Genomic DNA, 51,578 nt, shown 5'->3' on the forward strand with positions numbered 1-51,578 from the left:
TAGCAGCCTGATGGGCGGCTTAGTCCAACAGGCATTTATACGCCATGCTCCGCACGGCGAAGAAATGCTGAACAGTTAGCCAGATATTATAGATCTCTACACGGAAGCTTTTACTATGGCAAAATTCAACTCTAATGAGCTAAATCGAAAAATACGAGAGGCACAACGAAAAGCTCAGCAGCAGGTCAAACGTGAGGTTGATCGAGTCAATCGTGCCAATAAGAAAATCATTGATGACCACAACCGAAAGGTTGATGCACATAATCGGAAAGTGGTTTCCGATCACAATAGGAGCGTGCGACAGCAAAATCAAAAAGCAGATGCTCATAATCGAAAGGTTATAGCTGACTTAAATAGGCAATTACGGACCGCCTCAAGCCCGGTTAGATACTCCGAGCCAGAGCGCCAACTTGCAGATAAAGTACATGAAGCAGTTGCCTCACTAGACCCGCGCGAATATGACTCTTTCCTAAGCTATGCTCGAATTGATGGTGCTGAAATTGCCTCACAGCTTCGAGATGAGCTTGAAAGTTTGGGCGTGGCTGTATGGTTTGATGAGGTAGCAATTATTCCAGGTCGCAGCCAATCACTACAAATGGATGCGGGACTGAGGAAGGCGCGTTCAGGTATTACAGTCCTCACCCCTGCCTATTTGACAGGTAGGTTTTGGACTGAAAGGGAACTTGGTGCACTGTTAAATAAGAGTACGCTTATTCCTGTCTTACACAATGTAACATTCGATGATGTTAAGCAGTACAGCGGAATACTGCCCGACTTGGCAGGCTTTACTACCCAGCACGACTCAGTTGAAGATATTGCCAAGAAAATTGCTGCGGCGGTACTTGTTGAAGATGTTGGCTAAGCTGCTATGAGGGGAAAATGGCTAACAAGGCCAGTTACGGCGATGCCCACTACATTGCGCCTTCGGCTCGATTCCGCGGGCGCGCATGCTGCAAGCGTTATGCATACCGGGAGTGTTGAGGGTCAATGCTATCCATAGAAGAAATTGAGGCCATGGCTGCCGCATTCAGAGAAGCAAGTAGGCCACATATCCTTAGCTATACAGGAGTCATCGTCCTTAGCTGGGCAGGTGCTTTTCTCGCCGCATACCTCGTGCAAAAAGCAAAGAATAGAGCTAACTCAGAAGATTTTCATGAGTTGAAGAACCAGCTCCGTGATAATACTAGAATAGTCAAAGAGATTGAGTCAACGTTTTCGGAAAACTTCTGGATCAGGCAGCAAGTGTGGGTTAAGAAGCAGGAGTCATATGAAACGATACTTTGCCTGCTTCATGATATTGAAAAGTACGTAAGCCACCAAGTCACAGATTTTGAAGAATGGGAGTATATAAATCACCGCCATCCTTACTTCGGGTTTTACCCGCATGAAGATATCGGAAACGTAAAAGCATGGGAAAGGGACAAGAAGGAGTATGAAGAAAAGCAACAGGATCCGGAAACCGTTGCAGAATCTCAGGCCCTGAAAACGAGGTATGATAGAGCATTATCTGAAATATTCGATCATATTGAGTTGAAATCTATCTACCTAGATAGTCGAGTAGCGTCTGCGGTTGAAGAGCTTAAGAGGTCGTTAAGTCGGACTGACGAGCATGAGGATTGGGAAGATCATTTTACTAGAATTTCGTCAGACACAACGGACGCGATTAGAAAAATACGGGAGATATCGAGGCTGGAGCTAAAGCTGGATGCATAACCAATCCATCAAATTCGCTCCCTTCGGTCGCCGGACGCTCGCAAGCTCGCGCCGTTTATTGGGCGTTATATCAGCTCTGCTGAACGTCCGCTTCTGACCGACAGCGGTTTTCCCTGCGGTCCCGGCCTCCCCTCGGAGGCCGGTGTATAGTCGTACTCTCTTCCTCGGCCCTGCCCCGCCCAACCTCAATCAATCGATGATTCCAGGTGTTGGCTGGCTCGAAGTGGATCATTTATGGACCGGCTTAACCGCAGGGTGCTGATTCTCCGGCAAGATCACTGCTCGTGCAGTTTGCCAGGCGGTATACCACCGGGCGGTGCGCTGTCTGGCCGCGCTGGGGAGGGAGTGATAGCGTCAGCGATAGGCAAAACATATGCACAGTCGGTCGCGGGTTTCTTAAAAGTGAGGAGCTGGCGGCCGAGCGGCTAGAGGTAATGAATGGAAGAACAACGTGTGCCCCACCTGGTGGTGCTGACCGGCGCGGGCATGAGCGCGGAGAGCGGCATTCGTACCTTTCGGGCAACCGATGGCCTCTGGGAGGAGCATCCCATCGAGGCGGTGGCCACGCCTGAGGGCTTCGCTCGTGACCCGGAACGGGTGCTGCGCTTCTATAACGAGCGCCGTGAGCAGGTGCGCCGCGCTGAGCCCAATGCGGCCCATCGGGCGCTGGCCGAGCTGGAACAGGTCGGCACTCGGGTCAGCATCGTCACCCAGAACATCGATGACCTGCATGAGCGGGCCGGTTCTTCCGATGTGCTGCACCTGCATGGCGAGATCCTGATGGCGCGCTCTTCGGTGGATGAGCGGCTGCGCTATCCGCTGCGCCAAGGTGGCATCCGAATGGGCGATCTCTGCGACAAGGGCAGCCAGCTACGCCCGGACGTGGTCTGGTTCGGCGAGTCGGTGCCGCGCTATGCGGATGCCTGTGACATCGTCGCCGAGGCGGACCTGTTGCTGGTGGTGGGCACCTCGCTTGCGGTAATGCCGGCGGCACTGCTGCTCGAACAGGTACCCCTGGACGCCGATGCGGTCGTCATCGACCCCGACGCTCACCAACTGGCGCCGCCCGGTGTCGGCCGTCTCGCCTTGCCGGCCGGGCAGGGCGTGCCTAAGTTGGTTGAGCATTGGAAGGCTACCGGCCGGCTCGAAGTCCCCGACGATCTGCTCGCCACTGGGCTCGCACCGAGCAGCGATAACGGCTGAAAGGGCCGTGGCCTTTAGCCGCCATGGCGTGCGCAGAGGGTTTTGGCTTCACCTTGTACAATATTTATTTGTCCGCTAGCTTTATGTCCAAGTTGTTCGTCACCGACCAACACTCGAACAGGAGATTGCCATGACCGCTTTTCTGACGCGCACCACCTTGCCGCTGGCCACCGCGACCGTGCTGGGTCTGGCCGCCAGTGCGCCGGCTGTCGCCGCCGGCGATATGGCCGATGGCCCCAATCCCGGTTACTACCGCATGATGCTCGGCGATTTCGAGGTCACGGCGCTAAGCGACGGCACCGTCAATTTGCCGATGCACGAATTGCTGCACATGCCCGCCGACGAGGCCAAGGCAATATTCGAGGACGCCTACCTGAACGTGCCGGTCGAAACCTCGGTCAACGCCTACCTGATCAACACCGGCGACAAGCTGGTGCTGGTGGACACCGGGGCCGGCACGCTGTTCGGGCCGTCGCTTGGCAAGTTGGGATCAAGCCTTGAAGCGGCCGGCTACCGGCCCGAGCAGGTCGATGAGATTTACCTGACCCATATGCACCCGGACCACGTGGGTGGGCTGATGGATGGCGAGTCGCGGATGTTCCCCAACGCGACCCTGCATGCCGACCAGGACGATGTCGACTTCTGGCTCGACCCGGCCCAGCTCGAAGCCGCACCGGAAGGCCAGAAGGGCTTCTTCCAGGGCGCGATGGCCTCCATTAACCCCTACATCGAAGCGGGCGCCTTCGAGGCCTTCGAGGGCGATACCGAGCTCGCGCCGGGTATCTATGCCGAGGAACATCCGGGCCATACGCCGGGGCACAGCACCTATCGCGTCGAGAGCAACGGCGAGACCCTGGTGCTGTGGGGCGACACCATGCATGCCGCCGCGGTGCAGTTCCCGCACCCGGACGTCACCATCGATTTCGACAGTACCCCCGAACAGGCCCGCGAGGAACGCAAGGCGATATTCGCCACCGTCGCCGATGAAGGCGACTGGGTGGCCGGCGCGCATCTGTCCTTCCCTGGCATCGGCCATTTGCGTGCCGACGGCGAGGGCTATGAGTGGCTGCCGGTGAATTACAGCCATGATCCGGCGGCTGCCGCTGGCGAGTAAGCGGTGCTCTAGGCTAGGCCATTTTCCAAGGCCCACGATGAAGGCGCGTCCCGAATGCCGGGGCGCGCCTTCATTCATTAGCGCGCATACGGCATGATGGGCGTCCCGCTTCGCTGTCGATGCCGAAGAGTGCATCTCGGCCGGGATATCAAGAGCCGTCTTAACGGCCTGACGGCCGGGCATTTGCCTGGCTTTTTCTCATCACGTAACGCTTAGGACACCTCATGCACGCCTTCGAACGTCTCAATCGCCTCTTTCCCGTCTGGGCGATCCTCTTTGCCTTGTGCGCCGCCTGGCAGCCGGACTGGTTTACCGGACTTGCCGGCCAGATCAAGCTGCTGCTGGCGCTGATCATGTTTGCCATGGGCCTGACCCTGTCGCGCCAGGATTTTCTCGGCGTGTTGCGCGCCCCGAAGCCGGTGGCGGTGGGCATCGTGCTGCAGTTCACGCTGATGCCGCTGGCAGCGCTGCTGGTCTCGAAACTGCTGGGCCTCGACCCGGCCCTGACCACCGGCATGGTGCTGGTCGGCGCTACCGCCGGCGGCACGGCCTCCAACGTGATGGCCTGGTTGGCCGGTGGCCATGTGGCGCTGTCGGTGTCGATGACGCTGGCTTCCACCCTGGTCTCGGTGGCGGCTACGCCGCTGCTGACCTGGCTGCTGGTCGGTGAGAGCATCGCCGTGCCGGTGGCGGGCATGTTCATGAGCATCGCCCAGTTGGTCATCGCCCCGATCGCCCTGGGTGTGGTGGTTCACCACCTGCTTGGCGACCGGGTCCGCCGGGTCGAGCCCATGCTGGCGACGCTTGCCATGGCCGCTATCGTCTTGATCATCGCCATCGTGGTGGGGCTTAACGCCGACCGCCTGCTGACGCTTGGGCCGCTGGTAGCGCTGGCGGTGGTGCTGCACAACGGCATCGGCCTGGCCGGTGGCTATGGTCTGGCGCGGCTGGCTGGCTTCGAGGAGCGAATCGCCCGCACCGTGGCCATCGAGGTGGGCATGCAGAATTCCGGCCTCGCGGTGGCCCTGGCCAGCCAGTTCTTCTCGGCAAGCGCGGCGCTTCCCGGTGCGCTGTTCTCGGTATGGCACAACGTATCTGGCTCCATACTGGCCGGCTATTGGAAGCGCCGCCCGGTGGGGCAACACACGCCGGCTACAGCGTCGTAACAGGCGGGGCGGGGCCAGGGTAGGCCGCGCATGCTAGAATGCGCGGCCTACCCAGCGACCACGCTCGAGCCCGATTACACCATGAATGACACTACCGAGCCGGCGGGAGAAACCGCCGGCCCGTCCACTGGCGACGTCAAAGGCCCCTCGGCCACCGGTTCTGACGCGCCCGGGGCGTCTCAGGCGCCTTCTGCCGATGCATCTCGCCCGCCGAGCAAGCCATTCAAGGCCCGCGGCAGCACCGTGAAACGCTGTGATACCTGCCGTTTGCCGGCGCTGAACTGTCTTTGCCCCTATCGGGTGGAAGCCGAGAGCCTGGCGCGCTTCTGGTTGATTACCCATCCGCTCGAGCACCTGAAGCCGACCAACACCGGGCGGCTGATTGCCGACGTGCTGCCGAGCACCGAGGTCTTCACCTGGTATCGCACGGCACCGGACGAACAGCTGCTCGAGCTGCTGGCCGATGAGCGTTTCGCCCCCTTCGTGATCTTCCCTGACGACCAGCCGGACTACGCCGACCGGGTGGTGGGCATGCAGGCGGTGCACGACGCCATAGACCCCGCCGTGGGCAATGGAGCCAGGATTCCGGTGTTCATCATCCTCGATGGCACCTGGCGCCAGGCGCGCCGCATCTTCCGCCGCAGCTCCTACCTGGATGGCTTGCCGGTGTTGCCGCTTGCCACCGAACGCGAGACCCGCTATCGGCTGCGCAAACCTGCCTCCAAGGCGCATCTATGCACCGCAGAGGTGGCCGCAGAGCTTCTGCGTCAGGCCGGCGATGGCGACGCGGGCCAGGTGTTGGATGATTACTTCGACGCCTTCAACGACAGCTACGGCGCCAGCCGGCGGCATAGTCGCCTGCCGGGGCCGACGCCGGCCATGGAGAGGCTGCTGGCACGTCGTACCTAGGCTTGGTACGAAAACTACCTGCGCTCGACAATACGGCGTTAAAAATTGGCTCAAAATGCTCATTTACACCACGTAAACTCCGCTTTTTCGCCAATTTTTGCCTTGTCTTGCCTTCGCTCGCTGACTTTACGTACGAAACCTAGGCGCTGATTTCCTGGAAACACCCCTTGCCGTTCTGTTTGGCTTGGTAGAGGGCGTGGTCCGCCTGTGCGATCAGCGCCTCGAGTCGCTCTCGGTCGGTGCCGCGCCAGTTGTCGCATTGAACGATACCGACGCTGAGCCCTAGGTCCGGATATTGCGGGCGGAGCGTGCCGATGGCATCGATCATCCGCTGAGCGATCAAGCGGCTGGTCTCGGGGTTGGCGCCTGGCAGCAGGATCAGGAATTCATCTCCGCCCCAGCGCGACAGGATGTCCTCATGGCGCAGTGCGTGCCTCATTTCATTGGCGATATAGCGCAGCAAGTCATCGCCCGCTTGATGCCCGTAGGTATCGTTGATGCCCTTGAAGCCGTCGAGGTCTGCGTAGAGCAGGCTGACCGGGAGGGCTTCACGGCCCGCACTTCGAATCGCCAGTGCCTCACGAAACCAAGCATCGCGATTCAGCAATTCGGTCAGTGGGTCCAGGCGTGCCATGCGGCGGCTTTGGTATTCGCCGAGTAGCGCCTGCGTTGAGGTGTCGTTGAGTGCATGCACCATCAGGTACAGGGCTCCCCAGAAGAACGGGGCCTGCACCACGAATATCCAGAACCAGGGCTCGGGCTGGAAGGGAACGGCCAGCTTCAACGGTAGGTCCAGCAGCAGGATCTGCAGCACGGCATAGCGCGGTGTGCCATGAGAAAAGCTCGCCGTGGCCGTGGCCATGGCAACCATGGAAGGGATAGCCAGTACCTGTAGCACGGCATCGCCACTGAGCAGACATAGCGCAGTCCCCAGGCCGGTCGACAAGCTCCACATTAGGCTGGCCAGATAGATCTGGTCGGTAGGCGTAACGCCACTCTTGTGGCGCCATTGGTGTTTGGCGCGGGAGTGAAGCCAAGCGCGATAGGCCGAGAGCCCGAGATTTACCACGAACCAGAGCCAAAACCACGGGTCGGGGGCCCGGTATAGGGCGATGCCTGTCATCGCCAGGGTGGTGAGGGTGCCCGACCACATGGCAGCGGACTGGATACTGGGGCCCGACAGCAATCGCTTTTGGATGCTTTCGGGCAGACCTCCGTCGCAAAGCAGCCAGTACATGAAGCGCCAGCGCGGAAGAGAGTAGCGGTATTGAGGCTCGTAGAGCTTGTATGGCATCACGTCAGGCCTTATGGCGGTGCGCAGCTATCGCGTTAAATGCTTGGCATGACAACTGCCCTCGGGGAACCTGTCTTCCATGTTTTCTATCGCCTGATGCTCTCGAGGCGTCAGTGTTTCTTTTTGTTATTGTATCGGCCGTATTGGCTGCGGGCTTGAGCGGTGTTATCGCATATAAGCGGTTTCTTGAGGGGGAACAAAAGATTCTGGTGCTTGCTGAAAAATTACATTAAGCAACAATTTTGGGAGTGTCGACAGGATAATACACGCATGACAAGCGGCAGGCGCGAGACATTACAGCGAGTGCCGGTCGATATGCTGAGGGGTTCGAGGTTAGCAATGCCTAAGGTCAGCGCCTCGGCTGGGCACTGTAACAAGGCGTAGCATTCTCGTCGTAGGGGGGCAGAAGCCGTTGCGGCGGCAATAGCCCTTGCGGCAAGAAGCCGTGAGACAAGGGCTATGGAAAAGACAAGCCGTGTGAATCAGCTCATGAGCTGCCCGGCGATGCGCAGACCGGCGATCCAGGTGCCGGCGGCGGAGCCCAGCGTGGAGAGCAGAAACACCAGCAGGGTGCGGGAAACCCGGTTCTTCCACCAGCCTTTAGGGCTGGCGACATCATGGCGCAGGTTCGAGAAGTCGCGCACCTTGGGCTTGCGCATGGCGAGCTCGACCCCGGCCGCGACGAAGCCGGCGCCGATGGTCGGGTTGAGCGAGGTCAAGGGGGCGGCAAAGAAGGTGGCGATCACCGTGACGGGGTGGCCCAGCGCGATGGCGGCACCCAGCCCAGAGAGAATGCCGTTGATCAGGAACCACTCGCCGACCAACTGCCAACCAAGCCCTGTGTCCTTGGAGAAGCCCACCGCGAAGCCGGTCAGCACCAGCAGCGTGATGGCCCAGGGCAGCAGCTTCCAGATTTTCGAGCGCGCCGGGGTGTGTTCCAGAGTCTCGCGCTCGGCCCGCGGAGCGGCCGGCAGCTCTCCTTCGAGGTGCTCGGCCATGCCCTTGAGGTGGCCGGCGCCGATGATCACCAGCACGTTGCGGTAATGCGTAGGCGCCTGCTCTTCGAGACGCAGCGCCATGTAGCGGTCGCGCTCACGAATCAGCGGCGCATAGAGGCTCTCGGACTGTTCGGCGAACTCGTTGAAGGTCGATTCCAGAACGTCGCCTTCCTTGAGGCGTTCGATGTCGGCGGCAGAGACTTCCTGACGCGACACCACGCTGCCCAGCAGCCCCGAAAACAGCCCGAAGCGCTGCCACCAGGGCACGTTGGCGTAGATGCGCTTGAGCGTCACCCCCACCTCGCGATCGATCAGCAGCAGCGGCAGGCTGGCGGCGTCGGTTTCCTCCAGGGCCGCACGCATCTCGGCGCCGGGCTCGATGCCCGACTGCTCGGCGACACGCTGCTGGAAGGCGCCTAGTGCCAGACTGGCGGCGACCATGCCGGCCTTGCCCTGGCGGAAGATCTGAAACAGGTCCTGATTGGCCAGGGCATCGGGCTCGACCAGGCTCTGGTGGCGCGACGCGCACAGCTCGATCGCCACGGCGTCGAACTCGCCGGAGCGGATCAGCTCACGGACTTCGTTGGCGCTTTCGGCGGAGACATGGGCGGTGCCAAGCAGGGTGTAGCGGGTATCGCCGCGTACGATCACCCGGCGTGGGCCCTGGCCTGTTGCCTGAGGCTCGGCAGTGGTGATGTCCTGAGATTCGGTCATGGACGCTCGCTAGACGGTTAGGAGAGAAGATTATCCACGATGCCGGCGGCCAGGCCAAACCCGCCCCGCAGGGCGGTCGGCCCAGCTAGCGGCGCCAGAAGGCCGGTGTGAAGAGCACCAGCACGGTGAAGATTTCCAGGCGGCCGAGCAGCATCGCTACCACCAGAATCCATTTGGCGGCGTCCGGCATGTCGCCGTAGTGGCTTGCCACCTCACCCAGCCCAGGGCCCAGGTTGTTGATGGTGGCCGCCACCGCGGACCAGGCCGTGATCTGATCGAGACCGGTGGCCATCACGCCGATCAGCATCAAGAAGAACAGCAGCACATAGACCGAGAAGAAGCCCCATACGGCCTGGGCGATGCTGTCCGGGACGCTGACCTTGCCGATTTTTACCGCGATCACCGCATTGGGGTGGATCAGCCTTAAGACCTCACGCATGCCCTGTTTCAGGATCAGGATGATGCGGATGACCTTGATGCCGCCCCCGGTGGAGCCACTGCAGCCGCCGACGAAGGCGGCGACGAACAGCAAAAAGGGCAGGGCGCCTGGCCAGACGGAGAAGTCGGCGACGCCGAAGCCTGCGGTGGTGGCGATTGAGACGGCCTCGAAGAGGCCGTGGCGCAGGCCGAGGAGATCGGTGTAGGTGCCGGTCAGCCATAGCGAGACCACCGTGATCACGGTCAGGGCCAGCAGGAACAGCAGCAGAAAGCGGGCTTCGGGGTCGGCCAGGTACTGGCTCAGGCGCTTTTCGCGCCAGGCGGCGAAGTGCAGGCTATAGCTCATCGCCGAGACGATCATGAACAGGATGCAGATCATCTCGATCAAGGCGCTATCGAAATGACCGATGCTGGTGTCATAGGTCGAGAAACCGCCTATCGCCACCGTGGAAAAACTGTGGCCCAGGGCATCGAACCAGTTCATGCCAGCCAGCCAATAGGCGGCAAAGCAGGTCAGGGTCAGGGTGGCGTAGATGTACCAGAGGGCCTTGGCGGTCTCGGTGATGCGGGGAGTCAGCTTGGAGTCCTTCAGCGGCCCCGGAATCTCGGTGCGGTAAAGCTGCATGCCGCCGATGCCCAACGTCGGCAGAATGGCGACCGCCAGGACCACGATCCCCATGCCGCCGAGCCACTGCAGCTGCTGGCGATAGTAGCGGATGCCCTCGGGCAGAAAGTCGATGCCGGTGATCACGGTGGCGCCGGTGGTCGTCAGCCCCGAGAATGACTCGAAGACCGCGTCGGTCGGCGAGAGCGCCTGAGCGCCGTCCAGCATCAGCGGAAGCGCACCGAAGAGGCCGAGTACGGTCCAGAACAGCGCCGCGATCAAGAAGCCGTCGCGGGTGCGCAGCTCCTTGCGGGCGTTGCGGTTGGGCCAGTACAGCAGCGCACCGGTGGCCACGGTGATGACCATGGCGATGACAAAGCTGCTCCAGACGCCGTCGGCGTAGAGCAGCGAGATCAGGATCGGGGGTAGCAGGGTCAGGCTGAAGAGCATCAGCAGCAGCCCTAGAATGCGCAGGATCATGCGCAGGCTCATGGCGTGACCGTCCTTGTCATGGGTAGCGAGTCATTGGCAGTGAGTCATTGGCAGTGAGCTGGCGGTGGCTTGCACGGGGCCATCCCTATCAGAAGAAGGTCAGGCCGACCTGGAACAAACGCTCCACGTCACGAATGCGGCGCTTGTCGATCACGAACAGGATCACGTGGTCGCCGGATTCCACGACCACGTCGTCGTGGGCGATCAGCACTTCCTTGCCGCGCACGATGGCGCCAATGGTGGTGCCGCTTGGCAGGTCGATATGGTCGATGGTCTTGCCCACCACCTTCGAAGAATGGGCGTCGCCGTGGGCGATGGCCTCGATGGCCTCGGCGGCCCCCCGGCGCAGCGAGTGGACGTTGACGATATCACCGCGGCGCACGTGGGTCAGCAGGCCGCCAATGGTGGCCTGCTGGGGCGAGATGGCGATATCGATCTCGCCGCCCTGCACCAGGTCGACATAGGCGGCGTTGTTGATCAGGGTCAGTACCTTCTTGGCGCCTAGCCGCTTGGCCAGCATCGACGACATGATATTGACCTCATCGTCGTTGGTCAGTGCGCAGAAGATATCGCAGTCCTCGATGTTTTCTTCTAGCAGCAGCCGCTTGCTGGTGGCGCTGCCGTGCAGCACCACGGTGCGATCGAGACGCTCGGACAGGGTGGTGCAGCGCTCGAGGCTATGCTCGATGATCTTGACCTGGTGGCTGTGCTCCAGGGTTTCGGCCAGACGCTCGCCGATATGGCCGCCCCCGGCGATCACCACCCGGCGGAAGTCACGGTCCAGCCGGCGCAGCTCGCTCATCACCGAGCGGATGTCGCGGCGGGCGGCAATGAAGAACACCTCGTCATCGGCTTCGATGACGGTGTCGCCGCGCGGAATGATCGGGCGGTTGCGGCGATAGATGGCCGCCACCCGGGTATCCACCTTGGGCATGTGGCGACGCAAAAAGCCGATCTCCTGGCCGACCAGCGGGCCGCCGTAGAACGCCTTGACCGCGACCAGCTGCACGATGCCGTTGGCAAATTCCAGCACCTGCAGGGCGCCGGGATAATCGATCAGCCGGCGGATATGGTCGGTGACGACCTGCTCGGGGCTGATCAGCACGTCGATGGGTACGGCATCGTGGGCGAACAGGCCCTTGCGTGTCAGATAGGCCGTTGCCCGCACCCGCGCGATCTTGGTCGGGGTGCGAAACAGGGTGTGCGCCACCTGACAGGCGATCATGTTGACTTCGTCCGAATTGGTCACGGCGATCAGCATGTCGGCGTCTTCACAGCCCGCTTGGCGCAGCACCATCGGATAAGAGGCAGCGCCCGATACCGTGCGAATATCCAGACGGCTATGCAGCTCGCGCAGGCGCTCGCCGTCGGTATCGACCACGGTAATATCGTTTTCTTCATGGGCCAGATGTTCGGCCAGGGTACCGCCGACCTGGCCTGCACCTAGAATGATGATCTTCATGAAAATGTCCGCAGGCTAATGGGCCGACGGCCTGAGAGGGGCGTCGGCAGGCGGTGGCTAGCATAAACCACTCGCCGGGCGGGCGACAGGGTGAGGCGGGATGACCTCGGTGAGCGGCTTGCCGCCGCCGGGTCAGAACTGCTCCGGCGGCGGCACAGTGGTCTATTCGCCATCGACTCGGGGTGTCGGGCGGCTTATTCGAGCGTGAAGCCGACCTTGACGGTGACCTGCCAGTGGGCGACACGGCCGTCTTCGATATGGCCGCGGGTATCGACCACTTCGAGCCAGCGCATGCCGTGCACGCTTTGGCTGGCGCGTTCGAGGGCCTGGTTCACCGCATCTTCGATGCTTACGGTGGATGAACCGGTCAGCTCGATATGCTTGTAGACGTGGGACATGGGTCACTCCTTTGCCGTGGAAAAGGCCCCGGCTGACGCCGAGGCTCTGCCGCCAGTATAGGCATCAAGGCGGGCCCGTCCGCAAGCCGAAGGCAGGAGCGCCTGAGCGCTGTCTCCTCCCTTCGGCCTTGCCGGGCGCTGGTTCAGCGGTGCCCGTCTCTATCTGTGCTCGATCCATGCTCGGCCCGTGTCGCGGCCTACGCCTGGCGGGTCAGCCGCGCATAGAAGAAGCCGTCGTGGCCGTGCTCGCGCGGCAGCAACTGACGTCCGGCGCCCGCGACGCGTCCCCAGGCCAGGTCCTCTGGCGTGCTGGCCACGGCATCCGGCGTGCGTTCGAGGAAGGCGGCGATCTGCTCGGCATTCTCCTCGGGTAGCACCGAGCAGGTGGCGTACACCAGGGTGCCGCCGGGGGCCAGGGTCTGCCACAGGTTGTCGAGCAGCTTCGCCTGCAGGGCGGCCAGTTGAGGGATATCCTCGGGTCGGCGCAACTGCTTGATGTCGGGGTGACGGCGGATCACGCCGCTGCCCGAGCAGGGGGCATCGAGCAGGATGGCCTCGAAGGGAACGCCATCCCACCAGTCCTGCTGGCTGGCATCGGCGGCGCTGACCTGGGCCGAGAGGCCGAGGCGCTCCAGGGTGGCCTCGACGCGCTGCAGGCGCTCGGCGCTGCTGTCCAGGGCGCGCAGCGAGATATCGAAGGCTTCGAGCAGGTGAGCGGTCTTGCCGCCGGGCGCACAGCAGGCGTCCAGTACCCGAGCCCCCGGACGAGGCGCCAGGGCTGGGCCGAGCAGCTCCACGGCGAGCTGGGCGGCCTCGTCCTGAACGCTCACTTCGCCCTCGGCGAAACCGGGCAGCGCGCTGACGTCGCAGGGCGCCTCTAGGGTCAGGCCATCCGGGGCATGCTGGCAGGGCCGGGCGTCGATATCGGCTTCGCGCAGGCGCTCCAGGTAGGCTTCCTGGCTGGAACGGCGCCGGTTGACCCGCAGCGTCATCGGCCCTGGCTGGTTGTTGGCGATGGCGATCTCGCGCCAGTCGTTCGGCCACGCCTGGCGCAGCGCCTTGAGCCACCAGACAGGATGCAGCAAGGCGACCGCCGGGTCACGGTCGACCTTGGCCTGCATTTCGCTGGCCTCGCGCTGCAGCCGGCGCAGGCAGCCATTGAGTACGCGGGTCGCCCAGGCCTTGTTGAGCAGGCGGGCGGCGCCGGCGGTTTCGCCGACGGCGGCGTGGGCCGGGATGCGCAGGTAGAGCAGCTGATAGATGCCCACCAGCAGCAGCGCCTGGATATCGGTGTCGCGCGCCTTGAAGGGACTTCTCAACAGCACGCCGGCCAGCGCCTCGAGGCGAGGCAGGGTGCGGCAGACGCCATAGCAGATCTCGCGCAGCAGCGCCCGGTCGCGGGGCGCCACACGGCTGTCGTCGAGACCGGCAAGTGATCCCTTGGCATTGAGGATCGGCACCAGCGCGCGAGCCGCTTCGGCGCGCAGCCCCTGGCCGCCCTGGGCGTCTGCGGATGCCTGTCGCTGGCCCTTGCCGGGGCGGCGCTTGCCACCGTTGGCATTCTGGCGGCGTTTGTCCTTGGCCTGACTCATGAAGAGGTCTCCTGGTTATTGCCACCAAGCTGAGTGCCCGTCGCGAAACGCTCGCCGCGAGCGTTGAGCAGGTCACGAGCGGCCAGCGGCTTGCCGCCGGGTAACTGGGCGCGGGTGACTTTCAGCACTTCCTTGCCGTCTGCCCCGCAGGCCACGCGCAGGGCGTCGGCAGCAGCGGGTAAGAGGGTGCCGGGGGCGGCGTCAGGGTCATCGGCTTGCGTCTGACCGGGCTCGGCCAGCCACAGCCGGAGCGGTTCGCCGGCGAGGCGCGTCCAGGCCACTGGCCAGGGGTTGAAGGCGCGGACCTTGGCGGCCAGCGCCGCCGCCGGCGCGGTGAAATCGACCTCACCTTCAGCCTTGGAGAGCTTGGCGGCGTAGGTCACGCCGTCTTGGGGCTGTGGTGTGGCGGTCAGGCCGGGGCCGGTGAGGGCATCCAGCGCCGTGACGATCGCTTCGCCGCCGAGTGCCGCCAGCCGGTCATGCAGGTCGCCGCCGGTGATGCTGGCATCCAGCGGCAGGCGCCGCTCGAGCAGCATGGCGCCGGTATCGAGCCCGGCATCCATCTGCATGATGGTCACGCCGCTTTGCGAATCACCGGCCTCGATGGCGCGCTGGATCGGGGCGGCACCCCGCCAGCGCGGCAGCAGCGAGGCATGGATATTCAGACAGCCCATCGGCGGGATGTCGAGCACCGCCTGAGGCAGCAGCAGCCCGTAGGCCACCACCACCATGATGTCGGCGTCGATGGCGGCCAGTTCGGCCTGGGCATCGGCGTCTTTGAGCGAGGCGGGCTGGTAGACCGGCAGGCCGTGTTCCAGCGCTCGCGCCTTGACGGGGCTCGGGGTCAGCTTGCGGCCGCGCCCGGCGGGGCGGTCGGGCTGGGTATAGACGGCCACCACCTGATGCTCGCTTGAGAGCAGAGCATCGAGGCTTGCCGCGGCGAAATCGGGAGTGCCGGCGAAGATCACACGCAGGGGTCGGGTCATGAAAGGCCTTGCTGGGTCAAAAACGATCAGAGTGGGCGACAGCATAGCGTACCGCCGCCGACAACGACGAAGGCCGGCCGCGTCAGGGTGACGGGGCCGGCCTTCTGCAGGCCAGAACCTGGCCTGCGTCCGTAAGGGCTGGCGTTCAGGCGGGCTGCATCTGACGGTGGCGCTTCTGCATTTTCTTCATTACCCGGTCACGCTTGAGCGGTGACAGGTAATCGACGAACAGCCGACCTTCCAGGTGGTCGTATTCGTGCTGAATGCAGTGAGCCAGCAAACCGTCGGCTTCGAGCTCGTAGGGGTTGCCGTCGCGATCGGTCGCCTTCAGGTGGACGCGTAGTGCACGCGGCACCTCGGCATAGTACTCGGGGATCGACAGGCAACCTTCCTGCATTGGCTCGCGCTCATCGCCGATCGGCGTGTACTCGGGGTTGATCAGCACCAAGGGGGCGTTACGGTTCTCGCTGACGTCCATCACGATCACCCGCTTGTGCACGTCGACCTGGCTTGCCGCCAGACCGATGCCTTGGGCGTCGTACATGGTCTCCAGCATGTCGTCGACCAGTTGACGGATGTCGTCATCGACGGCGTCTACCGCCACCGCCTGAGTGCGCAGGCGCTCGTCCGGGAACTCGAGGATGGGTAACTTGGCCATGACGTTGAAATCACCGTGGGTAAAATTCTGAGAGATTAATCGTATTGTAGTGGCCGGACCCGGCGAACGGAACCGCTATCCATCTTATGGTCACGATAGTACGCAACTATGTGGCAGCCCAGTGGCAACTCTATGATAGGCGCTTCGCTGGCCGCCTCACTGAGTGCACGAAGCCCGTTCACGAACGCCGGGTGTGTATGCTGGGGACGCTAGGGTTTTCGACTGTGCTGTGGCGCGCCGTTGGGCGTGGCCGAGGCGCAGCGCCAGGGATACACTGATGGCGGCAACGACTTTTAACCAGATGCCTGGCCGCGCGCCGAGGGTGAGGGAGCACGAAATGACGCAAGCACGGCGGCAGTCCAGACGAATCCTCGAGGGACTGGGCAATGCCATCGGCATGGGGCGTGGCCATGACCCAGATGTTAAGCCGCTTGCCGCCGCCAGATGGTCGGGGGTCGTTGTGGTGCTGGTCTTGGGGCTGCTCGCGGCGGGCCTTGCGCATGCTCAGGAACGAATGCTGCGCGACGATGCCCCCCAGCGCTACACCGTGGTTCGCGGCGATACCCTCTGGGACATTTCCGGACGCTTCTTGAACCACCCCTGGCAGTGGCCTCAGGTCTGGCGAGTCAATCCGCAGATCGCCAACCCGCACCTGATCTATCCGGGTGACGTGATCGTCATTCGCGACTGTGACGGCCGCCCTTGCCTGGGGCTCGAACGCGGCCAGAACGTGGTCAGGCTGTCGCCCGAGATAAAGCGCATCCCGCGGCGTGAGGCCATCCCGCCACTCCCCCTTGAGGTGGTCGAGAACTTTCTGACCCGGCATCGCATCGTCGATGCCTCGGTCAATCTGAACGAGCAGCCCTATGTGGTCGCCAGCGGCGACAAGCGGCTGATCAGCGGTGCCGGCGATAGCGTGTTCGTGCGCGGCGACCTGAGGCGCGATGCTCGCTACGGCATTTATCGGCCCGGCGAGGTCTATCGCGATGCCCAGGGCGCCTTTCTCGGCCAGGAGTTGATCAGCATCGGCGAAGGCCGCCTGTCCCGACGTGAGGGCGAGTTCAACCAGTTTGCGCTGCTCAGCTCCCGCCAGGAGGTGCGCGACGGCGACCTGGTGATGCCGCTCGAGCAGCTCGAGTTGACTGGGGAGTTTCAGCCTCGTCCACCTGAACGCGCGGTCGAGGGACGCATCCTCGCCGTGCCGGGCGGCGTTCGTTTCATCGGCCGGCTGAACGTCGTGGCACTGGACGCCGGCACTCGGGATGGCGTCCAGCCTGGCCATGTGCTGGCCATCGAACAGCAGGGTGAGCTGGTTCGCGACCCCCGAACCGAAGAGCCGGTGCGCCTGCCGGGCGTCGATGCCGGCCTGGTGATGGTCTTTCGCAGCTATGACCGGGTCAGCTACGGCCTGGTCATGCAAGCCAGCCGCACCCTCGAGGTCGGGGATCGCGTGCACAGCCCCGATTCGATGGACCTGTATTCATCGCGGTAAGACAGACATCCCTGGGGCGTGAGCTGACACTCTCCAAGTAATTAGCTGACGCTATCTCGATAGATGCTATTTCAATGCAAGAGGACGGCGTGATGACGGCCAAGGATTGGCTAGTACTATCGCTGCTGCCGGGGCTGGGGCCTCGGCGCATTCAGACCCTGCGCGAATGCGTACCGGAATGTCACGCGAGCTGGCCCGTGGGCTTTCTGGCGCTGCTGCCGAAACCCGCGGCTACGGCGCTCAGGCTGTGGCTCGATCACCCCGGCCGCAGTCCCCTGGCGCCAGCCATCGACGCCCTGGATGGCTGGCTTGCCGCTTCGCCCCATCATGCCCTTCTGCATCCTGGCCATTCGTGCTGGCCTTCACTGCTGGATGAGCTGCCCGATCCTCCTGTGGTGCTGTGGGCCTGCGGCGATCTTGCTGCCCTGACGCCACCGGCATTGGCCATTGTCGGCTCTCGGCGGCCCACTCGCGATGGGCTCGAGAGCGCCGCCGCCTTTGGTCGCGACCTGGCGGGCCAGGGCTATGCTACCGTCAGCGGCATGGCACTGGGCATCGACGGCGCCGCCCAGCGAGCGGCTCTGGATGCCGGCGGCGCGAGCGTGGCGGTGCTGGGGTGTGGAGTCGATGTGGTCTATCCGCCGCGCCATGAGGCGCTGCATCGCCGCCTGCAGGGCGAGGGCGGGCTGCTGCTCTCGGAACATCCGCCGGGAACGCGAGCCCGTCCGGCGTTCTTTCCCCGCCGCAATCGCATCGTCACCGGGCTGTCACTCGGGGTGCTAGTGGTCGAGGCCGCCGAAAAGAGCGGCTCGTTGGTCAGCGCCAGGCTTGCCATGGAGCAGAACCGCGAGGTCTTTGCCTTGCCGGGTTCGATCCACAATCCCCAGGCTCGGGGCTGTCTGGGGTTGATTCGTCAGGGCGCGACCCTGGTAACCGGCATCGAGGATATCCTCGAGGAGTTGCCTCCCCGGGCCGGGGCATCGGCTAGCGGCTCGACGGAGACGCCTGCCCGCGCAAGCCAGGTGACCCAAGCCCCTTTGGGGAGCGGAGCTAGCTCCCAGGATCCGCTGCTCGAGCTGTTGAGCGAGCGCCCCACGCCGCTGGATGTGCTGGTCGAGCTCACCGGTAGGGACGTCGGATACTGTCAGCGGCGGTTGCTGGAGCTTGAAATCGAAGGGCTGGTCACCCAGGCCGTGGGCGGCTGGGTTCGCCTGTCCGGGCATCTGCTCTAGCCGCTCGGCGCCCCCTTGAGCGTGGCGCACATGTTAAACTTTGCGCCAGTTCGCTCCCGATGCCCGTTCTTTCGCTGCCCAGTTGTTTTCGATTCAGAGGATCGCCGATGACCGATACTCCCGCCCTCGACGCCGCGCTGAAGGCCGCAGTGGATGCCCTGGACGCTGGTGGCGTGATTGCCTACCCGACCGAAGCGGTCTGGGGCCTTGGCTGTGACCCCGACAATGAGCGGGCGTTGACGGCACTATTACGCCTCAAGGAACGCGATCCGGCCAAGGGGCTGATCCTGATCGCCGGCCACATTTCCCAGCTCGCGCCCTGGCTCGATGGCCTGCCCGCCGAGCTGCATGCGCCGCTGGTGGTGAGCTGGCCCGGCCCCAACACCTGGCTGGTGCCGGACAATGGCCGCTCGCATTCCCTGCTGCGCGGCTGCCACCAGAGCGTGGCGCTGCGGGTCAGCGATCATCCGCTGGTGGCCAGGCTCTGCGAGGCCTATGGCGGCCCCATCGTCTCGACCTCGGCCAATCGCGCCGGCGAGCCACCGGCGCTTACCGCCGAAACGGTGCGCGAGACCCTCGGCGATGGCCTCGCCGCGGTGCTCGAAGGGCCACTCGGCGATCATCCCAAGCCGAGTACCATCCGCGACCTGGTCAGCGGTCGCGTGCTGAGAGACTGAAAGCCGGGCGGCGACGTTCAAGGTTTGAGCGCTGCCTCGGTGACCCTTATCCCCACTTTCAAGCTGTGAATGGAGGCCGTGTGGCACACGCCCATCTCGATGCCGTCAAGACTTACCTGCTCGACTTGCAGGATCGCCTGTGCGCTGGGCTTGCCGCCGAGGACGGCGCCGCCGATTTTCGTGAAGACGCCTGGGACCGCCCCTCCGGTGGCGGCGGTCGTTCGCGGGTGATCGAGAATGGTGCCGTCTTCGAGAAGGGCGGCGTCAATTTCTCCCATGTCTATGGCGCCGAACTGCCTGCCTCGGCCAGCGCGGCGCGCCCCGAGCTCGCCGGTCGCAGCTTCCACGCGGTCGGCGTGTCCTGGGTGTTGCACCCGACCAACCCTCATGTGCCGACCAGCCACGGCAATGTGCGCTTCTTCATCGCCGAGAAAGAGGGCGAGGCGCCGGTCTGGTGGTTCGGCGGCGGCTACGACCTGACGCCCTTCTATCCGGTGTTCGAGGACGTGGTGCACTGGCATCGGGTGGCCAGGGATGCCTGCGCGCCCTTCGGTGAGGACGTCTATGCCCGCTACAAGACCTGGTGCGATGAGTACTTCTACTTGAAGCATCGCGATGAGACTCGCGGCGTGGGCGGGCTCTTCTTCGATGACCTCAATGAGGGCGGCTTCGATGACTGCTTCGCCTTCCAGCGAGCCGTGGGCGACAGCTTTCTCGACGCCTACCTGCCGATCGTCAAGCGCCGCCGCGGTGACGATTATGGCGAGCGGGAGCGTAACTTCCAGCTCTACCGGCGTGGTCGCTACGTGGAGTTCAACTTGGTCTGGGATCGGGGCACCCTGTTCGGCCTGCAGAGCGGCGGGCGCACCGAATCGATCCTGATGTCGATGCCGCCGGCGGTTCATTGGCACTACGGCTGGACGCCGGACCCCGACAGCCCTGAAGAGGTGCTGTACCAGGATTACCTGCGGCCCCGGGACTGGCTCGCCGAGGCTGAGAAAGCTGAGGCCACCGAGAAAACCGAGGAGGGCGAGGCATGAGCGATCGCTACTGCGTGTTCGGCCACCCTATCGGCCATTCCAAGTCGCCGCAGATCCACGCGGCGTTCGCCGCCCAGAGCGCCGATACCATGGAATACACTGCCATCGAGGCGCCCCGGGACGACTTCGCCGGTGCCTGGCGAGACTTCGTCGCCGGGGGCGGTCGCGGTGCCAACGTCACCGTGCCCTTCAAGGAAGAGGCCTTTCGCCTCTGCGAGGTGCTGACTCCCCGGGCCCGGCGTGCCGGAGCGGTGAATACCCTGGTGCTCGGCAAGGACGGCCGCACCTTCGGCGACACCACCGACGGCATTGGCCTGGTGCGAGACCTCCAGCATCACGGCGTCACCCTTGCTGGAGCCCGGGTGCTGGTGCTGGGCGCCGGCGGCGCGGTGCGCGGGGTGATTGAGCCGCTGCTGGCCGAAGGCCCCGCCGAGGTGATGATCGCCAATCGCACGGCCGAGAAGGCGGCCGGCCTGGCCACGGACTTTGCTGCGCTGAATGACGACCAGAGCCGCCTGCATGGCGGTGGCTTCGACGCCGTGACGGGGCCCTTCGATGTGGTGGTCAACGGCACCAGTGCAAGCCTTGGCGGCGACCTGCCGCCGCTGCCCGACGACCTGTTCGCCCCCGGCGCCACCGCCTACGACATGATGTATGGCGCCACGCCGACGGTGTTTCTCGCCTGGGCATCCGAGCGCGGCGCACGTCCGGTGGATGGCCTGGGCATGCTCGTCGAGCAGGCCGCCGAGTCCTTCTATCAGTGGCGTCAGCGTCGTCCCGATACCGCGCCGGTGCGGGAGATGCTGCGCCAGGCGCTTGCCGCCAACGGCTAGGGGCCTTCTTCACTCCCTCGCTTCGGCGTTCTTTGCAAATGTAAGCCCCGGGGCTAAGCATCAGACCCTAGCGTTAGCTTCAGCCCATCAAGCAAAAGCCCGCCGGTCATCAGACCGGCGGGCTTTTTGATGGAGCAGGCGGCAGGGCCACATAGATAGGGCTACATAGATAGGGCTACATAGATAGGGCCACTCAGATGGCGCTCCGTTCGCCTCGGCGCAGGAAGTAGCGCTTTCAGCGTTTTCTGATATACAGCCCCACCATGGCCATGCCAAGCCCCAGCACCGACAACGCGAGGCCGCCATTCACCAGCCAGGGCGCCCGGGCGAGCCAGGGCACGAAGGGCTGTGGCGTATCGCGACAGACCCCGTCCAGATAGTCCCAGTGGCCGCCGTCGAGCATACAGCTGCGCACGTCGCCGAGTTCCAGAAAGTAGAGCCCGAGCAGCACGACGACCGGCAGGATCAGCAGGGCCAAGCCTAGGCGAATCAGGTGCGGGCGGGTCATCTAGGAACGGCTACAGTTAGGCGTCTTGCCGGACTGGCGCGCCTGTTCAAAGCGGGGCAGGGCCTCGTTCATGCTGGCCTCGAGGCCCTCGATGCGCTGGTTGTTGCTGGGGTGCGTGGACATCCATACCGGTGGCTGGCTGCCGCCTGCCTGGCTCATCTTCTCCCACAGGGTCACGCTGGCACGAGGGTCGAAGCCGGCATCGGCCATCAGCTGAATGCCCAGCTTATCCGCCTCGCTTTCGTGACTGCGCGAGAAGGGCAGTATGATGCCGTACTGAGCGCCGGCGCCGAGAGCGCCCATGATGGTGTCGCCCTGGGGCCCTTCGATACCGGCGGCGCTCTGGATCACCGACAGGCCGAGCTGGGTGGCCTGTTGGGTCGATACGCGTTCGTTGGCGTGACGCGCCAGCACGTGAGAGACCTCGTGGCCGATCACCGCGGCCAGCTGATCCTGGTCGCTGGCGATCTCGAGCAGGCCGGTGTTCACCCCGATATAGCCGCCGGGCAGGGCGAAGGCGTTGGCCGAGGGATCATCGAAGACCTTGACCTGCCACTGGGGCGCCAGGTCCGAAGACGGCAGTTCGGCGACGATGGCATTCGACACGCACTGCACGTAGTTCAGGGTGGCCCCGCCCACCGTCGGCAGTTTCTGCTGGTACTGCTCGAAGGTTTGCGCGCCCATCTGGTTGAGCTGCTGGTCGGATACCAGCGTCAGCTGCTGACGCCCGGTGGGTGAACTCGAGCAGGCAGCCAGGGCCAGACTCAGGGCACCCACGGCCATTCCTTGTATCCAACGCATTCTGACATCCTCCTTGGGCCGACAGCGGCAGGTTCGCTGGACGGCATATCACAGTTTGCCACAAGATACCCTGATCGCCTGTGCGGTAAAACCGCGACGTTTGCAACCAAGGAGAGATTGCATGGAGGATGCTCTAGCCCGGCGCCTACTGGCAATGATGGAGCGGGTGGAGCCGTGGCTGCCGCCTGCCTCGGTCGAGATCGACTGGCAACATGACATTGCGGCCCTGTGGCAGCGTCATGCCCTGGGTGGGCAATTGATGCCAGTCCCGCCCCGGGACGCGCTTGGCCTTGATGACCTGCTGGGCATCGAGCGACAGAAGCGCGCGCTGGTCGACAATACCCGCGCCTTCCTGCGCGGCTATCCCGCCAACCATGCCCTGCTGTGGGGCGCCCGGGGTAGCGGCAAGTCGTCGCTGGTGCGGGCCCTGCTCAATGGCCTGGCCCCCGAAGGGCTGCGCCTGGTGCAGGTCGACCGGCACGACCTGGCGGGGCTGCCTAGCCTGGTGGCCCAGCTGCGCAATGAGCCGCATCGTTTCGTGGTGTATTGCGACGATCTGTCCTTCGAGGGGCATGACGATGCCTACAAGGCGCTGAAGAGCGTGCTCGACGGCGCGATCACCGGCCCGCCCGACAATGTGCTGCTCTATGCTACCTCCAACCGTCGCCATCTGCTGCCGGAATCCATGAGCGACAATCAGGAGACTCGGGTGGTGAACGATGAGCTGCATCACGGCGATGCCGTCGAGGAGAGAATCTCGCTATCCGATCGCTTCGGCCTCTGGCTGGCCTTCCATCCCTTCAGCCAGGACGCCTACCTGGAGACCTGCCAGCACTGGGTCGCGCATCTCGACGCCGCTGATGGCTGGTCGCCCGAGGCCCGCGCCGAGGCGCTGCGCTTCGCCACCCTGCGCGGCGGTCGCAGCGGACGCATCGCCTGGCAGTTTGCCTGCCAGTGGGTCGGCAATCGGCGCTTGCAGGCAGAAACCTGAACGACTGTCTGCCTCGGGTGCCGCTGTAAAACCATCTTTCGTTAACGCAAACCACCAGGCGCTTTAAAAGTCACAGCCCCCGCCGGAGCGAGTCCGACAGGGGCTGTGTGATGCGCCAGGCATGAATTGCGGCTAGTTGGCCCGCCTAGCGGCGGTTCTTGCGGGCTTCCTTGGTCCGGCCCAGCTCGCGCTTCTTGGCCTTCTCGCGGTCGCCGGCGCCGGCCATGTTGTCATACGGGTTCTTGCCGGAGCGGAACTCGAAGCGGATCGGCGTGCCGCGCACCTTGAGCACCTTGCGGAAGGTGTTGGTCAGGAAGCGCTTGTAGGCTTCCGGCAGCGCCTCGGTCTGGTTGCCGTGCACGACGATGATCGGCGGATTGCTGCCGCCCTGGTGGGCCATGCGCAGCTTGATGCGGCGGCCATGGACCAGCGGCGGCTGATGCTCGGTGACCGCATCCTGCAGGATGTTGGTCAGGCGATTGGTCGACCAGTGGCTGTTGGCGGAGGCAAAGGCACGGTCGATGGACGGATAAAGATCGCCCACCGCAGTGCCGTGCAGCGCCGAAATGAAGTGCATCTCGGCGTAGTCGGCGAAGCCCAGGCGACGCTTGATCTGGGCTCGCATCTTCTCCTTGGCCTCGGCCTCCAGGCCATCCCACTTGTTGACCGCCAGCACCAGGGCTCGCCCGGAACTCAGCACATAGTCCAGCAGGTGCAGGTCCTGCTCGACCAGGCCAGAGCGCGCATCGAGCACCATGATCGCGACATGGCATTCCTTGATGGCATCCAGCGTCTTGATGATCGAGAACTTCTCGGCGATCTGGGTGACATTCTTGCGCCGGCGAACCCCGGCGGTGTCGACCAGCACATAGGGTTTGCCGCGACGCTCGAAGGGAATCTCGATGGCGTCGCGGGTCGTGCCCGCTTCGTCGAAGACCACGACCCGCTCTTCGCCAAGCAGGCGATTGACCAGGGTCGACTTGCCGACGTTGGGCCGGCCGATCACGCCGATGCGTACTCCGTTGCTGAGATCCGGCGGCGCGGCGTTGGCCTCGCGCTCGGGGAAGGGCGCGAGCACTTCCTCGATCAGCGCGGTGACGTTGCGGCCGTGGGCCGCGGCGATCGGGCGCGGGTCGCCGATGCCCAGCCCCCAGAAGTCACCCGAGGCGGTGTCTTCATCCAGGCCGTCGGTCTTGTTGACCACCAGCCAGGTCTTCTTCTGATTGACGCGTAGGTGGTTGGCGATGGCCTCGTCGGCGACGTTCAGGCCGGCCCGGCCGTCGACCATGAACAGCACGATGTCGGCCTCGTCGATGGCCAGCAGCGACTGTTCGGCCATGGCGGCGTCGATGCCTTGCTCGTCGCCGCTGATGCCGCCGGTATCGATCACCGTATAGGTCTTGTCGCCGAGCGCCCCGTTGCCGTATTTGCGGTCACGGGTAAGGCCCGGGAAGTCGGCCACCAGGGCGTCCCGCGAACGGGTCAGGCGGTTGAAGAGCGTGGACTTGCCGACATTGGGTCGGCCGACCAGGGCGATGACAGGATTCATGGTAGTTCGCGGATCTCCAGCGCCTCTAGGCGCCCGTCGTTGGCCAGCGCATGGATGCGCCGACCGTCAGTGAGGGGGCGCAGGCTGATGCCCGAGCTATCGATGTGCTCACGACCGGCCAAGTGGCCGTCGGTGGCATCGAGCAGGTGCACATAGCCTTCGAAGTCGCCGAGCACCAGCTTGCCGTCGGCAAAGGCAGGCGCCGTCAGCTGGCGGCCTTCGAGGACATTGCTGCGCCATTTGATTTGGCCGGACAGGGCGTCCAGTGCCAGCACGTGGCTGGCGTCGTCGATGACGTAAAGGGTATCGCCGACCAGCAGCGGCGACAGGTAGCTCGAGATATCGCGCTCCCAAAGGGTCTCGCCGCTCTGGGCTTCCATGGCCACCAGGCGGCCGTGATAGCTGGTCAGATAGAGGCGGCCATCGCGGGTCAGCAGCGGCTCGCCATCGAGGTCGATCAGACGGTCCACTTCGCTGCGGCCCTGGGGCACGGCGATACGCTGCTCCCAGAGTGCCTGGCCGCTGCGGTTGTCGATGGTGGCGACGCGGCCGTTGGCGAAGCCGGCGAAGGTGACCGGCTCGATGACCCTCGGCGTGCCGGTGCCGCGCAGGGTCAAGGCCGGGGCGCTGGTGGTATAGACCCATTGTTCAGCGCCGCTGTCGCGCTCAAGCGCCGTGACGCTGCCATCGACGCTCTGTACAACGAGCAGTCGCTGGTTGGGCTGGGGGGCGGCCAGCACTTCGCTGGGTACGCGCGAGCGCCAGAGCACCTTGCCGTCGGCCTGGTCGATGGCCAGCACTTCGCCGTTGCGAGTGCCCAGATAGAGTCGCTCGGCCACGGCCGTCAGACCGCTGGATACCGGGTTGTCCAGCTCCACCGTCCAGCGCCGTTCGCCGCTTTCGGCGTTGATGGCCATCAGTTCGCCTTCGGCATCGGCGGCGAACAGGGTGTCACCGTCCAGGGAGGGGCTGATCGGATAGCGTGCCTCGCCCAGGCCATCGCCGACTTGCACTGACCAGACACCGTCCAGCGTCACGCTCTCGGAGAAGTTGGTCAGCTCTTTGGGCGGCGTTTCGGGTTCGACCTGACCGGCACAGCCGGCGAGCAGGCCAAGGGATGCCAGGGCGATCAACAGCGTCGATTTCATAGCGTGGCTTCCTCTGCACCGAGGTTGTCGAGCTTGAGCTGTGTGCCGAACATCGGCTGACCGCTGGATTCGGCGGTGGCCAGGGCTTCGCGATAGGCCTCGCGGGCATTTTCCCGGTTGCCGAGCGCTAGCTGAGCATCGCCACGCAGTTCCAGGCGCTGGGCGCCGAGGGCCTGACTGGTGATGGCGTCGAGGGTGGCAAGCGCGGTATCGGCCTCGTCGTCGGCCAGCTGCAAGCGAGCCAGACGCAGCCGCGCCAAGTCCTTGAGATAGTCGCGATCGGTCGACTCGATCAGCGTGGCCAGGGCGTCACGGGCGCCGGTCAGGTCACCGTCGGCCACCGCCAGGCGAGCCTCGATCAGCGTGGCCAGATCGGCGTAGAGGCTGCCGCCGTGCTCGTCGTTGAGCGCGGTCACCTGTTCGCGGGCCTGGGTCAGGGCGGCGTCTTCAAGCGTTGGCTGGCTGGCCAGGGTCAGCAACTGCTGGTAGCGCACGGAAGCGGCTTCGGCCTGATTGGCCTGGTAGCCTTGCCAGGCCTTCCAGCCGAAGATCCCGGCGGCGGCGATCACCACCCCGGCAATCAGCGAGGTGCCGTTTTCCTTCCACCAGCGCTTGATGGCCTCTAGCTGTTCTTCTTCGGTGTTCAGCTCCGCCACGGGCGGTCTCCTTGCGTCAGTGACCCCCGCGCCGGTAGCCGGTGCGGGGGCGGGCATCATGGATGTTAGGCGTGGCCCAGCGGCCGGTCGACCAGCGCCGGCAGGACCTCGGCGAGCGTGTCGCGGGACAGGCGTTGCTGCTCGCGATCCTCGCGCAGGAATTTGACGGTCACGACATTTTCGGCGAGTTCTTCTTCGCCGATCAACAGCGCCAGTCTGGCGCCGCTCTTGTCGGCCTTCTTGATCTGGCTCTTGAAGCTGCCGCCGCCGCAGTGGACCTGGGCACGCAGCTCAGGTAGCGCGCCACGTAGCTGCTCGCCGAGTAGCAGAGCGCTGCGGGTGGCCGCGGCGTCCATGCCGAGCACGTAGGCGTCCAGCGGCGGGCGGGCCTCGTCGGGTACCAGTTCGAGGGTCTCGAGCAGCAGGATCAACCGCTCGACGCCCATGGCGAAGCCGACCGCCGGGGTCGGCTTGCCACCGAGCTGTTCGACCAGGCCATCGTAGCGGCCGCCGGCACAGACCGTGCCCTGGCTACCCAGCGCGGTGGTGGTCCATTCGAAGACGGTGCGCGAATAGTAGTCGAGGCCGCGCACCAGGCGCGGGTTGATCACGTAATCGATACCGGCCGCATCGAGGATCGCGGTCAGCTCTTCGAAGTGCCGGCGGGATTCCTCGTCGAGGTGATCCATCAGCTTGGGCGCGCCCTCGATGACATCGGCCATCGCCGGGTTCTTGGAATCCAGGATGCGCATCGGGTTGCTGGCCAGGCGGCGCTGGGAATCCTCGTCGAGCGCGTCGAGATGCTGCTCGAAGTAGGCCACCAGCAGATCGCGGTAGGCGGCGCGGGCATCGATGGAGCCCAGCGAGTTCAGCTCCAGGGTGACGTGCTTGTCGAGGCCGAGCTGCTTCCACAGCCGCGCCGAGAGCAGGATGACCTCGGCGTCGATGTCCGGGCCTTCCAGGCCGTAGGTCTCGATGCCGACCTGGTGGAACTGCCGGTAGCGGCCCTTCTGGGGACGCTCGTGACGGAACATCGGGCCCTGGTACCACAACCGCTGGGTCTGGTTGTGTAAAAGGCCCTGTTGCATGGCCGCGCGCACGCAGCTTGCCGTGCCTTCGGGACGCAGCGTCAGGCTGTCGCCGTTGCGATCCTCGAAGGTGTACATCTCCTTCTCGACGATGTCGGTGACTTCGCCGATCGAGCGTTTGAACAGCGCGGTCTGTTCGACCACCGGAGTGCGGATCTCGTCATAGCCGTAGCGGCCCATCAGCGCGCGAACCTGACCCTCGAAGTACTGCCAAAGGGGTGACTGGTCCGGCAGCAGGTCGTTCATGCCACGGATGGCCTGGATCTTCTTACTCAATGCTTGCTCCTTGAGGGGGTCGTCGGGATCAGGCGTCCCGGGCGATGACGTCCTGCTCGGCCTGTTCCTTGAGGCGGACCCGTTCACGGATCAGCGCTTCGAGGTCGTCGATCAGGTGATCGTTGCGAAGCTTGCTGGCCGGCTTGCCGTCGAGGTAGACGAGGTTGGCTGGCGAGCCGCCTGTCAGACCGACATCGGTTTCCTTGGCCTCACCGGGGCCGTTGACCACGCAGCCGATCACCGAGACATCCAGTGGGGTCATGACGTCCTCGAGGCGCTCCTCAAGGGCGTTCATGGTGCCGATGACGTCGAAGTTCTGCCGCGAGCAGCTGGGGCAGGCGATGAAGTTGATGCCCTTGGCGCGCAGCTTGAGGCTCTTGAGCATGTCGAAGCCGACCTTGATCTCCTCGACCGGGTCGGCAGCCAGCGACACGCGAATGGTGTCGCCGATGCCATCCATCAACAGCATGCCCAGGCCGATCGAGGATTTCACCGTGCCCGAACGCAGGCCGCCGGCCTCGGTGATGCCGAGATGCAGCGGCTGCTCGATGCGGTTCGCCAGGTCCCGATAGGCGGCCACCGCCATGAACACATCGGATGCCTTGACGCTGACCTTGAACTCCTGGAAATCGAGGCGATCGAGGTGGTCGATGTGGCGCATCGCCGACTCGACCAGCGCCGCCGGTGTGGGCTCGCCGTACTTCTTCTGCAGATCCTTTTCCAGGGAGCCTGCGTTAACGCCGATGCGGATCGGGATGCCGTTGTCGCGGGCGGCGCTGACCACGGCCCGTACCCGGTCCTCGCGGCCGATGTTGCCGGGGTTGATACGCAGGCAGTCGACGCCGAGTTCGGCGACGCGCAGGGCGATCTTATAGTCGAAGTGGATATCCGCGACCAGCGGGACGTTCACTTCGCGCTTGATGCGCCCGAAGGCCTCGGCGGCGTCCATGTCGGGCACGCTGACGCGCACGATATCGGCGCCGGCGGCCTCTAGCTGACGAATCTGACCAACGGTGGCGGCCACATCCAGGGTGTCGGTGTTGGTCATGCTCTGCACCGAAATCGGCGCATCGCCGCCCACGGGCACGTTGCCGACATGAATCTGGCGTGAGCGGCGTCTAACGATGGGAGACTGCGCGTGCATGCGGAATCATTCTCCTAGGCTGAAGCGGGCGACGTTGTTGCTGCCGGCATACTCGTCCAGGTCGACGATCTCGCCCTGATAGCGCAGCTCGACGCCGCTGGCATTGCCGATGGTCAGGCGGAAAGGCGGCTCGCCTTCGGCACGGGCGCTGCTGCCGGCCGATTGCAGGCCAACGAAGATACGGTCGTCGTTGGCATCGAAAATCTCGGTCCAGGACTGCTCGTTGAAGCTCAGCTCGAGCACGTCGGTGCCGGCGGTGTCAGGCGTGTTGTTCGCTTCTGTCGAAGCAGCAGCGTTGTCGACGTTCTCGGCGGCGTTCTCAGAGGTGTTTGAGGCGACGTCGGCCTGTTCGGCATCGCTGGGATTGGTCTGATCGTCAGAGGTGGTGGCCGATGGCTGGCCGGTACCGGAGGTGCTAGCGCCGTCGGTCAGGCCCATCTCGCTGTCCTCGGCGGGCAGCGGCGGCATTTCCTCGTCGATGGCGGTCTCGACGGCGGTGTCGCTGCCGGCCGAGTTCACGGCGGTCGTATCTGCGCCGTTGGCATCGACCTCAGCGGGTTCTTCGGTCACAGGGGTACCATCCAAGGTATCCACGGCCACTGGTTCGTTGTCGCCAAGGCCCGGCAGACCGGTGCTTTCGCGGCTCTGCCACCACAGCAGCGTCAGGCCGGCAAGGCCCAGGATCACGACCAAGGTGACTAGCTTCACCAGCCAGGCGCCAATCCGCGAGGGCGGTTTGGCAACCTTGACCGGCGTCACACGTCGCTCGGTTTCAGTAGGACCGTTGACATCACGATAGGCGTCCAGGACACCCTTCTCGTCGATGCCCAGCAAACGGGCATAGGCACGCAGATAGCCACGTCGGTAGGCCGCCACCGGCACCTGCTCGTAGTCGTCTTTTTCCAGGCCGTAGACGACGGCGGGACGCAAGTTCAGGGAGGTGGCGACCTCTTCCACGGAAAGCCCCTGGTTGTCGCGCTCTCGACGTAGCATGTCACCGGGGGATGCCTGGCGGGCCATATCGACGGTGTCGTTGTCGTGCATGTCGCTCATGACTGAGCATCCTTGATCAAAAATCAGTTGTCAGGGCGTGCCACGGGACCCATCCGGTGAACCTTGTGACGCGAGCTGGCGGGCATAGAATTCGGCCTGCTCGGTGTCGCCCCTGGCCAGCGCGATGTCGCGCGCCAGCGTCAGGTTCTCCGGGTTGATGCCTGTCAGGCGCATGTGCGCCTGGATGTTGTCCCAGGCACGGGCTTGGTCCCCCTGCGCGTAGTCAAGCTGTGCCAGTAGCAGGTAACTTCGGGCCATGCGCGGATTGATGACCTTGGCGCGCTCCAAGGCCTCCCGCGCGCGTACCGGATTTCCAAGTTCGCGCTGGCATTGGCCCAGGTTGGCAAAAAGCTGGGCGCGATTGGCGTATTGTGTGTCTTCGCTGGCAATGGCCAGCTGATCGCAGGCTTCGCGGATTCGCCCCTCAGCATACAGGAAGGCGGCGAAGTTGTTGCGTGCCCGGGTCGAATCGGGAGCGGCGTCCAGCGCCCGTCGAAAGTAGTCACTAGCCAGGCTAGCCTCGCCCTGGCGCTGGAAAATAATGGCCATGGCCTGCAGCGCTTCGGGGTCGTTGGGGTCGGCCTTGAGTGCGTGGTTGAGGGCACGGGTGGCGCGCGGCAGGTTGTTGCGCTCGAGATAGGCAGTGCCGAGGCGGGTATAGGCCTCGGCGGAGCCCTCCTGATCACGCGGCTGTGACCCAGGGGCGGCGCAGCCGCCGAGCCACACCATGCAGAGCAGGGTGGTGATCAGGGCGCCTCGTCCGGCAAAAGCCGGTCGACGATGACGACGGGTCATGGACATCTCTTGCGGCATGATGGAAGCGATCCGGGTGACAGTCGGCCACGGCACCTGAGGTGTAGACATGACCGATAAGGCTTGCCCATCAAAGCGTTCTGCCTGGTTGAAGTCAAGCGCACCCCGGGCCGTCAGTCGGCGTCGAGCTGGATAGACTGGATATAGCGCTCGTGGCGCTTGGTGCGGTCCTTGACCCGGCCGACCAACTGGCCGCAGGCCGCATCGATGTCATCGCCACGAGTACTGCGTACCGGGGCAGTGTAACCCAGCTCGTATAGCCACTGCTGGAAGCGCATCGTCTGGTTGCGTGACGGCTTCTCGTAGCCCGAATGCGGGAAAGGGTTGAACGGAATCAGGTTGATCTTGCACGGCAACTCCTCGAGAAGGGCGGCAAGCTGCTCGGCATGTTCCTTCTGGTCGTTGACGTCCTTGATCAGGGTGTACTCGATGGTAACGATGCGAGTGTCGTCGCACTTGGCCAGGTAACGCTGGCAGGCATCGAGCAGGGAACGAATGTTGTATTTGCGGTTGAGCGGCACCAGTTCACTGCGCAGCTCGTCGGTGGCGGCATGCAGTGAGATGGCGAGGCTGACGTCGAGTTCGTCGCCGAGCTGGTCGAGCTTGGGCACGACGCCGGAGGTCGACAGGGTGACACGGCGCTTGGACAGGCCATAGCCGTTGTCGTCGAGCATCAGCTTCATGGCCGGCACGACGGCATCGTAGTTCATCAGCGGCTCGCCCATGCCCATCATCACCACGTTGGTGACCGGACGATTGGCGGTGTCGCGACGCGGGCCTACGCTGCGCTGAGCGACCCATACCTGTCCGATGATCTCGGCGGCGGTGAGGTTGCGCTGGAAGCCCTGCTTGCCGGTGGAGCAGAAGCTGCAGTCCAGTGAACAGCCCACCTGGGAGGACACGCACAGGGTGCGGCGCTTGCCGTTCTCGGCCGGGATCAGCACGGTTTCTACATAGCTGCCATCCTCGACCTCGAGTACCCACTTGCGGGTCCCGTCGCTGGAGGTGCCTTCATAGACCACGCCGGGGCCGCGAATCTCGGCCACCTCGGCCAGGCGTTCGCGCAGTGCCTTGGACAGGTTGGTCATGGCGGCAAAGTCGTCACAGCCTTCCTGATGAATCCACTTCATCAGCTGGGCAGCGCGGAACTTCTTCTCGCCGATGGACAGGAAGAAGGATTCCATCTGCTCTCGGGACAGGCCGAGCAGGTTGGTGCGGGACGGGGTGTCGGTCGTGGCGGTCATGGTCGGCATCGCGGGGTCGGTGGGCGGTACGCGGGAGGCCGAGCCCCCCGCGTGGAGACGCTATCAGCCGCGCGGGCAGATCTCGTCGGCGCCGAAGAAGTAAGCCACTTCACGCTCGGCGGACTCAACGGAGTCGGAGCCGTGAGCGGCGTTGGCATCGATGGATTCGGCGAAGTCGGCGCGGATGGTGCCGGCTTCGGCTTCCTTCGGGTTGGTGGCGCCCATCAGGTCACGGTTGACGGCGATGGCGTTCTCGCCTTCCAGCACCTGAACCATCACCGGGCCGGAGGTCATGAAGCCGGTCAGGGCGCCGAAGAAGGGGCGTTCCTTGTGCTCGGCGTAGAAGCCTTCGGCCTTCTCCTGAGAGAGGTGGATCATCTTGGCAGCGACGATCTTGAGGCCGGCCTTTTCGAAGCGAGTGTAGATCTCGCCGATCACGTTCTTTGAAACGGCATCAGGCTTGATGATGGACAGCGTGCGTTCGGTAGCCATTGGACAGGTCTCCGTAGGGGGTTGGAAGCGTCAGGAACTTCATAGGACGTCGCGCCGCCCGAAGCGAGACACAAGAGGTGCATGCCACGGGCGGCGCGTCGAAAATCGTGGATCCGCCGCGCTCGGCGGCTGATGAGGCGCGGATTATAACGCCGGAAGTCCGCGGGGGACAATCTTTGACCAACACACCCAGGCCGACCATCACGCTTGAGGTCGCGATGGTCGAGAGGCCCGATGGGAGTCGCGGTTCAGACGGTGAAGCTTTCGCCGCAGCCGCACTGATCTTTGACGTTGGGATTATTGAAGCGGAAGAAGCGGTTGAGGCCTTCCGAGACGTAGTCGACTTCGCTGCCGTCGAGCATGTCCAGTGCTTCGGGGGCGACATACACGGCCACGCCGTGCTCCTCGAAGGTGACGTCGTCGCCGCCGGTCTCATCGGCGAAGTCCAGCACATAGCTGTAGCCGGAACAGCCGCTAGGTTTGACCGAAACGCGCAGGCCAAGGCCATGGCCGCGCTCGTCGAGCACCTGGCGGATTTGGCTGGCGGCGGCGGGAGTGATCGATAGATGGGCCATGGTGCGAGCCTCCTTGAAGGTGTCGGGTACGTGGGAGCTGCCCCAGAGTATAAGTGATGCGAGAGTGTAAGCGATGCGCTCAGCGACGCAGCGCCGGCACGGCATGCCGAAGTTCGGCGATGGCGGTGTCGATGTCGGCCTCGGTGGTGAAACGGCCGACGCTGAAGCGCAGCGAGGCCAGGGCCTGGGCCCGGGGTACGCCGATGCCCTTCAGTACATAGGACGGCTCGACGCTTGCCGAGTTGCAGGCCGAACCGGTGGAAATAGCGAGGCCACGCAGTGCCATCAGCAGTGATTCGCCGTCCAGGCCGCTGAAGGCCAGGTTGATGATGTGCGGCACGGATACTCGGGTGTCCGTGTTGCGGTGCAGGCCCTCGAGCCCCTCGAGGCCGTCGAGGAAGCGCTGCTGCAGGGCATTTGCGTGGGCGCGGTCGGCCTCGCCTTCGCTGGCCGCCTGAGCAAAGGCCTCGCCCATGCCGACGATCTGGTGGGTCGGCAGGGTGCCCGAGCGCATGCCGCGCTCATGGCCGCCGCCGTGAATCAGTGCCTCGATGCGCAGATCCGGGTCGCGCTTCACATAGAGCGCGCCGATGCCCTTGGGACCATAGGCCTTGTGGGCCGACAGTGATAGCAGGTCGATGCCCATGCCGGCGACATCGAGCGGCAGCTTGCCCGGGGCCTGGGCGGCATCGACGTGGAAGGTCGCACCGCGAGCATGCACGACCTCTGACAGGGCGCTTAACTCATTGATGGTGCCAAGCTCGTTGTTGACCGCCATCAGGGACACCAGTGAAGTGTCGTCGCGCATGGCATCGGCGAGCTGGTCAGGGGTGATCCGGCCGTCGGCGCCGGGCGTCAGCCAGGTTACCTCGAAGCCTTCCGTTTCGAGTGCCATGGCGGTATCGACGATGGCCTTGTGCTCGATGATCGAGGTCACCAGGTGACGCCCCCGGGCGCGATTGGCCCGCATGAAGCCGGTCAGCGCCAGGTTGTCGGCTTCGGTGGCGCCGCTGGTCCAGACGATCTCCCGGGGGTCGGCGCCGATCAGGTCAGCGACCTGGCGGCGGGCGCCCTCGACGGCCTGTTCGGCCAGCCAGCCAGCGATATGGCTGCGCGACGCCGGGTTGGCGTAGGTGCCATCCATGGTCAGGTGACGCGCCATCACCTCGGCGACGCGTGGGTCGACGGGCGTGGTGGCAGCATAATCGAGATAGACGGGAGCGCTCATGATGATCCGGGCGAAAGTGAAGTAACGGAGTCAGGGCGCGGTCGACGACGACACGGCGATGGTGTCTTCGTCGGCGCGCAGCCGCTGGCGCTTGGCGATATCCTTGACCTCATGGCGCTTGACCAGTTCGCCGAGGCTGATGCCGTCGAGAAAGCCGTGGATCTCCTTGGAAAGATCGCACCACAGGTAGTGAGTCAGGCAGGTGTCGCCCTGCTGGCAGTCGGACAACCCCTGGCAGCGGGTGGCATCCACCGACTCGTTGACCGCGTCGATGACCCGAGCAACCGAGATATCCACCGGGTTACCGGCCAGCAGGTAGCCGCCGCCGGGGCCGCGCACGCTCTTGACCAGGCCGGCGCGACGCAGCCGCGAAAACAGCTGCTCGAGATAAGACAGCGAGATCTCTTGACGCTTGGAAATGTCGGCCAGGCTCGTCGGCGTGGCAGCGCCATTCATTGCCAGGTCGAGCATCGCGGTGACGGCGTAACGTCCTTTGGTGGTCAAGCGCATAGCAGAGTCGCACGCATAAGGTCGAACATAGGGTCGAGGGCCGACCCGCACGCGGCGGGTCGCAGGATGATCGCTAGGCGCCCATTATGAGAAACCCGAGTATCTTGGTCAACAATTTGGCCCGTGGCTCAGTAGGCGTCGTTCGGCGCTAAGGCTCGCTCAAGGGCTCAGGCGCTTCCGCCACTTTGCTTGCGGGGCGCTTCCCGGGCGGTGTTCGTACTCCCCTTGTCCTGATCGTCGTCGAGCGGCGGGCAGCAGCTGTCGACGTCGGCGAGCACGCCTTCGAAATCCTCGTCACGCAGCTCCGGCAGCTGGCCTGCCCGATAGCTGTGGTCGAGCCGACGCAGGGTTTCGCACATCAGCTCGATGCGGCCATCGACGGCATGCATATGGTCGAGCATTGCCTGCATCGAGCGTGCCACCGGGTCGGGCATGTCCTGGCTGACGCCGTAGGCATCGAAGCCGAACTTCTGGCGCATCGCTTCGCGGCGAGCCGGGTCGACGTCGAGGACGTCCTCGACGTCAGGCTCCTCGCGCTTGACGATCTTGCCGGGAATGCCGACTACGGTAGCGCCGCTCGGCACCGCCTTGGTGATCACCGCATTGGAGCCGATCTTAGCCCCCGCGCCCACCGTGAAGGGGCCGAGGATCTTGGCGCCGGCGCCGACGATGACGCCGTTTTCCAGGGTCGGGTGGCGCTTGCCCTTGTGCCAGCTAGTACCGCCCAGGGTGACGCCCTGGTAGAGGGTCACATCGTCGCCCACCTCGGTGGTTTCACCGATCACCACGCCCATGCCATGGTCGATGAAGAAGCGCCGGCCGATGGTGGCTCCGGGGTGGATTTCGATGCCGGTCAGCACGCGAAATAGCTGCGACAGAGTGCGCGCCAGCCATTTGCAGTTCTTCTGCCACAGCCAGTGGCTCAGGCGATGCGCCAGCAGAGCATGCAGGCCTGGGTAGTTGGTCAGCACTTCCAGGAAGTTGCGCGCCGCCGGGTCTCGGGCGAACACGCTGTTGATATCTTCTCGCAGACGACGAAACATGCGGCAAATCCTTTGAACGAGAGTCGGCGCGCAGTAGGGCCGAGCGGACTTTGATTATTGGGGCGTCGGATGTTCGCTGCAAGGCGCCTTCTCTGGTCGGCGCATGCAGGCGCTTTGGGGTCACGCTTGATCGTTGCGCGCGGTGTGCTTCTCGGTGGCGCTGAGAATGCCGCGCAGGATGTTGACCTCCATCTGATCGGGACGCGCGCGCAGGTATAGGCGGCGTAGCCGGGCCATCAACTGGCGGGGCTTGTCCGGGTCATGGAACTTGAGGGTGATCAGCGTGCGCTCCAGATGCGCGAAGTAGCGCTCCAGATCCGCGTGGCTGGCCGGTGGGTGGTCCCAGGTGATGCCGAACACCGCCTCGTGCTCGGCGCTCGCCGCCACCTGGTCGGCCTCGGCGTCGCGCTGCGTTGCCGGCTCGGTGCTGGCTTCCGGCGCCGAGTGGGCCGGTTGGTGATCCAGCCAGGCCAGGCGGCACTCGTAGGCCAGTACCTGGACGGCGGCGGCCAGGTTCAGCGAGCTGTAGTCCGGGTTGGTCGGGATGTGCACGTGGGCATGGCAGCGCTGCAGCTCGGCGTTGGTCAGGCCGGTATCCTCGCGGCCGAATACCAGTGCGACACGGGCCTCGGCATCGGCAAGCTCCGCCGGCAGGCGCTCGCCCAGCGCGCGCGGTGTGATCATCGGCCAGGGCAGGGTTCGCGAGCGGGCACTGGCGCCGACCACCAGCCGGCAGTCGGCCACGGCGCTTTCCAGATCGTCATACACGGGGGCGTGATGGAGGATCTTGTCGGCCCCCGAGGCCCGCGAGATAGCCTCCGCCGAACGCGACTCGCTACGCGGTGCGACCAGGGCCAGGTCGGCGAGGCCCATGTTGTGCATGGCGCGGGCGGTGGCGCCGATATTACCGGGATGGCTGGTGCCGATGAGGACGATGCGAATGCGCTCGAGCATGGGGGCCAGGGCCTGTCTTGAGTGTCGATGGGCGGGACAGTCTAGCATGCACCAGCCATCGCTTGTGGCCCTTGGCTTGTGCTGTCGATGGCGAAGGGGCGGCGAATCTGCTAGGATGCGCCCCGATTTGCGTCACCGTTCTTTAACAGTACCCGACTCCTCGAAGGCCCGATCATGCATCCGATGGTCCAATTCGGTCTGCGCGCCATGCGTAGTGCCGCCGAACAGTTCGTGCGCATTCGTGAGCGCATTGAAAACTCTCATGAAGAACACAACCTCGACCGCCTGCTCGAAGACGCTGGCCGCAATGTCGAGACGCTGGTGGCCAACCAGCTCTCCCGCGGTTATCCCGAGCACGGCGTCTCCGGTCGCTATATTCCCTACCGTGAAGGTCAGGGTGAAGGCGCCGATCATCACTGGAAGATCGAACCCTTCCACGGCTATTCCAACCTGAGCGTGGCCGGCAGCGGGTTTGCCCTGTCGCTGGTGTGCCTGGTCAAGGGCCGCCCGGAGCACGCCGTTGTGATCTGCCCGTTCGCCGATACCGAATTTCTGGCCAGCCGCGGTCGCGGCGCCCAGCGTAACGGCAAGCGCATTCGCGTGCCGAAGACCACTGCCATTGCCGGTTCACGCCTGGCAATGGGATTGCCTGAGATGTGGCTGCGCCCGCGCCACCTGCCGACTTACCTGACCCTGGTGCAGCAGCTCGGCCCACAGATCGAAACGCAGATTGCCACCGGCAGCGGCCTGCTCGACCTGGCCGAACTGGCCAGCGGCCGCTGCGATGCGGCCTTCGTGCTTGGCCTCGAGGAGCAGGACAAGTTGGTCGGCTCGCTACTGCTCAAGGAAGCCGGCGCGCTGATGGGCACCCCCGACGGTGGCCCCAGCGTCGAAATCGAAGGCCAGTTGATGGCCGCCGGTCCGCGTCTCTACAAGACGATGATGCAGCAGCTCAAGCCGCATATGGTCTGACGCTGGCTCGACCTTGAGTGAACCGCGATCACGTTGATCTGATCGCGAAAGACGAAACCCCGCACGCCAAGGCGTGCGGGGTTTTTTTTGTGCCCGATGTTAGAGCGGAGCTTTCGGAGCGGGGCTTATGGAACGGGGCCTCGTAGGAGGGGGCATCCAATAAAAACGCCCCCGCTCGATGAGCGGGGGCGTGAGCGTCGGTCAGGGACACGACGGCAGAGCGTCAGAGTCGGCTGCCGATCAGGGCAGTTCCTCGGCGTCCTCGTTTTCCTTCGGCGCCGGAATCAGGTCGGTGCGCTGCAGCTTGAGCGGCAGCAGCAGCGCCGAGGCCACGTAGATCGACGAGAAGGTGCCGACGCCGACACCGATCAGCAGCGCCACGGCGAAGTTATGGATCATGTCGCCGCCCAGTATCAGCAATGCCAGCAACACCAGTATCGTAGTGCCCGATGTTGCCAGGGTACGGCTCAGGGTCTGATTGATGGCGTCGTTGAAGATGGCCGACATGTCATCGATACGCGAAAGGCGGATGTTCTCGCGGATCCGGTCGTAGACGATGATGGTGTCGTTCAGCGAGTAGCCGATCACCGCCAGCACGGCCGCCAGTACCGTCAGGTCGAACTCGATCCGGAACAGCGAGAAGGCGCCAAGCACCAGAATCACGTCGTGAACCAGCGCCAGCAGTGCGCCGACGGCGAACTTGTACTGGAAGCGGAAGGCCACGTAGAGCATCACCATGCCCAGCGCTACCAACATGCCAAGGCCGCTCTGGTCGCGCAGCTGCTCGCCGACCTGGGCGCCGACGAATTCGGCCCGCACCAGGGTGACCTGATCGCCGCTGGCGCGCAGCAGGTCGGTGACCTGCTGGCCGACATCGGGGTCGAAGGCCTGCTGCAGGCGGATCAGGATCTCGTCGGCAGTGCCGAAGGTCTGCACCGAGATATCCTGAAAGCCAGCGGCCTCCAGGGTCTGGCGCACGGTATCGAGCGACGGCGCTGCGTGATAGCTGACTTCAACCAGCGTGCCGCCAGTGAAGTCGAGGCCCAGGCTCAGCTGCTGCACCGCCAGAGACACCAGGGCGATCAGCAGCAGCACCGCCGAGGTCGTGAAGGCCAGGCGGCGCTTGCCCATGAAATCGAACTGTCGCATCGCTAGGCTCCTCATATCCAGAGTTTCTTGAGTGGCTTGCCGCCGACGGTCAGATTGACCATGGCGCGGGTCACCATCAGGGCGGTGAACATCGAGGTCAGGATGCCCAGCGACAGGGTTACGGCGAAGCCTTTGACCGGGCCGGTGCCGATCGAGAACAGAATCAGCGCCACCAGCAGGGTGGTCAGGTTGGCGTCGACGATTGAGGTGAAGGCACGCTCATAGCCGGCGTGGATCGCCTGCTGTACCGAGAGCCCGGTTCGCAACTCCTCGCGTATGCGCTCGAATATCAGCACGTTGGCGTCCACGGCCATGCCCAGTGTCAGCACGATGCCGGCGATGCCGGGCAGCGTCAGGGTAGCGCCGAGCATCGACATGGCGGCGATCACCAGCACCAGATTGATGCCCAGTGCCACGTTGGCGATCACGCCGAAGGCCTTGTAGCGCAGCAGCATGAAGGCCACCACCAACAGCAGGCCGATCTGCACCGAGAGGATGCCGCGGTCGATGTTGTCCTGGCCGAGGCTTGGGCCGATGGTGCGTTCCTGCACAAAGTAGATCGGGGCGGCCAGCGAGCCTGAACGCAGCAGCAGGGACAGCTCGGCCGCTTCGGTGGGCGAATCGAGTCCGGTGATACGGAAGCTGTTGCCCAGGGCGCTCTGGATGGTGGCAAGACTGATGATGCCGCGCTCGGTATAGGGGTCGCGTACTACCACCGGCTCGCCGTCCTGCATGACGGTGCGGTCGTTGGTCTTGTGCTCGATGAATACCACGGCCATGTTGCGCCCGATATTGGAGCGAGTTGCCCGGTTCATCAGGGTGCCACCGGTGCCGTCCAGATCGATGTTGACCTGTGGGCGGCCGTTCTCATCGAAGCTGCGGGTGGCGCTCGAGACGCTGTCGCCGGTGATGATGACGTCGCGCATCAGCTCGGCGGTACGTGGGCTGGAGCGGAACTCGAGGGTCTCGGTTTCCTGATCCGGGGTGTCCGGGCGAGCCTCGAGGCGGAATTCCAGGTTGGCGGTCGCACCGACCACGCGCTTGGCGGCGGCAGTGTCCTGCACACCGGGCAGCTCGACCACGATGCGATTGGGGCCTTGGCGCTGCACCAGTGGCTCGGCTACACCCAACTCGTTGACGCGGTTGCGCAGGGTGGTCAGGTTTTGGTTGATCGCGTAGTCCTGGATTTCATCGACCGCCTGATCGCTGAGCGTCATGGTCAGAGTTGCGCCACGCTCCGCTTCGGCGTCCGCGTACTGAAAGTCAGGGAAGTCGCGGCTGATCAGGTTTCTGGCTTCGTCGCGATCCTCGGCGTTCATGAAGTCCATGCTCACCGTGCGGCCGTCGATTTCGGTGTTGCGGTAGCGGATGCGCTCGCCACGCAGGGTCTCGCGCATGGCGCTGGCGTTGACCTCGAGGCGCTGGGTCACGGCGGCGTCCATGTCGACCTCGAGCAGGAAGTGCACGCCGCCGCGCAGGTCCAGGCCCAGGGTCATCGGTGAGGCGGCCAAGTCTTTGAGCCAGGATGGTGTCGACTCGGCGAGGTTGACGGCAACCACATGGTCGTCGTCAAGCAGACCATCGACCACGCCACGGGCGCGCATCTGATCGGATGCACTATCGAGGCGCAGCAGGACGCTATTGGTGTCGCGTTCGGTGGACTTGAGGGGAATGTCGGCATCGGCCAGGGCGGACTGAACCCGCTCCAGCTGAGACTCGCTGAGGTTTTCGCCGCCACTGGCGGGACTGATCTGCACCGCGGGGTCCGCGGGGAAGAGGTTGGGCAGCGAATAGACCAGGCCGACGGCGAGGACAAGAAGTATCAGCAGATACTTCCACAAGGGGTAACGGTTAAGCATGCAGGCCCTGCCTTGTAGCTAACATGGCGACATCGCGGGAGCGATAGAGGGGGTCGCCACCAGCGCACCGCCGGCGGGCGGGCGCGGGCCTGCCCGCCGGCGGTGCCGGGGTGCGAGATCAGATGGACTTGATGGTGCCCTTGGGCAGGACAGAGGCAACGGCGTTCTTCTGCACGTTGATCTCGGTGCCTTCGGCGATTTCCATGGAGATGAACTCGTCGGTCACCTTGGTGATCCGGCCCAGCATGCCGCCGCCGATGACCACTTCGTCGCCCTTGGACAGGCCGCTGATCAGCTGCTTGTGCTGCTTGGCCCGCTTGGCCTGGGGGCGCCACAGCAGGAAGTAGAAAATCAGCACGAAGCCGCCCAGCATGACAATTTGGGCAATACCGCCGCCCGCGGCCGCGCCGCCTTCAGCGTGTGCCGGGGAGATGAAGAAGTCCAGCATGAGGGTAGTTCTCCTAAGAGGGTTTCTAGGGTCAATAATAACCGGATGATGAGGCCATCACCCGGTCGTCAGATTCGGTGTAGACGGACTTGCGACCCCATTACTTTGGGGTTGGTTCCAGCGGTGGAACCGGCATTCCGCGACGACCATAGTATGCTTCTACAAAGTTTGCCAATGTACCCGCTTCGATGGCACCGCGCAAACCGGCCATCAGGCGCTGGTAGTGGCGCAGATTGTGGATGGTGTTGAGCATCGCGCCGAGCATCTCGCTGCAGCGATCCAGATGGTGCAGGTAGCCCCGCGAGAAGTTCTGGCAGGTGTAGCAGTCGCAGTCGGCTTCCAGCGGCGAGGTGTCGTGACGATGCCGGGCGTTACGGATCTTGATCGTGCCTTCGAAGGTGAAGAGGTGGCCGTTGCGACCGTTACGGGTCGGCATCACGCAGTCGAACATATCGACGCCACGACGCACGCCTTCGACCAGGTCTTCCGGCTTGCCCACGCCCATCAGGTAGCGAGGCTTGTCGTCCGGCATCCACTCGGGCAGATAGTCGAGCACCTTGATCATCTCTTCCTTGGGCTCGCCGACCGACAGACCGCCGATCGCATAGCCGTCGAAGCCGATCTCATCCAGGCCCTCGAGTGATGCCTGGCGCAGGTCCGCGTACATGCCGCCCTGGATGATGCCGAACAGCGCCGAAGGCGAGTCGCCATGCGCATCGCGGGAGCGCTTGGCCCAGCGCAGCGACATTTCCATCGAACGCTTGGCTTCATCATGACTGGCCGGGTAGGGCGTGCACTCATCGAAGATCATCACCACGTCCGAGCCCAGCGAGCGTTGCACGGCCATGGATTCCTCGGGCCCCATGAAGACCTTGGAACCGTCGACGGGCGAGCGGAAGTGCACCCCTTCCTCGGTGATCTTGCGCGTCTTGCCAAGCGAGAAGACCTGAAAGCCGCCGGAGTCGGTGAGGATCGGCTTGTTCCAGTGGGCGAAGTCATGCAGGTCGCCGTGTTCCTCGATCACATCAACGCCCGGGCGCAGCCACAGGTGGAAGGTGTTGCCGAGGATGATCTCGGCGCCGATCTCTTCGACCGACTGGGGCGTCATGCCCTTGACGGTGCCGTAGGTACCTACCGGCATGAAGGCCGGGGTTTCCACGGTGCCACGGGGGAAACTAAGGCGACCGCGACGGGCCCGGCCATCGGTGGCCAGGCGTTCGAAAGTCATGAAGCATTCGTTACGCATGGAGGCTGTCTCGCATCAAGGCTCTCGAGAAGGCGCGGGCTACAGACGTTGCCCGCACTCCTAATGAGAGCGCCAAAAGAAGGGTGGCCCGACGCGGCGGGCCTTGGAAAACTCGATATACGGCTACCGGATGTCGGCTATTAGGTACCGCTAGCTGGCGCGGGTCAGGAACATGGCATCGCCATAGCTGAAGAAGGCGTAGCCTTCCTCCACCGCTGCCCGGTAGGCGTTCATCACCGGCTCGAAGCCCGCGAAGGAGGACACCAGCATCAGCAGCGTCGACTCCGGCAGGTGGAAGTTGGTGACCAGCGCATCGACGCAGCGCCACTCATAGCCCGGGTAGATGAAGATATCCGTCTCGCCGCTGTAGGGCGCGATCTCGCCGTCTTCACTCTTCAGGCAGGCCGACTCCAGGCAGCGCACGCCGGTGGTGCCCACTGCCACTACCCGGTTTCCGCGGGCCTTGGCCTCGCGAACCTTGGCGCAGGCAGCCTCGTCGACCTCGATCCACTCGCTGTGCATATGGTGGTCGCGGATGTCGTCGGCACGCACCGGCTGGAAGGTGCCGGCGCCCACGTGCAGGGTGACGAAGGCGCTCTCGATGCCTTTCTCTTCGAGCGCCGCCATCATTGGCTCATCGAAGTGCAGGCCAGCGGTGGGGGCGGCTACCGCACCATCGCGGCGCGCATAGACGGTCTGGTAGCGCTCGCGGTCGGCCAGTTCGTCCTCGCGGGTGATGTAGGGCGGCAGCGGCATGTGGCCGTGAGCCTCGAGCAGCGCGATCAGCGGCGTTTCGCCGAGAAAGCGCAGCTCGAACAGCGCATCCTGACGGCCTTCCACCACCGCCCGCACGTCGCCCTCGAAGATCAGCTCGGTGCCTGGCTTCGGCGACTTGCTGGCGCGGATGTGTGCCAGGCCGCGATGGGTATCCAGCGGACGTTCGAGCAGCATCTCGACACGGCCACCGCTGGCCTTTTGGCCGTGCAGGCGGGCCGGGATCACCCGGGTGTCGTTGAACACTAGTAGATCACCCGGCTCGAGGATTTCGAGCAAGTCCGGGAAGCGACGGTGATCAAGCGCCCCCGAGGTGCCATCGACGCACAACAGGCGACAGTCACTGCGACGCTCGGAGGGGTAACGGGCGATCAGCTCGTCGGGGAGCTCGTAATGGAAATCGGCGCGCTGCATGGGAGATATCGACTCGGGCTAACAAAAGCGGTGCAGGAATGGCACAGGACCATTCGGACAAGGCGCCTAGGATACCCGTTCCCGCCAGTGAAGTCAGTCGCTTGCGATGCGTTTATGATTGACCTGCGAGGTAACTGCCGTATAATGCGTCTCCGCTGCCGGCGTGGCGGAATTGGTAGACGCAGCGGATTCAAAATCCGCCGCTGGAGACAGTGTGTCGGTTCGAGTCCGACCGCCGGCACCATAACATCAAGTACTCACTCGTTCCCTCCCCGAGTCTTGATGCCCTCAGCACCCCCCGAATTGATCAATCCTTTGCTTCCTGAACATCGGTGACGGCGTTCTCATGCCCAGCACTCTAGACCTTGGGTTTAAGCTGCGGCTATGGCTGCCGGTCGAGTCAGAAGATCAGGAGGTGGGCCGCCCGATTTCATCTTTCAGCCTCTCAGCCAACCGCTCGATATCCCGCCGTATGCCGTTTTTTTCATTCCCAGCGCACGACGCCGCGGGGGATCTCTCCCCTTGAGCTCTCATTCGCTAATGGACTAAAGACATGTGGGCGTTTGCCGATATGAAACGGCGAAACGAACGTTTGAACCCAGCATGTGTAAAAAGGGCATACGATGCGCAAAATAACACTAAAGACGCTACTGACGACGCTATTACTGGTCATGGTGGGCATGGCCGCCATCATTGGTACTCTGTCCATTCGTGGTCAGCTAGCCCTCGAAAGCGATATCAACGAACTGGCGGAAACCAGCGTCGATCAGGCCAACACCGCTAATCGTATGGAGTCGAATCTCTTGGAGATGCGGCTGCGTATGGCGCGTTATGTGGAGTTCTCGCAGCGTGGCGACGATGAGATGGCGGCTACTGCACTCGCTCAGATGCAAGAAAGCCTTGAGCGTACCAGAGGTCGGTTCGAAGAATTTCACAGTGTCGATATTACAACCGCCCAGCGTCGTTATCCCTTCTTCGAGGCTGTGATCGAAGACTTCGAGAAGATGGTGACGCCGGAGCTGGTCGAGGCCATTGAAAGTGGCGATATCGTCGCAGTGCGAGGGGCAAGCCAACGGCTTACCACCCTCGGGCCTGATTTCTCGGACAGCGTGCGCGCATTTGCGGGTTACGCAGAGGAGCGGGCCGGTGAAATGAAGGCGGAGGCCAGCAGTAGCGTCCAGCAGGCCGTCGTTGTGACGGCGTTCTTTTTGCTGGTGGCAACCCTGCTGACTCTTTTGGCCTATGTCGGCATGCAGAGGCTTTTGGTGGCCCCCTTGCGGCAAGCCGGCAAGGTTTGTGCCCAAATTGCCAAGGGTGACCTCACCAACCAGATCGAGGTGAAGGGGCGCAATGAGATCAGTGCCCTGAACCAGGCACTGCATGATATGCAGGTCCGCCTGATCGAGATCATCGGCATGCTTCGCCAAAGCGGTGACCAGGTGGCCCATAGCTCCCGGGAAATCGCGGCGGGTAGTGAGGACCTCGCCAGTCGCACCGAAGAACAAGCGTCGGCGTTGCAGGAAACGGCCTCCAGCATGGAGCAGATGAACTCCACGGTGCGTCAGACCAGCGAGTCCGCGACTAAAGCCAACCAGCTCAGCGATGAGACGGTCGGCAAAGCGAGGGACTCCCGCGAAGCCGTTCTCCGCACCTCACAGCTGATGCAGACCATGGAGGAGAGCTCGCGTCGTGTGCAGGATATCATCGGGACCATCGAGAATATCGCTTTCCAGACCAACATCCTGGCACTCAATGCATCCGTCGAGGCCGCCAGGGCCGGTGAACATGGCCGCGGCTTCGCGGTAGTGGCCGGTGAGGTGCGTAAGCTGGCAGCCAACTCCGCCGAATCTTCCAAGGAGATTCGCACCATCATCGAAGAGATCACCCAGCACATCGCTGATGGCGCCGAGCAGTCGGGCCAGACACGGGAAGACATGGAAGCCACCGTGCAAGCAATCCAGCAGGTCACGACGATGATGCAGGAGATCCAGAGTGCCGTGCATGAGCAAGAGAGCGGTATTAGCCAGGTCTCGACGGCGGTCAGTCAGATGGACAGCGCGACCCAGCAGAACGTCTCTCTGGTTGAGCAGACCAGCACGGCATCGGCATCGCTGGAAGACGAGGCCTCCCGCCTGGCTGACCTGGTGGCGACCTTTCGGCTCCGCGAAGACGTGGCAACGCCCTCAACGGCTCTTCCGGCCAGTCGCAAGTCACTTGCTCAGGGTCGCGATCAGGGTCGCGGTGCCCAGACGCAGCTTGGCTATGGCGACCAGGAAGATCGTAGGTCTCGCACCAGCCAGCAGTCATCTAACGCTGAGCGCGGAGCGAGTAGTGGTCAAGAGCGTAGGAACCCAACCGGATCTCGCCAAGAGGTCGATGAGTGGGATTCCTTTTGAGGAATCCATGGCCTGTCTTGGTGAGTATCGATAGGCTCTGTGGTCCGAGAGCACACAGCTGCGAACCGTATCGGTAGTCCGGCCTGCTACCCGATTGCTAAAGGTTTATGGCTCGCCGCCCGATTCTCGTGGCGGCGATAGCCGGAGCTCGCGTCGTGGCAAGGCGCTGCTTGGATTTTTCGTCCTGACTTCTCGGCGACGCTGCATTGGTCGCCTTTTTTTTATGCTCGGTGTTTGGCTGATATTCTCACTGTGAGAGTTTGAGTTAGTTTGACGGTAACTGTCGTGAAGCATCGCCATGTCACGATGCTACCCATTAAGCGCGAAACCGCGCAGTCCTACGACCTCGGCAGCCGCAGTTCCGCGCTCGGTCTTCAGGATTATGTTACGTCATGAGTCCGAAGACGCGTGCATTTGGCGCGTGAGCCATGTGGTCAGACTATCCAGTGGCATGGGCTTGGCAAACAGGTAGCCCTGGAAGACCTCACAGCCCAGCGATAGCAGATATTCCCGCTGCTCTAATGTTTCGATACCCTCGGCCACGACCTTGAGCTCTAGCTGCTGGGCGAGGGTGAGGACGCCCTGACAGATGGCCGCGTTCTTGTCGCTCTTGGCCGCGTCCTGAACAAAACTGCGATCGATCTTGATCTTGTCGATGGGAAGATCCCGTAAATAGCTCAGGCTGGAGAAGCCGGTACCGAAGTCATCGATGGCGGTGCTGACTCCCATGCTGCTAAGCGCGTGGAGGATATCGATCGCCCCATCCGTATCCCGCATCAATATTCCTTCGGTAAGTTCCAACTCCAGGTGTTTAACCGGCAAGCCGGTGTCACTCAGCACATCGCGTAGCGTGCTGAGAAAGTTGGGTCGGTGGAACTGGAGCGGTGAGAGATTGATCGCCATACGGCCTCTGAGCAGCCCCTGATCCACCAGTCGACGGGCATCCTGGCACGCTTTGCGCATCACCCAACGGCTCAGCGGAATGATCTGGCCTGTCTCTTCCGCGATGGGGATGAAGGTCGCCGGTGAGATGAAGCCCTTGGTTGGGTGATACCAGCGGACCAGTGCTTCCAGTCCGTCGACGCAGCCTTCACGGTTCAGTAGGGGCTGATAGTGCAGGCGAAGATGGCCATGCTCGATGGCTTCCTGCAGCTCACTGCGCAGGGTGACGCGCTGGCTCAACTTGCTATCGAGATCCTCCGTATACTGCTGGTAGGCGTTACGGCCCTGCTGCTTGGCTTGATACATCGCCATGTCGGCGTGTTGAAGCAACCGCTCGGGCTCATCGAGTCCTTGGCAATTGATCGCAATACCGATGCTTGCCGAGACATGCAGCTCGTGTTCGCCGACCCGGTGAGGCCTGTTGAGGTCTTCTAGCAAGCGGTCGGCAATATCTGCCGCTTCTTCGGGGTGTGTCAGATCGGGTAGCAACAGCACGAACTCATCTCCCCCCAAGCGAGCCAGGGTGTCACTGGTCCGCAGGCCTTGTTTCAGGCGGTCCGCGACGCTGCACAGCAACTGGTCGCCCACCTTGTGGCCGAGTGTGTCATTGATGGGTTTGAATTCATCGAGGTCGATGAACAGCACCGCCAGTGTCTGGTCTTTACGGGTCGCCAATTCCACATCATGGGCCAGGCGGTCGGTGAATAGGGCCCGGTTGGCGAGACCGGTCAGTACGTCATGCGTGGCCTGATACGCTAGCTGATTCTCCTGTTCCCGGCTTTCGGAAATATCATTCATGATGCTCACGAAGTGGGTGACATGTTGCTCGGCATCACGTACCGGCGACAGGAACAGCTGGTTCCAGAAGGCCGTGCCATCGCGTCGATAGGCGCGCACGGTGGTCGATAGGCTTTTACCGTGTTCGATCGCCGCCTGAATTTGTTCAATGTCTTGCGCAGCAGTCTCATCGCCCTTGAGGAACACCAGGGGGTGGCCGATGACCTCCTGCTGCACATAGCCGGTGATGCGCGTGAACGCAGGGTTCACGTAGATGACGGGGTGGTCGTCCTCGCGGACATCAATGATCACTGCCCCGTTGCTGCTGGCCTCCAGGCTGCGCTCCAGAATATGCTGCCGCTCTTCGGCCATGACCCGCGCGGTGATGTCCTTGACGATGCCGAATATCCCATCGACTTCACCTTGGACGATGCTGGGTATCAAGGTCACTTCCAGGGCTTGAGCGGGTCGCCCAGCGCGAGTGATGTGCATGTTATAGCTGTTGGGGGTTCCTTTGGCCGCGCGCTGGAAAGCGGACTCAGTGCGCTGGATGTCCTGCGGGGAGCATGCCGGCTCGCGGATGATCGAGCGGGTGTGTTGCCCCACCAGTTCGCGCTCGGTAAGTCCGGTGACAGCTTCGGCAGCGGGGTTCAGGCCGTCGTAGATGCCGTCACGCGTGTGGGAAAAAACCGCATCGGGATGCTGGGTGAACAGCGAACGAAAGCGCTGTTCGCTGCGCTGTAAGGCTGTCGCCTGAGCATCGCGAATTGCAACCAGGGCGCGACTGATGATCAAGAAGTATGTGAACCCCAGGCCAATCAGACCAAAAAGTACAGGCAGGACGCCGGGTAAGCTGGCCAGCGACAGAGGACTATCCCTGGCGGTAATGGTGTACGTCGCTCCCCCGGGCAAGCTCACCTGGTGGGAAGCAAACACACGTTGGGCCATCCCTTCGTGCCAATCCTCGGCGTATAGCCTGCCCCACTCCTGGTCTCCCGAGCTGTAGGTGATAGTGAAGCCGCCCGTATTCAGGTAGCGTAGCAAGCTGATGATCTTGGTGAAGTCGAATACGGCCAGCGTGGTGTGCTGATCGTCGTCTAGCGTCACCGCGAGAACCCCGTAGCTACTGCGCTCAGGATCAGGGAAATGCCACTGAATACGCTGATTCATACCGTCTGGGTGATGTCGCCAGCCGAGCGCGTCGGTGTCAGCCAGTTGGTCCGACAGCCACAGTATATCCTCCGGCTTACGTCCTCTCTGCCAGCGCGGCTGCCCATCAGGCCCCAAGTACGCGATTGCCTGCAAGCTCGGTTCATCCCCCAGAAAAGATCGTACTTCTACCTGTTGGATATTGCGGACAGAGCCGCGTACAGGCTCTCTCAGCGTTAGCCAACGCTTGGTGAGGCGTTCAATCATCTCAACGCGCAACTCGATTCGCTGCTCCATGCCGTAAGCGATGTTACTCACCAGCTCGTCAGCAGCGTCGATGCGCTCGCTCTGTTGGACCCAGCTACTCCCTAACCAAAAGAGAACGCTGATCGCGACTCCAAAACCACAGGCCACTATTGCCGGCCGCGGTAGCGATAGCACCGGATAAGCACATATGCGCGAGATGATGAGCAAGCCAACTCCCAGCAACAGGCACAGCAGGCTACCCATTGATGTCAGGCCTGCCACCGAGGTGGATGGCATATCGGACGTCAGGGGATAAACCAGTGTGAAGGCCCCGACGCCGGTTGCCAGCCAGCCAATCAGCCGGTAGATGAGTCGGGAGAACCCCGCTGTCGGAGACAAAAAGAAGCCGGCTCCCATGATCAAAACCAATGAGGCGGGTAATGGGCTCAACCGTGGATGGCCGGTGAGCACGGCTAAATCGCTTTCAGTCGTTGGTGTGAACAGGGACTGAGCAAGGCCGTAGCTGGCCAATGCCATCATCAGGCCGCCAGTCAGGCATCGCCAGCGTGGTTTGTGGGCCAGCAGCGCCAGCAGGCCGGCGCTGACGAGCATCACGGCAACGGCGCCGTCCAGGCTCAACCGCCATTTGGATGGCAGAGATATAAAGCCCTGAAGGTCGAGCACGGGGGTGCTGGTGCCGATCAGCAGGCTGCTGGCGCCGATCAGGAAACTGCTGGTAAGCAGAATCAGCAGCCATGCTTGTATACAGAGTCGACGATTGGTGTGGTCCACACGCGATGCACCCTGTGGACCAGCATATATAGGGTCGTGCTGTTCATGAGGGGGAGTGGAAAAGCTGCTGACCATAATGTTGCTCGGCACTCGGCATAAAAAAGTTTTGCCGTTATACATGGTCAGGCTTCGAACGCAACTTTATTTAAATCGCCCATGTCAACGCTAGTACACAAGTGAAGTGTCTCGGCATTCCCGGAGACTTCAAGTCCAGAGAGGGCGGGGCCAAGAACGCTTCCAAACGATCTGGCGAGCGGTCGTACCTAAGCAGGGCCTTTCGCTACGTCTTTGGTCTATGTGTTCTCAAGTCGTTGGGCGTGAAGGCCGATAGCGGTAGTCATGTTGCGTTTCGCAAACCGCTATGGACAAAGCATTTATGACGACAAAAAAAGCAAAACTAAGCTGGTGGAACCTAAAGACCAAAACCATGACGCTGGTGCTTGTTCCCATGCTGCTGATCACCCTGATCCTGGTGGGGATGAAGACCTATCAGAGCATTGAGGATACTCACGAAAACTTGGCACAGCAGCGTGAAGAGCTGCTGGCAAGTCGCGAGCAGGCAGTGAAGGATGTGGTACTGGCCGCAAAGAGCGCCATTGCGCCCATCTACGATGACGCTGGCCCCAACGACGACGATGCCAAAGCCCGGGCGGCGGAGATTCTGCGGTCGATTCGTTTCGATGGCGAAAACTATATCTTTGTCTACGAGTACGACGGCACCAACGTGGTGCTGCCGCATGCTCGCGACAAGGAAGGCACCAACCTGATTGGACTCCAGGATGCCAACGGCGACTACTTGGTTCGTGGCCTGATCAAGACCGCGCAAGACGGTGGTGGCTTCTATCAGTACACATGGCCGCACCCTGAGACGCGAAAGGACGAAGCCAAATATTCCTACGCGGAACCATTGGAAAAATGGGGCTGGATGCTCGGCGCTGGCGTCTATGCGGTGGATGTGGAAGAGGCCATGGCCGGTGCCCGTGCCACGGCCAACGAAAACCTGCGCGACTCGATCATCAATTCGCTGCTGACGGCATTTGCTCTGTTTATCGGTGTTGCGATATTGGCCAGCTTTCTGGTCAAACGCACCTTGCTACCGATCCGCTCTGCGGCCCAGACGATGAGCAACATCGCTAGCGGCAAGGGCGATCTGACCCAGCGCCTGAACGTCTCGACTCACGACGAGGTCGGCCAACTGGCCGAGGGCTTTAATCTCTTCGTCTCGCGCATGCAGGACACCCTGCGTGAAGTGCGCAACAGCACCAATCACGTGCGTGATGCCGCGACGCAAATGGAGCAGGGCAGCCAGGAACTGGCCACCCGCAC

The 51,578-nt window shown here is 63.3% G+C and carries 45 protein-coding genes and 1 tRNA gene; 16 read left to right on the forward strand and 30 right to left on the reverse strand.

Going from position 1 to position 51,578, the window contains the following annotated elements:
• The first annotated feature begins 115 nt into the window (after positions 1 to 115).
• The 6 genes from HUS66_RS07865 to HUS66_RS07890 all read left to right on the forward strand — a co-directional run bounded on the left by HUS66_RS07865 (position 116) and on the right by HUS66_RS07890 (position 6,105).
• Positions 116 to 862 (forward strand): toll/interleukin-1 receptor domain-containing protein, encoded by a 747-nt coding sequence (locus HUS66_RS07865; protein WP_175070374.1) that lies wholly within the window; start codon positions 116 to 118, stop codon positions 860 to 862.
• Between the two features lie 125 nt (positions 863 to 987).
• Positions 988 to 1,713 (forward strand): hypothetical protein, encoded by a 726-nt coding sequence (locus tag HUS66_RS07870; RefSeq protein WP_175070375.1) that lies wholly within the window; start codon positions 988 to 990, stop codon positions 1,711 to 1,713.
• A gap of 438 nt (positions 1,714 to 2,151) precedes the next feature.
• Entirely contained in the window at positions 2,152 to 2,916 is a 765-nt protein-coding gene (locus HUS66_RS07875) for an SIR2 family NAD-dependent protein deacylase (RefSeq protein WP_175070376.1), read from the forward strand.
• 130 nt (positions 2,917 to 3,046) lie between these two features.
• Positions 3,047 to 4,030 carry an MBL fold metallo-hydrolase gene (locus tag HUS66_RS07880; RefSeq protein ID WP_175070377.1) on the forward strand — a complete coding sequence of 328 codons (984 nt, stop codon included), beginning with the start codon at positions 3,047 to 3,049 and terminating at the stop codon, positions 4,028 to 4,030.
• A 224-nt stretch (positions 4,031 to 4,254) separates the two neighbouring features.
• Complete coding sequence (locus HUS66_RS07885) at positions 4,255 to 5,196, forward strand: bile acid:sodium symporter family protein (protein WP_175070378.1); 942 nt, start codon at positions 4,255 to 4,257, stop codon at positions 5,194 to 5,196.
• Between the two features lie 30 nt (positions 5,197 to 5,226).
• On the forward strand, positions 5,227 to 6,105 hold the full coding sequence (locus HUS66_RS07890) for a tRNA-uridine aminocarboxypropyltransferase (RefSeq protein WP_254628748.1): 879 nt from the start codon (positions 5,227 to 5,229) through the stop codon (positions 6,103 to 6,105).
• A 139-nt stretch (positions 6,106 to 6,244) separates the two neighbouring features.
• Here the strand turns inward: HUS66_RS07890 and HUS66_RS07895 are convergent, their stop codons facing one another.
• The 8 genes from HUS66_RS07895 to def all read right to left on the reverse strand — a co-directional run bounded on the left by HUS66_RS07895 (position 6,245) and on the right by def (position 15,741).
• The gene (locus tag HUS66_RS07895) at positions 6,245 to 7,399 is read right to left on the reverse strand and encodes a GGDEF domain-containing protein (RefSeq protein ID WP_217487959.1); all 1,155 of its coding nucleotides are present in this window, start codon (positions 7,397 to 7,399) and stop codon (positions 6,245 to 6,247) included.
• Positions 7,400 to 7,881: 482 nt separating this feature from the next.
• Positions 7,882 to 9,111, reverse strand: coding sequence for a TraB/GumN family protein (locus tag HUS66_RS07900; protein ID WP_092525852.1), 1,230 nt, complete (start codon positions 9,109 to 9,111; stop codon positions 7,882 to 7,884).
• 85 nt (positions 9,112 to 9,196) lie between these two features.
• Positions 9,197 to 10,645, reverse strand: coding sequence for a TrkH family potassium uptake protein (locus tag HUS66_RS07905; protein WP_175070380.1), 1,449 nt, complete (start codon positions 10,643 to 10,645; stop codon positions 9,197 to 9,199).
• Between the two features lie 88 nt (positions 10,646 to 10,733).
• Complete coding sequence (trkA, locus tag HUS66_RS07910; RefSeq protein ID WP_092525850.1) at positions 10,734 to 12,107, reverse strand: Trk system potassium transporter TrkA; 1,374 nt, start codon at positions 12,105 to 12,107, stop codon at positions 10,734 to 10,736.
• 194 nt (positions 12,108 to 12,301) lie between these two features.
• Positions 12,302 to 12,505, reverse strand: coding sequence for a dodecin (locus tag HUS66_RS07915; protein WP_092525849.1), 204 nt, complete (start codon positions 12,503 to 12,505; stop codon positions 12,302 to 12,304).
• Positions 12,506 to 12,702: 197 nt separating this feature from the next.
• Complete coding sequence (gene rsmB / locus HUS66_RS07920; RefSeq protein ID WP_175070381.1) at positions 12,703 to 14,097, reverse strand: 16S rRNA (cytosine(967)-C(5))-methyltransferase RsmB; 1,395 nt, start codon at positions 14,095 to 14,097, stop codon at positions 12,703 to 12,705.
• Positions 14,094 to 15,083, reverse strand: a complete 990-nt coding sequence (gene fmt, locus HUS66_RS07925; protein WP_175070382.1) for a methionyl-tRNA formyltransferase — start codon at positions 15,081 to 15,083, stop codon at positions 14,094 to 14,096. Before fmt ends, rsmB begins: the two co-directional genes overlap by 4 nt.
• Before the next feature lie 145 nt (positions 15,084 to 15,228).
• On the reverse strand, positions 15,229 to 15,741 hold the full coding sequence (gene def, locus HUS66_RS07930) for a peptide deformylase (protein WP_092525846.1): 513 nt from the start codon (positions 15,739 to 15,741) through the stop codon (positions 15,229 to 15,231).
• Positions 15,742 to 16,138: 397 nt separating this feature from the next.
• Between def and HUS66_RS07935 the strand changes: the two genes are divergently transcribed.
• The 5 genes from HUS66_RS07935 to aroE all read left to right on the forward strand — a co-directional run bounded on the left by HUS66_RS07935 (position 16,139) and on the right by aroE (position 21,015).
• Complete coding sequence (locus tag HUS66_RS07935; RefSeq protein ID WP_175070546.1) at positions 16,139 to 17,233, forward strand: LysM peptidoglycan-binding domain-containing protein; 1,095 nt, start codon at positions 16,139 to 16,141, stop codon at positions 17,231 to 17,233.
• Between the two features lie 92 nt (positions 17,234 to 17,325).
• On the forward strand, positions 17,326 to 18,465 hold the full coding sequence (dprA, locus tag HUS66_RS07940; protein WP_175070383.1) for a DNA-processing protein DprA: 1,140 nt from the start codon (positions 17,326 to 17,328) through the stop codon (positions 18,463 to 18,465).
• A 107-nt stretch (positions 18,466 to 18,572) separates the two neighbouring features.
• Entirely contained in the window at positions 18,573 to 19,142 is a 570-nt protein-coding gene (locus tag HUS66_RS07945) for an L-threonylcarbamoyladenylate synthase (protein ID WP_175070384.1), read from the forward strand.
• A gap of 80 nt (positions 19,143 to 19,222) precedes the next feature.
• Positions 19,223 to 20,182, forward strand: coding sequence for an oxygen-dependent coproporphyrinogen oxidase (gene hemF / locus HUS66_RS07950; protein ID WP_175070385.1), 960 nt, complete (start codon positions 19,223 to 19,225; stop codon positions 20,180 to 20,182).
• Positions 20,179 to 21,015: a shikimate dehydrogenase gene (gene aroE, locus HUS66_RS07955; RefSeq protein ID WP_175070386.1), complete on the forward strand. Its 837-nt coding sequence runs from the start codon at positions 20,179 to 20,181 to the stop codon at positions 21,013 to 21,015. Before hemF ends, aroE begins: the two co-directional genes overlap by 4 nt.
• A 235-nt stretch (positions 21,016 to 21,250) precedes the next feature.
• On the opposite strand, the gene HUS66_RS07960 is transcribed toward aroE, so the two are convergent.
• Positions 21,251 to 21,523, reverse strand: coding sequence for a hypothetical protein (locus HUS66_RS07960; protein WP_340162752.1), 273 nt, complete (start codon positions 21,521 to 21,523; stop codon positions 21,251 to 21,253).
• Complete coding sequence (locus HUS66_RS07965; RefSeq protein ID WP_175070387.1) at positions 21,524 to 22,324, reverse strand: M48 family metallopeptidase; 801 nt, start codon at positions 22,322 to 22,324, stop codon at positions 21,524 to 21,526.
• Positions 22,325 to 22,445: 121 nt separating this feature from the next.
• Here HUS66_RS07965 and HUS66_RS07970 point away from each other — a divergent pair, with 121 nt between their 5' ends.
• Positions 22,446 to 23,315 carry an ATP-binding protein gene (locus HUS66_RS07970; protein WP_175070388.1) on the forward strand — a complete coding sequence of 290 codons (870 nt, stop codon included), beginning with the start codon at positions 22,446 to 22,448 and terminating at the stop codon, positions 23,313 to 23,315.
• 145 nt (positions 23,316 to 23,460) lie between these two features.
• Here HUS66_RS07970 and der read toward each other — a convergent pair whose 3' ends face one another.
• The 14 genes from der to HUS66_RS08040 all read right to left on the reverse strand — a co-directional run bounded on the left by der (position 23,461) and on the right by HUS66_RS08040 (position 37,088).
• On the reverse strand, positions 23,461 to 24,864 hold the full coding sequence (der, locus tag HUS66_RS07975; RefSeq protein WP_175070389.1) for a ribosome biogenesis GTPase Der: 1,404 nt from the start codon (positions 24,862 to 24,864) through the stop codon (positions 23,461 to 23,463).
• The gene (gene bamB / locus HUS66_RS07980; protein WP_175070390.1) at positions 24,861 to 26,012 is read right to left on the reverse strand and encodes an outer membrane protein assembly factor BamB; all 1,152 of its coding nucleotides are present in this window, start codon (positions 26,010 to 26,012) and stop codon (positions 24,861 to 24,863) included. Before bamB ends, der begins: the two co-directional genes overlap by 4 nt.
• The gene (locus HUS66_RS07985) at positions 26,009 to 26,668 is read right to left on the reverse strand and encodes a YfgM family protein (RefSeq protein ID WP_175070391.1); all 660 of its coding nucleotides are present in this window, start codon (positions 26,666 to 26,668) and stop codon (positions 26,009 to 26,011) included. Before HUS66_RS07985 ends, bamB begins: the two co-directional genes overlap by 4 nt.
• A 65-nt stretch (positions 26,669 to 26,733) precedes the next feature.
• On the reverse strand, positions 26,734 to 28,032 hold the full coding sequence (hisS, locus tag HUS66_RS07990; RefSeq protein ID WP_175070392.1) for a histidine--tRNA ligase: 1,299 nt from the start codon (positions 28,030 to 28,032) through the stop codon (positions 26,734 to 26,736).
• Positions 28,033 to 28,060: 28 nt separating this feature from the next.
• The gene (ispG, locus tag HUS66_RS07995; RefSeq protein ID WP_175070393.1) at positions 28,061 to 29,176 is read right to left on the reverse strand and encodes a flavodoxin-dependent (E)-4-hydroxy-3-methylbut-2-enyl-diphosphate synthase; all 1,116 of its coding nucleotides are present in this window, start codon (positions 29,174 to 29,176) and stop codon (positions 28,061 to 28,063) included.
• A 6-nt stretch (positions 29,177 to 29,182) separates the two neighbouring features.
• Positions 29,183 to 30,229 carry a RodZ domain-containing protein gene (locus HUS66_RS08000; protein ID WP_175070394.1) on the reverse strand — a complete coding sequence of 349 codons (1,047 nt, stop codon included), beginning with the start codon at positions 30,227 to 30,229 and terminating at the stop codon, positions 29,183 to 29,185.
• A gap of 30 nt (positions 30,230 to 30,259) precedes the next feature.
• A complete protein-coding gene (pilW, locus tag HUS66_RS08005) occupies positions 30,260 to 31,024 on the reverse strand; it encodes a type IV pilus biogenesis/stability protein PilW (protein ID WP_175070395.1) in 765 nt (254 codons plus the stop codon).
• A gap of 131 nt (positions 31,025 to 31,155) precedes the next feature.
• A complete protein-coding gene (gene rlmN, locus HUS66_RS08010; RefSeq protein WP_175070396.1) occupies positions 31,156 to 32,286 on the reverse strand; it encodes a 23S rRNA (adenine(2503)-C(2))-methyltransferase RlmN in 1,131 nt (376 codons plus the stop codon).
• Between the two features lie 63 nt (positions 32,287 to 32,349).
• Positions 32,350 to 32,778: a nucleoside-diphosphate kinase gene (gene ndk, locus HUS66_RS08015; RefSeq protein WP_112055115.1), complete on the reverse strand. Its 429-nt coding sequence runs from the start codon at positions 32,776 to 32,778 to the stop codon at positions 32,350 to 32,352.
• Between the two features lie 248 nt (positions 32,779 to 33,026).
• Positions 33,027 to 33,353, reverse strand: a complete 327-nt coding sequence (locus HUS66_RS08020) for a HesB/IscA family protein (protein WP_092525818.1) — start codon at positions 33,351 to 33,353, stop codon at positions 33,027 to 33,029.
• Positions 33,354 to 33,432: 79 nt separating this feature from the next.
• On the reverse strand, positions 33,433 to 34,581 hold the full coding sequence (locus HUS66_RS08025) for an aminotransferase class V-fold PLP-dependent enzyme (protein WP_175070397.1): 1,149 nt from the start codon (positions 34,579 to 34,581) through the stop codon (positions 33,433 to 33,435).
• Between the two features lie 30 nt (positions 34,582 to 34,611).
• Positions 34,612 to 35,091, reverse strand: coding sequence for a Fe-S cluster assembly transcription factor (locus tag HUS66_RS08030; protein ID WP_175070398.1), 480 nt, complete (start codon positions 35,089 to 35,091; stop codon positions 34,612 to 34,614).
• A 167-nt stretch (positions 35,092 to 35,258) separates the two neighbouring features.
• Positions 35,259 to 36,134 (reverse strand): serine O-acetyltransferase, encoded by an 876-nt coding sequence (gene cysE / locus HUS66_RS08035; RefSeq protein WP_175070399.1) that lies wholly within the window; start codon positions 36,132 to 36,134, stop codon positions 35,259 to 35,261.
• 120 nt (positions 36,135 to 36,254) lie between these two features.
• Positions 36,255 to 37,088, reverse strand: a complete 834-nt coding sequence (locus HUS66_RS08040; RefSeq protein ID WP_175070400.1) for an RNA methyltransferase — start codon at positions 37,086 to 37,088, stop codon at positions 36,255 to 36,257.
• A gap of 174 nt (positions 37,089 to 37,262) precedes the next feature.
• On the opposite strand from HUS66_RS08040, the gene HUS66_RS08045 reads away from it, so the two are divergent.
• Complete coding sequence (locus tag HUS66_RS08045) at positions 37,263 to 38,060, forward strand: inositol monophosphatase family protein (RefSeq protein WP_175070401.1); 798 nt, start codon at positions 37,263 to 37,265, stop codon at positions 38,058 to 38,060.
• A gap of 240 nt (positions 38,061 to 38,300) precedes the next feature.
• Here HUS66_RS08045 and secF read toward each other — a convergent pair whose 3' ends face one another.
• The 5 genes from secF to queA form a co-directional block, all read right to left on the reverse strand.
• The gene (gene secF / locus HUS66_RS08050) at positions 38,301 to 39,209 is read right to left on the reverse strand and encodes a protein translocase subunit SecF (protein ID WP_425340078.1); all 909 of its coding nucleotides are present in this window, start codon (positions 39,207 to 39,209) and stop codon (positions 38,301 to 38,303) included.
• A gap of 11 nt (positions 39,210 to 39,220) precedes the next feature.
• The gene (gene secD, locus HUS66_RS08055; RefSeq protein WP_175070403.1) at positions 39,221 to 41,068 is read right to left on the reverse strand and encodes a protein translocase subunit SecD; all 1,848 of its coding nucleotides are present in this window, start codon (positions 41,066 to 41,068) and stop codon (positions 39,221 to 39,223) included.
• A gap of 118 nt (positions 41,069 to 41,186) precedes the next feature.
• A complete protein-coding gene (gene yajC, locus HUS66_RS08060; protein WP_175070404.1) occupies positions 41,187 to 41,516 on the reverse strand; it encodes a preprotein translocase subunit YajC in 330 nt (109 codons plus the stop codon).
• 100 nt (positions 41,517 to 41,616) lie between these two features.
• Positions 41,617 to 42,744: a tRNA guanosine(34) transglycosylase Tgt gene (gene tgt, locus HUS66_RS08065; protein WP_217487960.1), complete on the reverse strand. Its 1,128-nt coding sequence runs from the start codon at positions 42,742 to 42,744 to the stop codon at positions 41,617 to 41,619.
• A 168-nt stretch (positions 42,745 to 42,912) separates the two neighbouring features.
• Positions 42,913 to 43,950 (reverse strand): tRNA preQ1(34) S-adenosylmethionine ribosyltransferase-isomerase QueA, encoded by a 1,038-nt coding sequence (gene queA / locus HUS66_RS08070; protein WP_175070406.1) that lies wholly within the window; start codon positions 43,948 to 43,950, stop codon positions 42,913 to 42,915.
• 157 nt (positions 43,951 to 44,107) lie between these two features.
• Between queA and HUS66_RS08075 the strand changes: the two genes are divergently transcribed.
• Together HUS66_RS08075 and HUS66_RS08080 are read left to right on the forward strand one after the other, a co-directional pair.
• Positions 44,108 to 44,194, forward strand: a tRNA-Leu gene (locus HUS66_RS08075).
• A gap of 379 nt (positions 44,195 to 44,573) precedes the next feature.
• Positions 44,574 to 46,346, forward strand: a complete 1,773-nt coding sequence (locus HUS66_RS08080) for a methyl-accepting chemotaxis protein (RefSeq protein ID WP_175070407.1) — start codon at positions 44,574 to 44,576, stop codon at positions 46,344 to 46,346.
• A 390-nt stretch (positions 46,347 to 46,736) separates the two neighbouring features.
• Here HUS66_RS08080 and HUS66_RS08085 read toward each other — a convergent pair whose 3' ends face one another.
• Positions 46,737 to 50,372, reverse strand: coding sequence for a putative bifunctional diguanylate cyclase/phosphodiesterase (locus HUS66_RS08085; protein ID WP_175070408.1), 3,636 nt, complete (start codon positions 50,370 to 50,372; stop codon positions 46,737 to 46,739).
• Between the two features lie 307 nt (positions 50,373 to 50,679).
• Between HUS66_RS08085 and HUS66_RS08090 the strand changes: the two genes are divergently transcribed.
• Positions 50,680 to 51,578, forward strand: an 899-nt coding sequence (locus HUS66_RS08090; protein ID WP_175070409.1) for a cache domain-containing protein, incomplete at its 3' end; no start/stop codon positions are given.

The organism is Onishia taeanensis (assembly GCF_013349955.1).
Taxonomy (GTDB): Bacteria; Pseudomonadota; Gammaproteobacteria; order Pseudomonadales; family Halomonadaceae; genus Onishia; species Onishia taeanensis_B.

What these genes read in the sequence shown, in the direction of transcription:
- tgt (WP_217487960.1), bottom strand. Translation starts at nt 42,744, where the DNA reads ATGACTTTCGAACGCCTGGCCACCGATGGCCGGGCCCGTCGCGGTCGC.
- HUS66_RS07880 (WP_175070377.1), top strand. Translation starts at nt 3,047, where the DNA reads ATGACCGCTTTTCTGACGCGCACCACCTTGCCGCTGGCCACCGCGACC.
- dprA (WP_175070383.1), top strand. Translation starts at nt 17,326, where the DNA reads ATGACGGCCAAGGATTGGCTAGTACTATCGCTGCTGCCGGGGCTGGGG.
- HUS66_RS08085 (WP_175070408.1), bottom strand. Translation starts at nt 50,372, where the DNA reads ATGTATAACGGCAAAACTTTTTTATGCCGAGTGCCGAGCAACATTATG.
- pilW (WP_175070395.1), bottom strand. Translation starts at nt 31,024, where the DNA reads ATGACCCGTCGTCATCGTCGACCGGCTTTTGCCGGACGAGGCGCCCTG.
- HUS66_RS07960 (WP_340162752.1), bottom strand. Translation starts at nt 21,523, where the DNA reads ATGACCCGCCCGCACCTGATTCGCCTAGGCTTGGCCCTGCTGATCCTG.
- HUS66_RS08020 (WP_092525818.1), bottom strand. Translation starts at nt 33,353, where the DNA reads ATGGCCCATCTATCGATCACTCCCGCCGCCGCCAGCCAAATCCGCCAG.
- HUS66_RS07965 (WP_175070387.1), bottom strand. Translation starts at nt 22,324, where the DNA reads ATGCGTTGGATACAAGGAATGGCCGTGGGTGCCCTGAGTCTGGCCCTG.
- HUS66_RS07900 (WP_092525852.1), bottom strand. Translation starts at nt 9,111, where the DNA reads ATGACCGAATCTCAGGACATCACCACTGCCGAGCCTCAGGCAACAGGC.
- bamB (WP_175070390.1), bottom strand. Translation starts at nt 26,012, where the DNA reads ATGAAATCGACGCTGTTGATCGCCCTGGCATCCCTTGGCCTGCTCGCC.
- HUS66_RS08045 (WP_175070401.1), top strand. Translation starts at nt 37,263, where the DNA reads ATGCATCCGATGGTCCAATTCGGTCTGCGCGCCATGCGTAGTGCCGCC.
- secF (WP_425340078.1), bottom strand. Translation starts at nt 39,209, where the DNA reads ATGCGACAGTTCGATTTCATGGGCAAGCGCCGCCTGGCCTTCACGACC.
- HUS66_RS07890 (WP_254628748.1), top strand. Translation starts at nt 5,227, where the DNA reads ATGCTAGAATGCGCGGCCTACCCAGCGACCACGCTCGAGCCCGATTAC.
- secD (WP_175070403.1), bottom strand. Translation starts at nt 41,068, where the DNA reads ATGCTTAACCGTTACCCCTTGTGGAAGTATCTGCTGATACTTCTTGTC.
- rlmN (WP_175070396.1), bottom strand. Translation starts at nt 32,286, where the DNA reads ATGACCGCCACGACCGACACCCCGTCCCGCACCAACCTGCTCGGCCTG.
- HUS66_RS08025 (WP_175070397.1), bottom strand. Translation starts at nt 34,581, where the DNA reads ATGAGCGCTCCCGTCTATCTCGATTATGCTGCCACCACGCCCGTCGAC.
- queA (WP_175070406.1), bottom strand. Translation starts at nt 43,950, where the DNA reads ATGCAGCGCGCCGATTTCCATTACGAGCTCCCCGACGAGCTGATCGCC.
- HUS66_RS08040 (WP_175070400.1), bottom strand. Translation starts at nt 37,088, where the DNA reads ATGCTCGAGCGCATTCGCATCGTCCTCATCGGCACCAGCCATCCCGGT.
- HUS66_RS07970 (WP_175070388.1), top strand. Translation starts at nt 22,446, where the DNA reads ATGGAGGATGCTCTAGCCCGGCGCCTACTGGCAATGATGGAGCGGGTG.
- HUS66_RS08030 (WP_175070398.1), bottom strand. Translation starts at nt 35,091, where the DNA reads ATGCGCTTGACCACCAAAGGACGTTACGCCGTCACCGCGATGCTCGAC.
- HUS66_RS07865 (WP_175070374.1), top strand. Translation starts at nt 116, where the DNA reads ATGGCAAAATTCAACTCTAATGAGCTAAATCGAAAAATACGAGAGGCA.
- ndk (WP_112055115.1), bottom strand. Translation starts at nt 32,778, where the DNA reads ATGGCTACCGAACGCACGCTGTCCATCATCAAGCCTGATGCCGTTTCA.
- HUS66_RS07945 (WP_175070384.1), top strand. Translation starts at nt 18,573, where the DNA reads ATGACCGATACTCCCGCCCTCGACGCCGCGCTGAAGGCCGCAGTGGAT.
- HUS66_RS07885 (WP_175070378.1), top strand. Translation starts at nt 4,255, where the DNA reads ATGCACGCCTTCGAACGTCTCAATCGCCTCTTTCCCGTCTGGGCGATC.
- HUS66_RS07870 (WP_175070375.1), top strand. Translation starts at nt 988, where the DNA reads ATGCTATCCATAGAAGAAATTGAGGCCATGGCTGCCGCATTCAGAGAA.
- rsmB (WP_175070381.1), bottom strand. Translation starts at nt 14,097, where the DNA reads ATGAGTCAGGCCAAGGACAAACGCCGCCAGAATGCCAACGGTGGCAAG.
- HUS66_RS07935 (WP_175070546.1), top strand. Translation starts at nt 16,139, where the DNA reads ATGGGGCGTGGCCATGACCCAGATGTTAAGCCGCTTGCCGCCGCCAGA.
- HUS66_RS08000 (WP_175070394.1), bottom strand. Translation starts at nt 30,229, where the DNA reads ATGAGCGACATGCACGACAACGACACCGTCGATATGGCCCGCCAGGCA.
- HUS66_RS07895 (WP_217487959.1), bottom strand. Translation starts at nt 7,399, where the DNA reads ATGCCATACAAGCTCTACGAGCCTCAATACCGCTACTCTCTTCCGCGC.
- def (WP_092525846.1), bottom strand. Translation starts at nt 15,741, where the DNA reads ATGGCCAAGTTACCCATCCTCGAGTTCCCGGACGAGCGCCTGCGCACT.
- HUS66_RS08080 (WP_175070407.1), top strand. Translation starts at nt 44,574, where the DNA reads ATGCGCAAAATAACACTAAAGACGCTACTGACGACGCTATTACTGGTC.
- der (WP_175070389.1), bottom strand. Translation starts at nt 24,864, where the DNA reads ATGAATCCTGTCATCGCCCTGGTCGGCCGACCCAATGTCGGCAAGTCC.
- ispG (WP_175070393.1), bottom strand. Translation starts at nt 29,176, where the DNA reads ATGCACGCGCAGTCTCCCATCGTTAGACGCCGCTCACGCCAGATTCAT.
- aroE (WP_175070386.1), top strand. Translation starts at nt 20,179, where the DNA reads ATGAGCGATCGCTACTGCGTGTTCGGCCACCCTATCGGCCATTCCAAG.
- cysE (WP_175070399.1), bottom strand. Translation starts at nt 36,134, where the DNA reads ATGTTTCGTCGTCTGCGAGAAGATATCAACAGCGTGTTCGCCCGAGAC.
- trkA (WP_092525850.1), bottom strand. Translation starts at nt 12,107, where the DNA reads ATGAAGATCATCATTCTAGGTGCAGGCCAGGTCGGCGGTACCCTGGCC.
- HUS66_RS07905 (WP_175070380.1), bottom strand. Translation starts at nt 10,645, where the DNA reads ATGAGCCTGCGCATGATCCTGCGCATTCTAGGGCTGCTGCTGATGCTC.
- HUS66_RS07875 (WP_175070376.1), top strand. Translation starts at nt 2,152, where the DNA reads ATGGAAGAACAACGTGTGCCCCACCTGGTGGTGCTGACCGGCGCGGGC.
- HUS66_RS07915 (WP_092525849.1), bottom strand. Translation starts at nt 12,505, where the DNA reads ATGTCCCACGTCTACAAGCATATCGAGCTGACCGGTTCATCCACCGTA.
- fmt (WP_175070382.1), bottom strand. Translation starts at nt 15,083, where the DNA reads ATGACCCGACCCCTGCGTGTGATCTTCGCCGGCACTCCCGATTTCGCC.
- yajC (WP_175070404.1), bottom strand. Translation starts at nt 41,516, where the DNA reads ATGCTGGACTTCTTCATCTCCCCGGCACACGCTGAAGGCGGCGCGGCC.